Raw genomic sequence first — 57,671 nt, 5'->3', positions numbered from 1 at the left:
ATCCTTATTCAATGATGCCATGTGTATTGCCTTGTTCATGACGCTGATGAATGTGCTGCAAGGCGCTCATGTGACTTTATTTGGCGTATTGAAAACGCTGCTGTATGAAATTGTCGTGGCGGTGATTATTGGCTGGGGCTTTGGCCAGTCTATTTTGCGCCTGCTGCGCGGCAAGCATGAGATGGAGTCTTTAATTTTAACCACCGCCTTATTGGCCTGCGGTTCCTATCTTGTGGCCTTGTTTGCGCATGCTTCGGCGCCGATTGCCTGCGTCATAGGCGGCTTGATTGTCGGCAACCGCTGGAAAGAAATTCTGGAAGGCCGGGAAATCCGTGAGGTCAATCACTTCTGGCATACTGTCGAAGGCATTATCAATTCCTTCTTATTCACCTTGATTGGCCTGGAACTGTTTATTTTAGATTTAAGCATCAGCTTGATTTTAGGCGGTATTATCGCGTTCCTGATTTTGCATGCCTCGCGATTTGCCGCCAATTACCTGGCTTTCGCATTTTTCCCCAGTTTCCGGCAAAAAAGCTATAACGGCAGTTTGGCGATTTTATCTTGGGGCGGTGTCCGGGGCGGGATTTCGCTGGCCTTGATTCTGGCCGTGGCCAACATTCCGGAACTCAGCGAGTACAGCAGTATTTTGATTGGCTATACTTTTATTTCAGTATTGCTGTCCGGGATTGTGTGCGGGCTGGGCCTGCCTGCCGTGATGAATGCGTTTTACCATAACCCCAATGAGGAAACTCAGGGCTTCAAAGGTTGGTATCAGCGCCTGTGCCACAAAATGAACCGCAAAGGCTTCCAGTATATTGTCGGGGAAGATGCCTACGGCAATGAAACCATTACCGTATATAAGCCGGAAAGCTTAATTGATGAAAAAGCGGATGACGGCGTAGCCGCGGTGCATAATCCTGAACGGGTGCAGGAAGTGAAGCGCTTGGAAAATCCGGATAACTTCTAGCATGCATATCGTCCCAAAGCAGGTGCAGCTGCAGCACCCAGCGGATGCAGTTCCACTGAGTCTAGAACAGTTCAGATGAATCTGCAGAAAAAGCGGAATGCCGGCCGGTGTTCTGCTTTTTGGGCCTGGCTCAGCAGTTTAAGGCCTCAAAAAGAAATACAAGCATCCCGTTGCGGTTCAGGCACGGTGAAACCAGCCGGCCGGTTACAAAATAAACGTGATGTGATTCACGGAATCAAGTACCTGTTATTTATTATAAAATCTTTAAATAAAAATTGAACAAGCAAGTAAAAAAATGATCAATTTCAAACAATTGAAAAAATAAAATAAAAATGTGATATAAAGCACACTATTAAAATAAATGTTTCCAATAAATTGTATTTAAACAAATTATTAAAAAAACAATTCATTGTAAAACTTAAAAAACATCATTAAAAAGAAATAGAGAGTTTCGCTATGACGCAAATTTCCATCATTTCAAAGGGCAGCCATACGTTATTGAATCAGGTCGATTCTCATCATGTCAGCTTAACTGAAAATTCCGTGGTCGTTGTTCAAGTTCCCAAAGAGGATGTGGCATCCATTACCCGCACTGGGGACAATGTCATCATTACGCTGAAAAATGGTGAAACCATTGTTGTTGAAAATTATTTCAATACGGCAAATCCTGACAACAGCCTGGTTTTTGAAGGTGATGATGGAAGCTTATTTTGGGCTAAATTTACCGATAAAACCGGCGCGATTGCCGATGTCATTCAGTATCAGCCTTTAAGCGAAATCGAACCGCTGCTGTATAAAGACTCTTTGACTGGGGTAATTTTGCCTTGGGCGCTTGGCGCCGGCGGCGCAGGTTTGATCGGCGCTGCAGCCAGTAGCAAGAGCTCATCTGATGATGACCAGCCCATGCCTGCTGCACCGCCAAAATTGGCTGCGTTTGACGTCTCGGATAATCAGGCGCCTAAAATTGGAAAAATTGCGTCAGGCGATGTGACCAATGATCAGACACCGGTTGTTTCGGGAACAGGCGCTGCTGCTGGCGCGGAAATTAAAATTTATGATGCAGGCCAGCTGATTGCTGAAACTGCTGCAAATGCGGATGGCACATGGAGCGCAGAAGTGCCGAAAGCGCTGTTAGATGGCGCGCATTCAATTGCCGTTACGCAGACGGTCAATGGGATAGAAGGGCCGAAGTCCGATGCGCTGAGCTTCACTGTTGATACTCAAGATCCATCTTTGACGATTGATGATTTAACAGATACCAATGACACGACGCCGACAATCAGCGGTAAAACTGATGAGCCGAATGCTTCAATTGATGTGGTGATTAAAGACAAAAACGGCGCCGTGGTTGACAGCGGAACAGGCACGGTAGACGGCAATGGCGACTGGACCTATACGCCAAGCCAGCCGCTGCCAGAAGGTGAATATACCGTTGAAGTGACGGCGAAAGATCCTGCCGGCAATGAGACTTCTGCCGGCAAAGGCGGTTTAGTGGTGGATACCACAGATCCGGCAGTCACCATTGATCCATTGACGCCGACAGGCAGCGACAAGCCGGTGATTGGCGGGACAACAGATCCGGAAGCCAGCATTGATGTGGTCATTAAAGATCAAAACGGCGCCGTGGTTGATAGCGGCGCAGGCACGGTTGACAGCAATGGTGATTGGACTTATACGCCAAGCCATCCGCTGCCAGAAGGCGAATATACCGTTGAAGTGACGGCAAAAGATCCCGCCGGCAATGATAAAACTGAAACGGGCGCAGGCTTGGCTGTGGATAAAACCCTGCCTGCCGTTTCCATTGATCCATTAAAATTGACCAAGCAGGATACGCCAGCGGTAACAGGCAAAGCGGATGCGGATTCATCGGTAAAAGTTGAAATTAAAGATGCTGCAGGCAACGCTGTAGCTTCAGGCTCGGCCACGGTGGATGGGAATGGAGGCTGGATCTACACGCCATCGGTGCACTTGCCGGACGGCAGCTACACGGTTGAAGCGACTGCCCAAGACCCGGCGGGCAATGAAGCATCAGCATCTGCAGGCGGTTTGACGGTCGATACTGCGCCTCCAGCTATAGCCATTGACCCCTTAGCGTTGACTAAAGAGGTTTTGCCAGTCATCAAAGGCACATCGGAGGTCGGCGCTGCAGTTGATGTGGTGGTCAAAGATGCATCAGGCGCAGTCGCTGCAGCAGGGACGGTTTTGGTTGGCCAGAACAATGAGTGGACATTTACACCTGCAGCCAAACTGGCGGATGGCGCATACAGCGTAACCGCAATTGCCAAAGATCCAGCAGGCAATGCATCCAATGCGGCGGCTGATTCTGGTTTGACTGTGGATACTGTCGCGCCGACGGTTGATATTGATAACTTATTTGGCGCGGCGGCAGCCCGCATGCTGATGAGCGCATCCAGCTCAACGGCTGCAGCTTTGCCGCAGACGAATCAAATTAAACCCGTTTTTTCAGGATCATCGACCAAAAGTATTGAGGTCATGATCTATCTGCAGGATGAAGCTGGAAAAATGGTCGATTCCGGTTTGGCCGCATTAGATGCAGCGACAGGCCGCTGGACCTATACGCCATCGCATGATTTGGCGGAAGGCTATTACATGCTGCAGGCAATTTCAAAAGATGCGGCGGGCAACCAGAGCGCGCCGGCGGCAAAAGCGTTTATTGTCGATATTCAAGCGCCAGTGGTTGAGGTGGATGATGTCGGCCTGACAAACGATGCTGCGCCAGAGGTGAAAGGCAAAGTCAATGAACCGGCTTCAACAGTGACCGTGAAAGTAAAAGATGCTTCCGGTGCAGTGCTTGAAACAGGCACCGCGGCGGTCGCTTCGGACGGCAAATGGTCATATGCCGTTAAAACGCCATTGGCGGACGGCGATTATGTTGTCTCTGCAACAGCCAAAGACAAAGCCGGCAATACCGGCGCAGAAGATGCGGCAACAGCGAAAATTGATACAGCAGCGCCAACGTCGGCACTGACAGTCAGCCCGGCAGGCGAAGTGGTGATTGCATTCAGCGAAGCGGTCAAAGGTTTTGATAAATCTGATGTGACTGTGCAAGGCGGCACATTAGCCAGCCTGACTCAGCAGCCGGACGGCAGCTGGAAAGGTCAGGTCGTTGCAGATGGCGCAACGGGCGCCTTAGGTCAAGTGGATGTGGTGATTGCCGACGGCGCATATACGGATTTGGCAGGAAATGCCGGCAAAGGTTCGAGCGTAACGGGCACCGAGGTGCCAAGCCTTGATACAGTATCGCCAGCGGCCGCAATTACAGTGGATGCAGACGGTACGGTAACAGTGGCGTTCAGCGAGCCGGTGAAAGGTTTTGATGCCTTTGATGTGAAAGTCTCCGGCGGCAAGCTTGAAAACCTTGCGCAGCAGCCAGACGGCAGCTGGGTCGGAAAAGTCGTTGCAGATGGTGCAACAGGCTCGCCAGGCCAAGTCGATCTGACGATTCCAGCAGGTTCCTATACGGACCTTGCGGGCAATCCGGGACGGGCTGCTGCGCAATCTCAAACTGTACCAAGTCTTGATACCACAGGCCCGGTACCGGCATTGACGTTAGATGCGAATGGCAATTTGACCATTACGTTCAGTGAAGCAGTGAAAGGCTTTGATGCTTCCGATGTGAAGGTAACTGGCGGTACAGTCAGCGGCCTGACCCAGCAGCCAGATGGCTCTTGGACAGGCAAAGCTGCTGCAGCTGGCAACACGGGCGCATTAGGCTCAGTAACAGTAGCGATTGCAGACAACAGCTATAGCGATCTTGCCGGCAATAACGGCAAGGGTTCAACAGCCTCCAAAGATATTCCAAGTGTTGACAGCACTGCGCCATCGGCAATCATTGCTATCGGCTCGAATGGCGAAGTCGTCATCCGCTTTAGTGAGCCAGTAAAAGGCTTTGATGCCTCTGATGTGCAAGTAACCGGCGGCACATTGACTGGATTGGCTCAGCAGCCGGACGGCAGCTGGAAAGGCCAGGCTGTTGCAGATAGCGCAACGGGCGCATCAGGTCAAGTTGATTTGAAAATTCCAGCGGCATCATATACAGACCATGCCGGCAACCCGGGTCAAGCAGCAGCAGCCTCCGGATCGGTACCAAGCATAGACAGCACCGCGCCAGCAGCATCAATTGCTGTTGATGCTGCTGGCAATGTTGCCGTGACATTTAGCGAGCCGGTGAAAGGCTTCGACAAGTCAGATTTGAAAGTTACTGGCGGCACACTGCAGAATTTAGTGCAGCAGCCGGACGGTTCTTGGACCGGCCATGCGGTTTCAAATAATCAAGATGGCGCGCCCGGCCAAGTGGATATCATGATTGATGCCGGTTCTTATACAGACCATGCCGGCAACCCCGGTCTAGCGGCATCAAATTCGCTGGCTGTTCCTGGTTTTGATACCACTGCGCCAACGTCATCAATGGCGCTGGATGCGAGCGGCAATCTCATCATCACGTTCTCAGAAGCGGTGAAAGGTTTTGATGCTTCCGATGTGAAGGTGACTGGCGGTACAGCCAGCGGCCTCACCCAGCAGCCGGATGGTACTTGGACAGCGAAAGTCACCACGCTTGGCGCTGCAGGCAGCACAGTGAAAGCAGAGCTGGCAGATGGCAGTTATACCGACTTTGCGGGCAATGCGGGCAAAGGCTCGAGCGTACAGCAGACGGTAGATTCCACATTGCCTGCAGCAGCAATTGCTGTCAATACAGACGGGGCTGTAGTGGTCACATTCAGTGAGAAAGTGGCTGGCTTTGATGCTTCTGATCTGAAAGTCGTAGGCGCTTGGGTTACAGGTTTAACAGAACAGCCTGATGGTTCTTGGATTGGCCAAATTCAAGTTCCGGCCGCGGGTGTGGATACATTTGTCAGCTTTGAGATAGCCGCAGGCTCATTTGAAGACCTTGCCGGAAATAAAGGCCTCGGAACGCAATTGAATACAATTATTTATCCGCCTACAGTAGATATTGACGATTTGTTTGGCGCTGCAGCATTTGCTGCACCGATGATGCTGACGGGCCGTTCGATGCTGTCCGCTGCTGCATTGCCGCCTGCAACGAATAATCCGCAGCAGACCTTCAGCGGCACATCATCGAAGAGTGTAGAAGTTCAGATTAATATTTATGATTCATCAAATCATCTGATCGACTCTGGCTTAGCCAATTTAGATGCTTCAACTGGCCGCTGGACCTATAAAGCCGCTTCACCATTGGCTGATGGCCAATTCCGCTTAGAAGCCATCTCTAAAGACGCTTCAGGCGCAATCAGCGTCCCGGCATACAAAGACTTTATTGTCGATACCGTGAAGCCTGAAATCGACATCGATCAAGCAGGCCTGGCTGCAGATCCATCACCAAGCTTCAGCGGTAAAACTGAAGCAGGAGCGGCAGTGACCGTAACGGTGAAAGACCAGGCCGGCAATGTGACTGCAACTGGCGCAGCTGCAGTCGATGCTCAAGGCAACTGGACATTTGATGCAGGTATGCTGGCGGATGGCCGCTATACGGCAGAAGCTGTTGCCAAAGACCGTGCCGGCAACACCAGCGATAAAGCGGCGGCATCTTTAACCGTCGATACGCATGCTCAGCTTGATGCCTTGACCGTAACAGCAAATCCAGACGGCACAGCAACGGTGGCCGGTAAAACTGAACCGGGCGCAGCCGTGACAGTGAAAGACCCGGATGGCAATAGCGTTCCGGTCATAGTCAATCCAGACGGCACATTTACGGCAGCGGTTCCAGCGCCAGCAGCGGAAGGGACTTATACGGCCACAGCAACAGACAAAGCCGGCAATGCAGGCTCAGCTGCGGTGGATCTGCATGATGGCATTGCACCGCAGATAGATAGCTTCACTGTGGATTCCAATCCAGATGGCACAGCAACGGTGACCGGAAAAACTGAATCAGGTGCAGCCGTAACGGTAAAAGATCCGAGCGGCAAAGACGTGCCTATCACAGTCAATTCAGACGGCACATTTACGGCAGTGGTTTCAGCGCCAGCAACGGAAGGGACTTATACGGCCACAGCAACAGATAAAGCCGGCAATGCAGGCTATGCGCAAGATGATCTGATGGACACGACGGTGCCAGCGATTTTAACGGCAGAAGTGAATCAAGCGGATGGCGCAACGGTATTTGGCCAAGCGCAGCCGGGTGCAGACATGACTGTGTACAGCGCAGATGGAAAAACAGTGCTGGGCCAAGGCAAAGCAGATGCATCCGGGCAATACTCTGTAGCGTTGAATCCAGCGCTGGTGGATGGTGAAAAAGTCAAAGTGGCAGCGAAAGATCCGGGCGGTGAATCTTCACCCATGACAGCTTCTGCACCCGACCTGTATGCGCCGGATGCGCCAATAGCCAAAGTCGCGGCTGACGGAAAAGCGGTTACAGGCACTACTGAGCCAAATGCAGAAATTACCGTCTACGGCGGCAGCAAGGGCACCACAGTGATTGCGGCAGGCAAGGCTGACGGCAACGGTCATTATTCCGTGGCTTTAAATCCAGCTCTGGTGGATGGCGAAGATGTCAAAGTGACGGCAAAAGATCCGGGCGGCGAATCGGTTGCAACACCTGCGCAAGCGCCGGATTTATATGCGCCAGAGGCGCCAACCGCGGTCTTTAATGCCGCAGGCAACAGCATCAGCGGTGATGCGGAAGCCCATTCTGTCATTAAAATCTACGCGCCAGATGGCGTGATGGTGATCGCGCAAGGCGCATCAGATGCACAAGGCAAATATAGCATTAAACTGCCTTCTGTCTATAATGATGGCCAAACATTGCTGGTCAGCGCACAAGATGGCGGCGGCGAGTCTGGAAAAACTGGCGCCAAAGCGCCGTATGTGCAGCTGGATGCAGCAGATAACGTGGTTTCTGCAGGGATCAATTTTGAATATCCGGTAACAGAAACGCGTTCTGCCAAGCTGTTCAGTGAGCATTCTCTGGTCAACATTGGGGCCAAAACGTATACCGGCTATTTTGCTGTCGGCGAGCAAGAGCTGGGTAAAGCAGTCATCAGCGTTTCAACCGGTTCACTGGCGAATTTGTTTGATAAAGCCGAAATGAAGCTGTATGCACAGAATGCTGACGGATCTTGGAAATTAATCGGCAGCAATAAAGATGCCGGCTTGCTGGATCTGCTGGGCATTTTTGGCGAGTCGACGCAAATCGTTGCCAATCATCTGCAAACCGGCAATTACAAGTTTGAATTTTCCGGCGGCTCTTTGATCGGCGCTATGACCAGCATTAATTCCAGCCTGTCACTGCAAGTATCCGATACTGCAGCAGATCCAGTAGTCAGCAGTGTTACAGAAGCGCGCGGCAATGTGGTGACGGATGATGACAGCGTGTATGGCAAAGACCATGTTCCTGCCGGCGCGGCAGTCACATCGGTTAATGGCCAAATGCTGAATGCATCAGGAACCACGGTGATTGTCGGGGATCATGGCATCTTAACCATGGCTAAAGATGGCGCGTACAGCTACAAGCCGAATCCATCTGCGGCAAATATCGGCAAGACGGATGTATTCAGCTATACGGTTACAGATCCAGCAACTGGCCAAAGCGCTGCTGCGGACTTGATGATTCATATCAACACGCAAAGTGACCTCAGCCTGAAATGGAATGATGCTGATCCAGCAGCTGATGCGGTTTCGGTGGTTGCAACGGACAATACTGGATTGATCGGTTTTGATGCATCGAATGCGGTCAGTGCAGGAAAAGCCGCTTCAATCAGTTACAGCTGGCTGATCGGTTTTGGCGGCAAAAAGTCAGGCGCAGCTCAATTGACCGTGGCTGAAGGAACCATTGAAGACGTGAAAATCAGTTTCGGTTCTGTGCAGCTGGCGTCCTTCCTCGGCGGCACAGTCGTGAATGTGTATGATAAAGCATCGCATAAGCTGATTGCGACGACAGGCGCTTCAACCTTGATCGATATTATTACCTTGCTGCCTAACGGCAACAGTTTATCGCTCAGCGGTTTAAAAGCAGGTGAATACACCATTGAAACTGTAACGAATAAAGGCCTCAGTGTGGTGGGCAGCGTCAATGCGGCCATTACCCGCACGGTGATCGATCTCGATGATTTTACTGTGTCATCGGCCAGCACGGCGGCCAAAGGCAATGTCTTTACAGACAATAATGGCAGCGGTACAGATTTCTTGGCATCCAAGTACACCGATCTGCATATTTCTAAAGATGGCGGCAAAACCTATACTGCGGTCAGCAGTGCAGGAACAGCGGTGCAAGGCGAGCATGGCCAGCTGATCATTAAAGCGGATGGCAGCTATACCTATACAGCAACCGACGGCAAGCCGCTGAGCGGTGAGGTTGAATCCTTCACCTATAAATTGGCTGCGCCAAATGGTGATGTTTCCACGGCATCGCTGACCATTCATGCCGGGGTGAACTTTAGCGGCAGCGCCGGCAGCGATGTGATCAGCAGCACAGCCGGCCATGATGTGATTGCATCAAAAACTGGTGCAGATACGGTGATCTTCAAATTGCTGAACAATTCCGATGCAGCGGGAGGCAATGGTCACGATACTTGGACTGATTTCAATAAAGCTGAAGGCGATAAGATTGATATCAGCCAATTGCTGCAAGGGCAGAATGTCGATAAGAGCAATATCGGCCAGTTTATTTCAGTGTCGGGCGACGGCAAGGGCAATACCTTGATCAGTATTGACCGTGACGGCGCAGCAGCCAAAACCCATGATAAAGTGGAATTGCTGACGCTGAAAAATACCGATATTGGCTTGCAGGAACTGCTGGATAATAACCATCTGGTGTTCTAAGCCGGCGGGCTTTTAGCTAAAATCTGATGCATGCAAGAGAGGGCCTGAGGGCTCTCTTATTGTTTTGCTTCCTGATGAAGCGGAGAAAGGAGGACAGCGTGAAGCAAAGTGATGAATTGGCGCAGCAGATCCTGGCTGTTATTGATGCCATTCCGTATGGGCGCGTGGCGACCTATGGCCAAATCGCCCGATTGGCCGGCTTGCCGAAACATGCGCGATTGGTCGGTTATGTGCTGAAACATTTAGATGCGGCAGCGGATTTGCCTTGGCATCGGGTGATTAACAGTCAGGGCAAAATCAGCCTGAGCAAACTGGATGAAAACGGATTGAATATGCAGGCGCAAAAACTGCTGAGCGAGGGCATTGCGGTGGCTGCAGGAAAAATTGATCTGAAAAAATATCAATGGCATTAAAAAAGCCTTGCGAGCCGGAGCTTGCAAGGCTGTTGCTATTCAGTCTATTTGAAGGCTGATTATTTGCGCACTACCATGACAGGGATGTCCGATGAACCCAGCACGCTTTGCGCCACGCTGCCCAAGAAGAATTTTTTCAGGCCAGTGCGGCCATGCGAACCGATAATAATCAAGTCAGCATTGGCATCTTGAGCGGCTTTGACAATTTCTGTATGCACTGTTTGGCCTTCCAGCAGTTTCGCTTCTGCATTAATGCCGTCCGCGCTCAGTTTTTCTTTCACAGCATTCAAATTGTCTACAATAGAGGTGCGGGCGCGTTCAATTAAATCGTTGGTTTGTGTTGCAGAGATATATTCTGCAGCAATGTACGGGTCGAGCACCATCACCTGAACAACGGTAACTTTACTGTTAAATGCTTTTGCAAATTCAATGGCTTTTGCCACTGCGGCAAAAGATGTATCAGAACCGTCAACAGGGACTACAATATTTTGAAATGACATGAAAATTCTCCTTATTGTTTCAGCTTATCAAGCAGGCGCGACTGCGTGCTGTATTAAAAATATTCGCCTTGTCTTGATCATAGCTCGAAACAAAAAGAAAGAAAACCGAGTGAATTCATAAGAATATTTCGAGATGATTAAAAATAATTTAAATATTATCAATTACTTGAGTGTTTTTAAGCTGTGAAGGAAATGTATTGTTTAAATTCTATTCAACTAAAGTTTAATCTTAGGCCAAAGGCAAAGGGCGGATGGCCTTGAAATAGCCTGAGCCGAATCGTTGCGCCGGCATCAGGAGATGCGGAAAATCATTCACATTGAATGGATTTTTCATCCAATTTGATCATGGGCGCCAGCGCCTGATAAGCGGATAAAACGGCCGGCTTTTCTTCAGCAAACAGCACGTCCTGCAATTGGGCAATCTTTTTTTCAGTCAAATGCAGATGCGCGCAGTGCAGCGCGATTTGATTTTCTTTGGCAATGGCCAGCTGCGCAGCGCTGTCTTTGCTGCTGTAGCGGTACAGCAGCTGCTGGGCTTTGCTGAGCTGAGCCAGACTGCGTTTTTGCTGCATGCTGAGCAAGGGCTGGCTGTTGATCCATTCCGCCGCATCTCTGCGCACGCCATAATAGTCAACAAAGATCGGGGAAGCCAGCTGGCAGCCGCCGAGGCTGAGCGCTAAACTGGCCAATAAAATCTTATTCACTCATTTCACCTCTGGAATAACTGTGTAATTTTTAAATAAAAATATAAAAATCGCCATCAAAAATCGATGATTTGATTATTTTTTAGCATCTTGATGCTGTCTTGAACAAAGTATGCGCATTTCTGCAGAAAAAAGCTTGACGATATCTATCGAAGTTACGATAATGCGCACACAGTTTACGGCTATGTAGCTCAGTTGGTTAGAGCACCGCACTCATAATGCGGGGGTCACAAGTTCAAGTCTCGTCATAGCCACCATTTTTAAAGACCAAGCTCTCAGCTTGGTCTCTTTTTTTGTCTGAAGAAAAGTTGGATTGGCTGCCTGCATAACCACTCTATAATCCAATATACATGTTCATTGAGCGCAGTCTAAATTTTATGACTATATTTCGTGAAAAATACCGAAAAGATGCTGCCAAAATGAAGCATTATAAAAAGCGGTAAAAATCCGCGCTTCCCAAATTCCTAAAAACCAATCATCAATATTGCTGTGAATGCCGCACCGCGGTGAAGGCTTGCCTGCCGTCTGCTGAATCACATGCTTGAAGCTTTTGCAGCGCATCAGATGAAAAAAGCCCAGACCTGAGTCTGGGCTTTTCTGCATAAGCGCGCAATTTAGAAGCGCTTAAACGCCCGGTTTCCAGCCATTGATAATTGGATAGCGGCGTTCACGGCTGAAGGCGCGCGAGCTGATGCGCGGGCCAATTGCGCCTTGGCGGCGCTTGTATTCATTGACGTCAACCAGACGGATCACTTTGGCCACGACTTCAGCATCGAAGCCTTTGGCAATAATGTCATCTTGGCTCAAGTCTTCTTCGATATAGGCATACAAAATAGCATCCAATACATCATAAGCCGGCAGTGAATCTTGGTCTTTTTGATCTGGACGCAGTTCAGCAGAAGGCGGACGGGTAATCACGCGTTCAGGAATCACCGGCGTTTCCGAAATGCTGTTGCGGTATTTTGCCAATTCAAACACGATGGTTTTATACACATCTTTCAATACAGCAAAGCCGCCGACCATGTCGCCGTACAAGGTGCAGTAGCCTACAGACAGTTCAGACTTGTTGCCGGTAGACAGCACAAGGTTGCCGAATTTATTCGACAGCGCCATCAGCAGGGTGCCGCGCGAGCGCGCCTGCAGGTTCTCTTCGGTCGTATCCGCCGGCGCATTGCCAAAGAATGGATACAGGGTCTGCATAAAGCTCGATACAATCGGGTTGATTTCGGCAATACCGAACGTCACGCCCATATTTTTCGCCTGTTCCGCAGCATCTTCAACACTGATTTGCGCGGTATAGGTATATGGCATCATCACCGCTTGAACTTTGTCTGCGCCGATCGCATCCGCGGCAATGGCCAGCGTCAACGCTGAATCAATGCCGCCGGACAGGCCTAAAATCACGCCGGAAAAACCTGAACGCTGCACATAGTCGCGGGTCGCCAGCACCAGGCTTTGGTAAATTTCCGCCATGGTATCCAGGACTGGAGCGGTAAAGCCTTTTTTGAACGCCTTTTGCGCAGCGTCATATTCAGCAATGTGCAAGCCTTCTTGGAAGCTTGGCGCCTGCAGTACCGTTTCACCTTCTTTGCTCATGACAAAGCTGGTGCCGTCAAAGACTAAATCGTCTTGACCGCAGACTTGGTTGCAATACACCAAGTTCAGATTCATTTGTTTTGCCAGCGCCGACATGGTTTCAATGCGGTGCTGCGGCTTGCCGACTTCGTATGGCGAAGCGTTCAGGATCAGCGCAGTTTCCACATTCAGCTGAGACAGCTGCTGCACAGTCGGCAGTGACCAGACATCTTCGCAAATCAATACGCCGAACTTGTGGCCTAAATATTCAAAAACTAAGTGCTGATGGCCTTCGCTGAAATAGCGTTTTTCATCAAACACGCTGTAGTTCGGCAAGTTTTGCTTATTGTAGATGCCCAGAACCTGACCGTCTTTCATCACCGCCGCCGCGTTATAGCGCTGGCCGTCTTCTGTTTGATTGACAAAACCAAAGACCAAAACGATGTCTTTAATTTCAGCCAGGATCTCGAACGCCTGCTGAGTGCGTTTGTTCAGGCTTGGACGCAGCAGCAAATCTTCTGCGGGATAACCCAGTGTAGACAGTTCTGGGAAAACGATAATATCGGCATTTTGTTTTTTCGCTTCATTCACCTGTGCCAGCATTTTTTCAGCATTTGAGCTCAAATTGCCAATATGCGGAGAGAATTGAGCAAGTGCAATTTTAAAACTATTCATTCAAACTAAATCCTATTCCTATAGGTGTGAGTGCACTGAAAAGCTGATTTTTATTATTAGCATTATTCAGCCGAGTGCATTTTGATACTAAAAAATATAGCCGCTAAGGCTTAAGAAAACATCATTTAAGCGATGATATAAAAATCTTCTTTCGCTTTATTAAGCATTTCAGACACCTGCTATTTTAGCTGAAATTGGCTTAGAAGCTAGAGCCAATTCACAGCTTTTAAACTGAATATGTGCAGGATCTGCGCCAATAAGCATGATGCGGCTTCAGCCAGCAGCGCCATACAGCTTAAAATAAACGGCTGGCCTGAAAATAAGCTTAAATTTTGCAGGCTGCAGCGCGTAAATCTGCCGCGGAGAGCAGAACTAGGCTAGGGCTGCTGAGATGACGTTTCAGTGTTTAAAATAATGTTGCTGATGCGTTTGAAAAAGATGTCTCTGGCAATATTGCCTTGCTGTTCAATATTGTAATCAAAGAACTTTTTTCCTTCCTGCAGCCGATATTCGTAGGGATTGTATTTGCCGCGGCTTAACCAGAATGCGCTTTGCAGCAGGGCGCCGCGCAGCAGCACATTGATGCGCTGCTGATGCTGATAAATATGCGTCATCTCATGAATAAACAGCCCCTGATAAGGGCGGCTTTCAAGCGCGTAGTCCGGGCTGTAGCTGGGGGCAAGCGCATGAATGCGGCCTTCGGGCGCCATCACCACATGCTTCGGCTGCCACGGCAGATAAGGCTGATTCATGATTTGCACTTGCGTGTAATCAATCAAGCTGCCGAAAACGGTTTGGCACAGGGCAATTTCACCGTCCGTCAGATTGCGGCATTGAAAATGCTCCAGATTTAACAGGCGGATCAGCAGGGGCAGGAAAATCAGCATAGGCTCAGTGTGCAGGCGGCGCGTGCGCTTAAGATAGCAAATTTGGCGCAGCGACGTTTCAATTGTATGGCGTTTTCACTGGGTTTTTGACGCATTGGGTTCCGCCAGGGCAGGCGCGCCGTTACAATGGATTTTTTTATTTCCAGCGGCGGCCCATGATGATGAAAGCGCGAATGCATGCACTTATTTCCCAAGTCAGTGAACAGATGTATGAGCGTGAACAGATTATCGCCCTGAGCCTGCTGGCGGGTGTGGCCGGCATGAACACCTTTTTATATGGCGCGCCCGGCACGGCCAAAAGCCTGATTTCCCGCCGCATTGCTTCGGCTTTTGAAGTGGGGGAGTATTTTGAATACTTGATGAACCGGTTCAGCACGCCGGAGGAAATTTTTGGCCCAGTCTCGATTAAAGCTTTAAAAGACGATCAATACCTGCGTAAAACGGAACATTATTTGCCGAAAGCGGATTTTGCCTTTTTAGATGAAATCTGGAAAGCCAGCCCGGCCATTTTGAATACCTTGCTGACCTTGGTAAATGAAAAGACTTTTAAAAATGGCGACCTGATTCAGCACGTGCCTTTAAAGGTGCTGATGAGCGCATCGAATGAAATTCCAGAACCGAATCAGGGGCTGGATGCGCTGTATGACCGCTTTATCATGCGGCTGGTGGTGGAGCCGATTCAGCAGGCTGAAAATTTTCATGCCTTGCTGCAAGCCAAACCCAGCGCAGTGCGCATAGCCGCCGATGATGCGCTGCGCATTCACAAGCAGGAGCTGCTGCTTTGGCGCGAGCAGATCCATCACATTGAATTGCCAGCCGAAATTTTAAATATTTTTGATGAAATCAAGCAGCGTTTAAGCAGCAATTTTGAAGAGCATCCGATTTATGTGTCTGACCGGCGCTGGCAGCGCGCGGCTTATGTGCTGAAAACGGCAGCGTTTTTGAATGACCGGGCACAGGTCGGCTTAATTGACATGTTTATTTTGAAGCATTGCCTGTGGAGCCAAGCAGAGGATATTCCTCATGTCAATGAAATCCTTGAGCAGGCCATTTTAGAGATTGGCCTGGATTCAGATCTGGATTTTGCCGGCAGCATTGCGCAAAAAGAAGAGGCTGAGCAGCGCATCTTGAATCATTTTTACTATACCGATGACGTATATGAAAGCTATCTGATCCGCGGCCGTGAATATTTAAAAGCCGTGACCAATCTGGATCATCACTATCAAGACAAAGTGCTGTATTTGGAGCTGGATAAAATGGACAGCAAAAAGGATTTCTTTGCTGTTGATGACAGCGGTGAAGAGATCCGCGGCATTGTCTGCAATTTTAATGGCGGGCGGCAGTGCACCTTGAAAGGCGGTTATTACGGGCTGGAAGAAGTGGTGACGCCGTATATTAAACATCCGAAAGGCAGCGCGCGTACAGCATTGTCCGCGCAAGTGAAAGATGAGCTGCTGCAGGAAGTTGCGGCGCTGAAGGATAGATTCAGCCAGCAGCATGCCTTGCTGCAGCAGCGGGTGCGGCAGGCGGCGGCGCATTTTGCATCTGATTTTACGGCCGCGGCAGATGCGCAAAAACTGCAGGCGCAGCTGGAGCAAACCGTGCAGCGCTATGATCTGCAGCGTCAAGACTGTGAGCGTTTGGAACAGCTATGCCGAAATTAAAGCTGCAGTCAGCGAAGCAGACCCAGCAGGCTTTAACCGCCGTCACCGACCAGCTGTATGAAGAGCTGCACCAATCCAGCTTAAAGCATTGGCTGGAGGATGAAAAAGCCGCCAAAACGCTGGATGAAAAAGTCCATGCATGGGCTTATCAGGCCAAATCCAGTTTGGATCAGCAGCATCCGTATCAGGCGGTGCAGCTGCAGCTGGAGCAATGGCTGGAACAATCAGCCGTGTCTGAAGCGGAATTTGAACAGATGCATCAGCAGTTCCAAGCCTTTCAGCAGCAGCTGGGCATGCCGGCATGGGGCGATTTGTGGCAGTTTCAGCAGCATGCGGGGCAGCCGGCAAAGGCGGCGCTGAATTTGCAGTTTCAGCTGTTAAAGGAAAAATGGCAGCGCAAACTGACGGAAGCGGTTGCGCAGTGGGAGTTTGAACAGCTGGCGCTGCAGCGTGACGCTTTTTTGGATGAGATCAAAGACTTTTTAGCCACTTTGCAAAAAATGTCGAAACATAAAGATGCTTTGGGCGCAGATACCGGCATTTTTATTGATTATTCCACAGGCCGGCTGACAGAGCAGGATGTGCTGCAGTTTGAAGAATGGAGCCGCTATTTGGCTGAAGATGCCGAACTGCAAAAGCTCTGCGCAATGATGGGCAATGCCCAGCCGGCAAAATATAAGCGTAAAGCCCTGCAGGTTCAGGCGGCGCCGTTGACGCCGCCCTTGCCGGATCAGCATGCGCTGGAAGCAATCAGCGGCATTCATTTAGCGCAGGATTTAAACTTGGCGCTGCCGAGTGAGCTGGCGCTGCTGGCCGATCCGGACTTGCAGATTTTATTTGACTTGAAATATCTGGAATCGAATATTCTCGGCTTCCATTTGCAGGGCGAGCAAAGCGGACGGGTGATTGATGATCCGCGGCGCGCGCCGAAAAAGCTGGGTCAAAAAGGCCCGATGATTCTGTGTCTGGACACCAGCGGTTCCATGCATGGGCAGCCGGAACTGATTGCCAAAGCCATCAGCCTGTATCTGGCGATGCAGTCCATGAAAAGCAAACGGCCCATGTATATCATCAACTTTTCCACCAATTTAACTGCATTGGATTTGAATCAGGGCTATGCACTGGATGACCTCATCCACTTTTTAAGCCAGTCATTTCATGGAGGCACCGATCTTGTGCCTGCGATGCAGCATGCCGTCGAGATGCTGCAGCAGCCGAGCTTCGGCCATGCTGATGTTTTAGTGATTTCGGATTTCATTATGGGCGGGCTGCCTGCAGAACTGATGGAAAACATTGAACAGCTGCAGCAGCAGGGCGCCGGTTTTTATGCGGCAGCAATTGGCAATTTCCGCATTGAGCATTTGAATGATGCTTTATTTGATCATCAATGGATTTATCAGGCCAATACGGGTCAAGTGGTGCAGCTCAGCTGAGCCGGAGCAATCCTGTAAAAAAGCCGCTGACCTGAATTGATACAAAGATGGCGTGCGAAGAAAACTTCATTGGCAGATTGTCAGACAATATTTTTGATCGGCAAAAATTGCCAATTCAATGACCCTTTTTGCAAATGGCATCCCGCCGCGCATGACTTAATTTTTGATCATCCCCCTGAGCATTCGGTGCTTGGCATTGATGATTTTCGTGATGAAAAGCGAATGAAAAAGAAGAGTAAGCGCTATGCAAATAATCAGCCCAATTAAAAAAGCATTCAGCAATGTGCTGGCTGGCCCGGCTTTTGATGCTGCCAAGCAGTCTGCGGTTATTCCTATCCGGCATATGAAATTTGATTTTGAGCCGGAAAAAATAGACCCGAAATTTTTTATGAATGCGGAACTGGCCAGCGCCTATTTTGCCTCGCTGTCTATTTTTCTGACCTTTGGTGAAGACTTGGTGATTGATACTGCGCGCTATCATCGTGATTTGCTGACCGATCCGCTGCTGAAACAGCGGGTAACCTCCTTGATTGGGCAGGAAGCGCTGCATTCCAAACTGCATGAAGAAATGAACGATGCCTATATGGAAATAGACCTGCCTGTGAAAATTTTCCGCAAGCTTGCAGGCTATGTTTTCGATTATGGCTTTAACCGTCTGCCGCAGCCGATGAAGCTGTCATTGATGGCGGGAATTGAGCATTTCACGGCTGTGCTGGCGGAATACATGATGAATCATGAAGAGATTTTCTTCCGTTCACTGGATGAAAAGCAGCGCGCGATCTGGATGTGGCACATGCTGGAAGAATCGGAGCATAAAGACATTGCCTATGATGTCTTTCAAAACTTATCCGGCAGCTATGCGCTGCGGGCTGCCGGCTTTTTCCCCGCGCTGATCACCATCTTGGTGCTGATTTCTGCGGCTTCAGTCTCAGTGCCTTTTTACCGCAAACCGTCGAATTTGATCAGTTGGTCGTACTGGAAAGATATTCCGCGCAGCGTACAGCTTATTTTTGGCCTGAAAGACGGCGTCTACGGCAGCAGCTGGAAGCATATTTTTGATTATCTGCGTCCCAGCTTTCATCCCAATGACTACGATACCTCGGACTTTTTAGCTTATTACAAGGAACGCCTGCTGCACCCTGAAACCGGCGTGCTGACCCCGTACTTTGTCAAAGAATTTACGCCGGCGCTGAAAGTATAAAAAGATCAGGCAACAACTAAAAATAAGGAAAAAATAATGGCAATTTTCAATAAAAAAATAACGCCCAGCCGCAATGCCTATGCAGTAGTGACCGGTGCCGGCAGCGGCATTGGACGCAGTTTTGCCCTAGAGCTGGCGCGCCGCGGCGGCCACGTGGTCTGCGCCGACATTAATTTGGCGGCTGCGCAGGAAACGGCTGATTTAATTCAGTCGCAGACTTCCTCGAATGCTTATGCGGTGCAGTGTGATGTCGGCATGAAGGAGCAGGTGCAGGCGCTGTCTGAGCAGGCCGGACAGCTGCTGGGCCATCCGGTCACTTTGCTGATCAACAATGCCGGTGTGGGTTTAGGCGGCAAGTTTGATGAAGTCAGTTTGGAGGATTGGCAGTGGTGCATGCATGTCAATCTGTGGGGCGTGATTCACGGCTGCCATTATTTTGTGCCGAAGCTGAAGCAAAATGGCGGCGGCGCCATCATTAATGTGGCATCCGCTGCAGGCTATACCGCAGCGCCTGAAATGACAGCCTATAACGTCACCAAATCCAGTGTGCTGGCGCTGTCTGAAACCTTGTCGGCAGAACTGCGCAGCGCCAATATTCGCGTGAATGTGCTGTGCCCGACGCTGGTGCCGACCAATATTATGAAGAATGGCCGTTTGCCGGAACAGTATTCAGGACTGGCAGATCAGCTGCTGATGAATCATTCCTTTACCACCAGCGATGCGGTGGTGAAGAAAACCCTCAATCAGCTGGATGCCAATCGGCTGTATACCATTCCGCAGCCGGACGCCAAGCTGTTCTGGTGGATGAAACGCTTATCTCCGCAGCTTTACACCAAGCTTTTAGGAGCAGGCTATCCCTTATTCAACCGTTATATTCGCAAAACAGGAGCGGCGTCATGAACATGCCGAGCGCATTGAATGCAGACCCGAGGATTGATGAGCTGGAAAGCAAGGCCGAAGCGAAATCGCCCTCGGCGCTGAAAAAAGCACCGGCTAAACGCGCTGCAAAAGCCCGCAGCCAGCAGCAGGCAAAAACTGAGTCCAACTCGCCTGTGAATAGGCCGGTACATGTGTATGACACCATTGTGGTCGGCGCGGGCATTTCGGGCATTGCGGCCGCGCATAAAATGCAGCAGGCGGGCTATGACAATTATCTGGTTTTGGAAAAAGCCAGCCGGGTGGGCGGCACATGGCGTGACAATAATTATCCGGGCTGCGGCTGTGATGTGCCTTCGGCGCTGTATTCCTTTTCATTTGCGCCGAGCCATCAGTGGAGCCATTTGTTTGCCAAGCAGCCGGAAATTTTAAGCTATTTGGAAGATGTCGCGGCGCAGTTTGATTTAAATGAAAAAATTGAATTCAATAATAAGCTGATCAGCGCGGAATGGAATGAAGCCGCCAGTGAATGGCAGCTGCAAACCTCTAAGGGGTACTACCGTGCCAAAACCGTGATGTTTACCACGGGGCCAATCACAGAGCCATCCTTGCCGAAAATTAAAGGCATTGAAAGCTTTAAAGGCGAAATGTTTCACTCCGCACGCTGGAATCATGATTACGATCTAAGCGGAAAGCGCATTGCAGTGATCGGCACCGGCGCATCGGCGATTCAATTTATCCCGCAAATTCAGCCCAAGGCCAAAGAACTGTATGTGTTTCAGCGCACAGCGCCGTGGGTGCTGCCGAAAGCCGATATGAACTTGAATGATGCAGCCAAAGGCATGCTGGCGCGCTTTCCGGTTATTCAGCAGGTCTGGCGCAGCAGCGTGGCGCACATTTTAAATGGCATCAACTTCGGCCTGCGTAATCCGGCAGTATTGAAGCCGGTGAATGCATTAAGCCGCCAGTTGCTGCGGCTGCAGATTGCGGATGGGCAGCTGCGCAAAAACGTCACGCCAAATTTTGATATTGGCTGCAAGCGCCTGCTGTTTGCCAATAATTATTATCCGGCGCTGCAGCAAGACAATGTCAGCCTGATTCCGCATGGCCTGATTGAAATTGATGGCAATACGGTCATTGCGGCCAATGGCGAACGCTATGATGTGGATGTGATTATTTTAGGCACAGGCTTTGAAGTGTCGCATCCGCCGATTGGCAAGCGCGTGAAAAATGCCGATGGCATCTTGCTGTCCGAGCTGTGGAAAGACAGTTCGCCGGAGGCGTATTTAGGCACCAGCATTGAAAATCTGCCGAACGCATTTTTGGTTTTAGGCCCGAATATTTTGGTCTACGACTCATTTATTGGCATTGCCGAAGCGCAGATTGGCTATATTGTGGATGGCCTGCTGAAAATGCGGGATTTGAAATTGAAACGCCTCTGCATCAAAAAAGATGCCGTGCGCTATCATAATGTGCGTGTGCAGCATCATCTGAAAACCACAGTATTCAATGCCGGCGGCTGCAAATCGTATTATCTGGATCAAAATGGGCGCAATTTCGCGGCTTGGCCGTGGTCGCTGCAGGCGCTGCGCGATCAGCTGAAGACGCTGGATTTGGATAAGTATGATGCGGCTTAATGAATCAGCCTTCTGCTGAATTTTGATTTGCTCTAAGCCAAAGCCCCTGAATTTTGCAGCAGGGGCTTTGGCTTTTTCAAGATGATGTTATAGATCCGTGTTCATCATCAACCCGCATGCTTTGAGCAGGGCTGAATCTGCACCAATACGCTTTCGCGGCAAGAGACGCATCATCTGAGAAGAATCTGCGTCATTCCTGCTTAGAGCGGCTCAGTATTGCGCATCAGCCAATCCAGCACATCACCTTGCAGCATCGGCGCTAAGCGCGTTCTGACATTTTGATGATAATCATTCAGCCAGGCCTTTTCGGCATCATTCATTAATTCAGCAGCAATGCACTGCTGATGGATCGGGCACAAAGTTAAGGTTTCAAAAGCTAAAAACTCGCCATAAGTGCTGCCGCTAAAATGTTTCGGCTGGTTCACCACCAGATTTTCAATCCGGATGCCGTATTTGCCTTCATGGTACAGGCCGGGTTCATTGGAGGTGATCATGCCGGCGCGCATTTGGGTCTGAGGCGCAGGCGGAGCATAGTAGGAAATGACTTGCGGGCCTTCATGCACATTCAGCGCGAAGCCGACGCCGTGGCCGGTTCCATGGCGGTAATCCAGTCCGTGCTGCCATAAGGTCTGACGGGTGATGGCATCCAGCAGCGGAGAGGCAAGGCCTTCAGGGAAAACCGTTTGCGCCAAGGCAATATGGCATTTCAGCACCAGGGTATAGTCGCGCTTTTGTTCCTCGCTGGGCACGCCAATCGGCACTACACGGGTAATATCCGTTGTACCGTCATGGTACTGAGCGCCGGAATCAATCAACAGCAGGCCATTGCCGGCAATTTGGCTGAACTGATCTGCTGTGGCGCGGTAATGCGGCAGCGCGCCATTGGCATTGAAGCCTGCAATAGTGGAAAAGCTTAGGCCGATAAAACCGTCTTGCTCTGCGCGGAAAGCAGTAATTTTTTCATCAATCGTCAGTTCGCTGATGCTTTCACCGCGGGCAAGCGCAGTGTCCAGCCAATGAAAAAAATGGCACAGCGCAACGCCGTCTTTGGTCATGGCATGGCGCACATGCGCAATTTCTGAAGGCGCTTTCTGTGATTTTAAAAGCGTGCTCGGGTTGATGCCCTGCATGACCTGATTCTGCAGCTGCAGCGCGTGCAGATGCAGAATAGACACTTTAGCCGGATCAATCAGCACTTGCTGGCCAGCCGTCTGGGCCAAGAACGCGGCGCTGTCTGCATAAGGCCGGATTTCAATGTGATCTGCCTGCAGCTTCTGCCTTAAATCTGCGGAGCATTTCGCCTCATCCACAAACAGTACGCTGCGGGTTGGATCAATATACAGATGCGCCAAGAAAACAGGGTTGTATTCCACATCGCTGCCGCGGCAATTTAAAATCCAGGCAATATCATCCACAGCGGAAATAAACTGCGCCGTGGCTTTTTGCTGCGCCAGCGCTTCACGGATTTTGGCTATTTTTTCAATGCGGCTCAAGGCATTCAAACCGTCTTGCATTTGCCAGATTGGCTGCTGCGGCAAGGCCGGACGCGCAGTCCAGATATCCGCAATTAAATTGAGGTCTGTGCGCAGGGTAAAATCTTGCTGTGCGGCGATGTGCTGCAGGCCTTGATACTGTGCAACGGAAGTGTTTTCCGCATTGACTAAAAGCGTTGAGCTTTTGCCCAGCTGCTGCGCGAGCCAAGCTGTATAGCTGCTGGCGGGGTCTTGGGTCTGTTTTTGCAGTACATAGCCTGTGTGCTGCAGCTGCTGTTCGGCCTGCACCCAGTAACGCCCGTCAACCCATAAGCCTGCAAAATCCTGAGTGACTACAACCGTGCCGACAGAACCGGTAAAACCCGTCAGCCAAAGGCGGATTTGCCAGTGCGCAGGCAGGTATTCCGACATATGCGGGTCAGCGCTCAGAGCAACAAAGGCATCAATCTGATGCTGCTGCATCTGCTGTCTGAGTAGGGTCAGTTTTTCAAAAGGCGTTTGCGTATTCATAAAATGTCCGCTTGAGCAGGGAGTTTTGGGGCAGCGTGCTGGTGCATCTCTGGCTGTTTCTGCTTGATGTATAAGGATATTTCCTGCAATGATCAAATCACAGCACGGATCTTGAATGCAATCCCAGAGCATTAAACACCTCAGGCTGCTGCTGCATTTGACGGGCCGAGAAAGGGCAGCGTCGAAAGTCAGTAGGGTGCAGGCACGCTAAGGCTTCCATTCATTATGCGCTTATGCCGCACAGCTGATGCAAGCTGGACCATCGTAGAACGTCCAATGCCGTTGAGGCAAGGTGAATATTTATCAGAAGGAAAAACACTGCAGAAGGAAAAACAGGGTGCCAATGAGCCTCGTGTTGAAACTGCATTGCGGATAAGCACAGTGCTGCCGTGAAGCTGTGGATCACTGTTTCAAATCCATGATGGGCAGGCCAGATCATGCCGATTCTTTTGTTCCAGCTATATGGATCAGGCATAAAAAAACCGCCACAAGGGCGGTTTTTTTATCATCGGTTAACTCGAAAGAATTAACGTTTGATATCGCGCTGAACTTCGCCAGTGTAAAGCTGACGAGGACGGCCGATTTTGTAAGGACCGCTGTGCATTTCTAACCAGTGGCTGATCCAGCCAACTGTACGTGCAAGCGCGAAGATTACAGTAAACATTTCTGTTGGGATACCGATCGCTTTAAGGATGATACCTGAGTAGAAGTCTACGTTAGGGTACAAGTTGCGTTTGATGAAGTATTCGTCAGAAAGCGCAATGCGTTCAAGTTCCATAGCCAAAGCAAGCTGTGGATCGTTGATGCCAAGTGCACCAAGAACTTCGTCGCAAGTTTCTTTCATCACTTTAGCGCGAGGGTCGAAGTTTTTGTAAACACGGTGACCGAAACCCATCAGTTTAACTTCTTTAGTCTTCACTTTTTCCATGAAGCCAGCAACGTTTTCTACAGAGCCGATTTCATCAAGCATCTTAAGAACAGCTTCGTTCGCGCCGCCGTGAGCAGGGCCCCAAAGCGCAGAGATACCAGCAGCGATACATGCATATGGGTTAGCGCCAGTAGAACCCGCTAAACGTACTGTAGATGTAGACGCGTTTTGTTCGTGGTCAGCATGAAGCGTGAAGATACGGTCCATTGCTTTCGCAAGAATTGGGTTAACTTTGTAATCTTTGTCAGCTGGAGTAGCGAACATCATGTACAGGAAGTTTTCAGCGTAGCTTAAATCGTTACGCGGATACATGAATGGCTGGCCAACTGTGTATTTGTAGCTCCACGCAGCCAAAGTAGGCACTTTAGCAATTAAGCGGATCGCTGTAATTTCACGGTGATCAACATTTTCAACGTCAAAGCCGTTGTGATAGAACGCAGAAAGCGCGCCAACAACACCAACCATGATCGCCATAGGGTGAGCATCACGGCGGAAACCATTGAAGAAGCGGCTAACTTGGTCGTGAACCATAGTGTGGTTGCGGACTTTCGCTTCAAATTCAGCTTTTTGTTCAGCAGTTGGAAGTTCGCCGCTTAACAATAAATAGCAAGTTTCCAAGTAAGACGCTTGAGTAGCCAATTGGTCGATTGGGTAACCGCGGTGTAAAAGAACACCTTTGTTGCCATCGATGAAAGTGATTTTAGACTCGCACGCAGCAGTAGCCATAAAACCAGGATCAAAAGTGAAGTGACCTGCGGCCAATACATCTTTAACGTCGATTACATCTGGGCCCAATGTGCCGCTGTAAATTGGTAATTCAATTTCTTTGCCATCAAGCTGTAAAACGGCTTTTTTGCCAGTTGCTTCAGACATTCAATAGATCTCCTGTCCTGGTGAATGATTTATCTGACTCGAAATACTCATCTTTTAATGCACGAATCAGACGGATTAAAAATTTGCTCTAAGAGTAGAGAGTGCTGAAATTTTGTCAATTATACTTATGGATAAAATGATGACTTCCGAAGTTATAGTTAAGATTTAATCCATTAAAATTTGCATAAAATCACAGCACCGACACACTATAATAAGTTAATTCAAGGAGCAAGTGCATAAATAAAAAATGTTGCTGGCGCAATTGTAAGCAGTTTTATATTGAAAAAAGCGCTTGAAAAGAAACAGAATTCAAGTCGTCATATATTTACATTTATTATGATTCTCGTAACTTACGCATCATTTTAAAAAGAAAATGCTGCTTTCGTAGTCATTGTTAAAAACAATAAGTGACTCAAAAAAAATGATTTAATTGTATAAAAAATAGCTTATTTGGTATTTCGAAAACGATATATAAGTCACTTTTTTTATTTATACGGATGTGAAAAAATTGTTTTAATTAAAATTTATTACGAGATATTTCAATCTTGTAGGGGATTAATCTGTTGCACCAACATCATGCATATTTATGCTACTATGTTAAAATAAAATAATGAACATTTTATATATAAATAAAAAATGATTAAAATAAAGCAGTGAAATTCCCCAGTTTTTAAAACAAGACTTTTTTGTGCATCATTAGTCTAAAGTCGAATTTTCCCGTTTTTGTATAAATTTTAGCGCTTGAATTTGGTGTTTATTTTATAAAAACCAACCATATAGCTGAGATTTGAAGCTAAAGTATTGTAGCGCAAGGTATTTATCTATGTGTTAATGATTCTTATTTAAAGAATTTTTATGCAAAAAGGCCAAGGGCATTGTTTGTATTTTGATAGTTCACGTCTTATAATTCAGTGTCGTTTTAAGTTCAAACGCTATTTAATTTAGAGTTTTAAAGTAGCTGCTGAACAATGCCAGCTTTCCTTCGAATTAATTCCAACAAACTCCGGATGGAGTTTTTACTTACAGGATGCCCGCTGTGAAAAGCAACAGACCTGTCAATTTGTCCATGGGTCAAGTTTTAGAAGTAAACTTAAAATCCCCTGTGGCTATTGCATCTATTCTACACCGTCTTTCAGGTGTCATCGTATTTTTACTCGTACCGGTACTTTTGTGGCTTTTAGACAAGTCTTTGTCTTCGCCAGAAGGTTTTGCTCAAGTTCAAGCAATCTTCGGCGGCTTCATTGTGCGTTTCATTGTATGGGTATTTGTAGCCGGCTTAATTTTCCACTTTATTGCGGGCATTAAGCATTTACTTGCTGACCTAGGCTTTGCTGAAGAACTGCAAAGCGGTCGTATCGCAGCTACTATTTCATTGATCTTGTCTGCAATCGGTATCATTGCAGCATTTGTATGGATTGTTCTCTAATGAAAAGTGCTACTGGTTTAACGGGTTCAGGTTCTCGCGATTGGTTTATCCAGCGTGTCAGCGCTGTTGTTCTTGCTATTTATACCGTAGTGGTATTTGGCTGGATCCTATGTAATGGCGGATTCAACTTTGAACAATGGTATGGCTTTATGATGACATTACCGATGAAGATTTTATCTTTATTGGCAGTCTTATCTCTTGTTGCACACGCATGGATCGGCATGTGGCAAGTGTTCACAGACTATGTGACTACTCGCCAAATGGGTCCTTCAGCTTCAGGTTTACGCCTCGTGCTGACTTCGGCAGTGATTATTGCTGTATTTGCATATGCAATCTGGGCAATCCAGATTTTTTGGGCGAATTGATAGGAAACAATCATGGGCGCTATTACCCCTAAAGAAGATTACACAAATATTCCACACAAAACCTTCGATGCAGTTATCGTTGGCGGCGGTGGTTCAGGTATGCGTGCTTCATATCAGCTTGCTCAAGCTGGCTTGAAAGTTGCAGTACTGACTAAAGTATTCCCAACACGTTCTCATACTGTTGCGGCGCAGGGCGGTATCGGTGCATCTCTTGGCAACATGCAAGAAGATAACTGGCACTACCATTTCTACGATACTGTTAAAGGTTCTGACTGGTTAGGTGACCAAGACGCAATCGAGTACATGACTCGCGAAGCGCCTCAAGTTGTTTATGAACTTGAACACCTGGGCATGCCGTTTGACCGTAACGCGGACGGTACAATTTACCAGCGTCCATTCGGCGGCCACGCAGCGAACTATGGTGAAAAACCAGTTCCTCGCGCATGCGCAGCAGCTGACCGTACAGGTCACGCGCTTCTTCACACGCTATATCAAAGCAACGTGAAAATGGGCACTCAATTCTTCGTTGAGTGGATCGCTCTTGATCTTATCCGTAACGAAGCTGGCGATGTGTTAGGTGTAACTGCTTTAGACCAAGAAACTGGTAAAATTGCAGTATTCCAAGCAAAAGCTACATTGTTTGCTACAGGCGGTGCAGGCCGTGTTTACCGCGCATCGACTAACGCTTATATCAACACTGGTGACGGTCTTGGTATGGCAGCTCGTGCAGGCATTCCATTGCAAGATATGGAATTCTGGCAGTTCCACCCTACAGGTGTAGCGGGCGCGGGCGTATTGCTGACAGAAGGTTGCCGCGGTGAAGGTGCAATCCTTCGCAACGATGCTGGCGAACCGTTCATGGAACGTTATGCTCCGACTTTGAAAGACTTGGCGCCGCGTGACTTCGTATCACGTTCTATGGACCAAGAAATCAAAGAAGGCCGTGGCTGTGGTCCTAAGAAAGACTACATCCTGCTTGATATGACGCACTTGGGTGCTGAAACAATCATAAAACGTCTGCCATCTGTATTCGAGATCGGCAAGAAATTCGCGAACGTTGACATCACTAAAGAGCCAATTCCAGTTGTACCGACAATCCATTATCAAATGGGCGGTATTCCTACAAATATTCATGGTCAAGTTGTTGTGCCTGAAAGTGCTGAAACTCAAGCATTTGAAGCGAATTACAACAAAGAAACCGGTGTTTACTCACACAATGCGGGCGACCGTGATTTCACTAAACCTGTAAAAGGTTTCTATGCGATCGGCGAATGTTCTTGCGTGTCTGTACATGGTGCAAACCGTCTAGGTACAAACTCACTGCTTGACTTGGTTGTATTCGGTAAAGCTGCGGGTGAACACATTATCGATTACGTGACTAAACACCACGGTGATGACTACGCTCCGCTTCCTACAACTGTTCTTGAGAACACTTATAAGCGCATTCAGCTTCTTGATGAATCGACTGAAGGTGAAAACGCTCAAGACGTTGCTGATGCAATCCGTGACATCGTGCAAGACCACGCTGGTGTATTCCGTACATCTGCATTGCTTGACGAAGGTGTGAAACAGATTCTTGCAATTGAACCGCGCGTGCGCAACATTCACTTGAAAGATAAATCTCGCGTATTCAACACTGCACGTATTGAAGCGCTTGAAGTTGAAAACCTGTATGAAGTTGCGAAAGCGACACTGATTTCTGCTGCTGCGCGTAAAGAATGCCGCGGTGCGCATACAGTGGTTGATTTTGAAGAATCACCGGATCATGCAGAACATCCTTACGGCCGCCGCGATGACGAGTGGATGAAGCACACATTATGGTTCTCTTCTGACAACCATCTTGAATACAAGCCAGTTCGCTACAAGCCGCTGTCTGTAGATGCTATCCCACCTAAACCGCGTACATTCTAATTAGGAGAAGTAAGATGAGTAGAGGTACTCGTACATTTAATATCTACCGCTACGATCCTGATAAGGATAAAGCACCGTACATGCAAACGTTCAAGCTTGAATTGACTGATAAGCACCGTATGCTGCTTGATGCGCTTCTTGCATTGAAAGTTCAAGACGAATCTTTGACTTTCCGTCGTTCTTGCCGTGAAGGCATCTGCGGTTCGGATGGTGTAAACATCAATGGTAAAAACGGTTTAGCGTGTCTTTGGAACCTGAACGATTTGCCAGACGTGATCACTATCCGTCCATTGCCAGGCTTGCCAGTGGTGAAAGACTTAGTTGTGGATATGAATCAGTTCTACGATCAGTATGACAAAATTCAGCCTTTCCTAATCAACAATCAGCCTGCACCTGCAAAAGAGCGTTTACAGTCTCCAGAAGAGCGTGAACACTTGGATGGTTTGTATGAATGTATTCTTTGCGCATGCTGTTCAACTTCATGCCCATCATTCTGGTGGAACCCGGATAAATTCCTGGGTCCTTCAGCATTGCTGAATGCATACCGTTTCATTATTGATTCGCGTGATACAGCAACTCAAGAGCGTTTGGACCGTCTTGACGACCCGTTCTCTCTGTTCCGCTGCAAAGGCATCATGAACTGTGTGTCTGTTTGTCCTAAAGGTTTGAACCCGACTAAGGCAATTGGCCACATCCGCAACATGATGTTTGATCAAGCGGGTTAATCCGTTTTGATTGAAAAAGAAGCGCATCCGATGATGCGCTTTTTTTATGGAAAAAGGGGACAGGAACAATAGGAAAGGCTAGATGCGGTATTTTTCCTATGTCCGTGCTGGCCTGCGCCTAGGTGCTGACAGGGGGAGCATGCAGTAGGAACGCAGGATCTGCGGAAATTTAGTGAATTGTCCGGATTTGGAAGATGGACTGTTTAAAATATGATGGAATAAATCTTTTGTGCTGTTAATAGGTGGCGAAAATGTTATCATATAACGTGCAGGGGAGCGTAAATGGCCGTAGAAGGCATATTCACGCTCTTTTTTATTAAGCGCGGTCTAAGGAATATTTTTTAGGATAGACCTTTGTCTAATCTAAATTGAAAGATTGTTTTTTATCACGCACCATATCTTAGATTAAAAAACGAATATTGTATTTCGCTAATTTATGGATGGTATGTGTCAAAAAAATCAATTGAAATTGCAGAACGTGTTAGCATTTATTGCACTGTTATATGTGAAAATTGAGTGTTAAAAATGTACATTTTTTCAACATTTAGCTGAGCTTGAGCAGTATATAAAGGTAAAGAAAGTCGATTTAGAAAAAGTAAAGCGCATAGATTATTTTTTCTAAGACGATTTGCAAAAAATTGCCCGGTTTTGGCTGGGTATAACAATGAGTAATGATGCCGCTGAGGGGCGTTATTGTTCATTAATCACATTGGGAATTCCTAATGTAGTGATAACGCGCCTCATGGCTTAAGCCTAATGGGGACTAATGTCATGTTACCAATTTGACATTAATAATCATGGGTTCGCTTAAAAAGCATCCTGAAATGTTTTTGCAATAGGAAATGGGTCCACAAATGCAAGAAGTTGCTGACGCTCTGCGTCTTGACACTGAACTTAGCGCTGACAGTGCAGCGTATATTGAAGAACTTTATGAAAAGTATTTAACCGCTCCAGACTCAGTAGAAGCTGACTGGCGCGCATACTTCGATAAATTCCCTAAAGGCGACCAGCCGCACAGCAATGTACGTGAGCAATTCCTACTATTAGGACGTAATTCAAACCGTGTTCAGCCTGTCGTTCAAAGCGCAGTAAGTTCTGAGCATGAGCGCCGTCAAATCGGTGTATTACAGCTTATCGCTGCGTACCGCAACCGCGGTCATCAAAAAGCAAAACTTGATCCATTAGGCTTGGCTAAGCGTGAGCAGGCATTTGACTTAGAGTTGGATGCTCACGGCTTAACAAAGTCAGATTTGGATACTGTTTTCAATACTGGCAACTTGGCGATCGGCAAAGACGAAGCTACGCTGGGCGAAATGGTTCAAGCCATGGAAGCGACTTACTGCGCTTCTATCGGTGCAGAATACATGCACATTGTTGATACCAAAGAAAAACGCTGGATTCAGCAGCGTCTTGAAAGTGCCCGCGGCCAGTTCGGTTACAGCGCAGCGCAGAAAAAACACGTATTAGAACGTTTGACTGCTGCGGAAGGTCTTGAAAAATACCTCGGTAATAAATTCGTTGGCGCAAAACGTTTCGGCGTTGAAGGCGGCGAATCATTCATCCCGATGGTGAATGAACTGATTCAGCGTGCAGGCGCTGTTGGCTGTAAAGAAGTTGTGATCGGCATGCCTCACCGCGGCCGTTTGAACCTTCTTGTCAACATCATGGGTAAAAACCCGGCTGACCTGTTTGGCGAATTCGAAGGCAAAGCGCTGAACAAGAAAGGTTCTGGCGACGTTAAGTATCACCAAGGCTTCTCTTCAAACGTCATGACTGCAGGCGGTGAAGTTCACTTAGCCTTGGCGTTCAACCCATCACACTTGGAAATCGTTGGGCCTGTAGTCGAAGGTTCTGTACGTGCGCGCCAAGTACGCCGTAAAGACATCGGCGGCGATGACGTATTGCCGATCATTGTGCACGGTGATGCCGCATTTGCAGGTCAGGGCGTTAACCAAGAAACTTTCCAAATGTCGCAAACCCGTGGTTATACCGTTGGCGGTACAGTTCACATTGTTGTGAACAACCAAGTGGGCTTCACGACTTCTGATCCTCGCGATGCGCGTTCTACAGAATACTGTACTGACATTGCGAAAATGATTCAGGCGCCGATCTTCCATGTGAACGGCGATGATCCAGAATCTGTATTGTTTGTTTCTCAGTTGGCGCATGACTTCCGTCATACTTTCCGTAAAGATGTTGTGATTGACATGTTCTGTTACCGCCGCCGCGGTCACAACGAAGCGGATGAGCCTGCTGCAACTCAGCCGATGATGTATCAAGTGATCAACAAAAAAGCGACAACTCGTACGCTTTATGCCGATCAATTGGTTCAGCAAGGTGTATTGGACCGCGCTTCTGCTGATGCGATGGTTGAACAGTACCGTTCTGATCTTGAAGCAGGCAAGCATGTTGCGAATGCCTTGGTTCTTGAGCCGAATACAAAAATGTTTGTGGATTGGGCGCCTTACTTGGGTCACGAATACACAGACAACTGGGATACAACTTTCCCAATCGAACGCTTAAAAGAGCTTGGCACAAAAATGCGCGAGCTTCCAGAAGGCTTCGTGATGCAGCGTCAAGTATCTAAAGTGATTGATGACCGCCTGAAAATGCAGACTGGTGAAATGCCATTGAACTGGGGTGCTGCTGAAACTCTAGCTTATGCATCTATCCTAGACGAAGGCTTCCTTGTTCGCTTAACAGGTGAAGATGTTGGCCGCGGTACATTCTCACACCGTCATGCAAAACTGCATAACCAAGTGGATGGTTCAACTTACATTCCATTATGCAACTTGAAAGAAAATCAGCCGCGTACTGCAATTTATGACTCTTTATTGTCTGAAATGGCGGTTCTTGCATTCGAATACGGCTACGCAACAACTCTTCCGAAGAGCTTGGTGATTTGGGAAGCGCAATTCGGCGACTTCGCAAACTGCGCGCAAGTTGTGATTGACCAGTTTATCGCATCTGGCGAAACCAAGTGGGAACGTGTGTGCGGTCTAACTATGCTTCTTCCGCACGGTTTTGAAGGTCAAGGTCCAGAGCATTCATCTGCACGTTTAGAACGTTTCTTGCAGCTGTGCGCTGAAGACAACATGCAGGTGATTACACCGACGACTCCAGCGCAGATTTTCCATGCGATGCGCCGTCAAGCACTTCGTCCAATCCGCAAACCGATGATTGTGACTTCACCGAAGTCATTGCTTCGTCACAAACTTGCAACCTCTACTTTAGAAGAGCTTGCAGCTGGCACATTCCAGACTGTGATTGATGAAATCGATACAATCAGCAAAACAGACGTGACCCGTCTGGTGCTTTGCGGCGGTAAAGTTTATTACGACTTGCTTGAAAAACGCCGTGAGAAAGAATTGAACAACACTGCAATCGTTCGTATTGAACAATTGTATCCATACCCAGAACAGCGTATTGCTGAAGTGCTTGCTTCTTATCCAAATGTGACTGAAGTCGTTTGGGCTCAAGAAGAACCGAAAAACCAAGGCGCTTGGTTATTCATCGCTCCGCGTCTGTATGACGATGTGATGAAAGCGGGCAAACAAGTACGTATCAGTTATGCTGGCCGTGAAGCTTCTGCTGCACCGGCTTGCGGTTCACCATATTTGCATGCAAAACAACAAGCTCAGCTGGTTAATGACGCTTTAGCGATCGTAGCTGAATAACAGGAGATTCTTAGTAATGGCAACCGAAATTAAAGCACCGGTATTCCCAGAGTCAGTTGCTGACGGAACGATCGCAACTTGGCACAAACAGCCTGGTGAAGCAGTATCACGCGACGAAGTGATTTGCGATATTGAAACAGATAAAGTTGTTTTAGAAGTTGTTGCTCCTGCTGACGGTACAATTGCATCTATCATTAAAAACGAAGGCGACACTGTATTATCAAATGAAGTGATCGCTCAGTTTGAAGAAGGCGCGGTTTCTGGCGCTGCTGAAACTCAAGCGGTTCAATCAGAAGCTCAAGTAGAGCAAGCTGCTGCGAAAACTGAAGCTGGCAATGCGCCAGTTGTAGAACGCGCTCAGCCTGTATCTGATCAAGCGCCTGCAGTTCGCAAAGCGTTGACTGAATCTGGTATTGCTGCATCTGACGTTGCGGGCACTGGCCGCGGCGGCCGCATCACGAAAGAAGATGTTGCTAATCATCAAGCTAAACCAGCTGCTGCGCCTTTAAGCGTTGCGGTTGGTGAGCGTGTTGAAAAACGCGTTCCAATGACTCGTCTTCGTAAGCGTGTTGCTGAACGTCTGCTTGCTGCAACTCAAGAAACAGCAATGTTGACAACGTTCAACGAAGTGAACATGAAACCAATCATGGACATGCGTGCTCAATACAAAGACGCTTTTGAAAAACGTCACGGTGCGCGTCTTGGCTTTATGTCATTCTTCGTTAAAGCAGCAACTGAAGCACTTAAACGCTACCCAGCTGTAAACGCTTCAATCGACGGTAACGACATTGTTTACCACGGTTTCTACGACATCGGTGTTGCTGTATCTTCTGACCGTGGTCTAGTGGTTCCAGTTCTTCGTGATACTGACCGTATGAACTACGCTGAAGTAGAAAATGGTATCCGTGCATATGCTGGTAAAGCGCGTGACGGTAAATTGGGTATCGAAGATATGACTGGCGGTACATTCACCATTACTAATGGTGGTACTTTCGGTTCATTGCTTTCTACACCGATTTTGAATACGCCGCAAACTGCGATCTTGGGTATGCACAAAATCCAAGAACGTCCAATGGCTGTGAATGGTCAAGTAGAAATTCTGCCAATGATGTACTTAGCGCTTTCTTATGACCACCGTCTAATCGATGGTAAAGAAGCGGTAGGTTTCCTTGTAACAATCAAAGAATTGTTAGAAGAGCCAGCTAAACTGATCCTTGATCTTTAATCTAAAGAATAAATCCATGGGCTTAGAGCGATCCTCTAAGCCCATTTTTGGAGAGAATAATGTCTCAACAATTTGATTTAGTAGTAATTGGCGGCGGCCCAGGTGGTTACGAAGCTGCAATTCGCGCTGCACAATTGGGTTTTAAAGTTGCGTGTATCGAAAAGCGCATCCATAAAGGCAAGCCATCTTTAGGTGGTACATGCTTAAACGTGGGTTGTATCCCATCGAAAGCATTGCTTGATTCTTCACATCGTTATGAAGATACCGTTCATCATTTAGATGACCACGGCATTACAACAGGTGAAGTGAAGTTTGACCTTGCAAAATTGCTTGCACGCAAAGACAAAATCGTTGACCAATTGACTGGCGGTATCGACCAGTTATTAAAAGGCAACGGCATTGAGTGGTTAAAAGGTACGGGTAAATTACTTGCTGGTAAAAAAGTTGAGTTTGTTTCTCATGAAGGTGAAACTCAAGTTTTAGAGCCGAAATACGTAATTCTTGCAACTGGTTCTGTGCCTGTAAATATTCCTGTTGCTCCTGTAGATCAAGACATTATTGTTGATTCTACTGGCGCGCTTGAATTTGCTGAAGTACCTAAGCGCCTTGGTGTGATTGGTGCAGGCGTTATTGGTCTAGAGCTAGGTTCAGTTTGGCGTCGTCTTGGTGCAGAAGTTGTTGTATTTGAAGCAATGGATGCATTCTTACCAATGGCTGATAAAGCGTTGGCAAAAGACTACCAAAAACTATTGACTAAACAAGGTCTTGATATCCGTGTTGGCGCTAAAGTTGCTGGTACAGAAATCAACGGTTCTGAAGTTACAGTTAAATACACACAAGGCGGCGAAGAAAAAACTCAAGCATTCGATAAATTAATCGTTTGTGTGGGTCGTCGCGCGTATGCAGAAGGCCTATTGGCTGATGATTGTGGTATTAAACTGACTGAACGTGGTTTAGTTGAAGTGAATGATTGGTGTGCGACTTCGGTTGAAGGCGTATATGCAATTGGTGACCTTGTACGCGGTCCAATGCTTGCACATAAAGCAATGGAAGAAGGCGTAATGGCAGTTGAACGTATTCACGGTCATGCTGCTCAAGTGAACTATGACACTATCATCTCTGTCATCTACACACACCCAGAAGCGGCGTGGGTTGGTTTAACAGAAGAACAAGCGAAAGAAAAAGGCCACGAAGTTAAAACAGGTCAATTTGGTTTCGCTGTAAACGGTCGTGCTTTGGCTGCAGGTGAAGGTGCTGGTTTCGTGAAGTTTGTTGCTGATGCAAAAACAGATCGTTTACTCGGTATGCACGTGATTGGACCTGCTGCGTCTGATATCGTTCACCAAGGCATGATTGCACTTGAATTTGTATCTTCTGTTGAAGATCTTCAGTTAATGACATTTGGTCACCCAACATTCTCTGAAGTGGTACATGAAGCTGCGCTTGCAGTGGATGGTCGAGCGATTCACGCAATTCAGCGTAAACGTAAATAAGATGAAGAAAAGAGCGGCCTAGGTCGCTCTTTTTGCATTTGGTGGTTGTTTTTATATGAACAATCATCTAAAAATAAAGATAAGAAATATTTTAAATTTTTAAAAAGGTTAAAGCTGCTTTGACGGATGTCTGGGCTTTAATGGGTTATAACAAAGCGAAAAAAGAGTAAAAGGTTGTTCAATGAATCTACATGAATATCAAGCTAAAGCGTTATTAAAAAAATATGGTATGCCAGTGCAAGAAGGTATTCTTGCGACGAATGCAGAGGAGACCGTTGCTGCATTTGAACAGCTTGGTGGTAAATTTGCAGTTTTAAAAGCCCAAGTGCATGCCGGTGGTCGCGGTAAAGCTGGCGGTGTGAAAGTGGTGAAATCGGCTCAAGAAGCTGCTGATTATGCAAATAATATTCTAGGCACGCGTCTTGTGACCTACCAAACAGATGCCAATGGCCAACCGGTAAATAGCATCTTGGTTTCTGAAGATGTTTATCCTGTAGAGCGCGAATTGTATTTAGGTGCTGTGGTTGACCGTTCTAGCCGCCGTGTGACCTTTATGGCATCCATAGAAGGCGGCGTGGAAATTGAAAAAGTCGCGGAAGAAACCCCTGAAAAAATTATTAAAGTTGAAGTTGATCCGCTGGTCGGCTTGCAGCCGTTTCAAGCGCGTGAAGTCGGTTTTGCGCTGAATTTGAAAAATGAGCAGATCAATCAATTTGTTAAAATCATGACTGCTGCGTATCAGGCCTTTATTGAAAATGATTTTGCCTTGTTTGAAATTAACCCGCTGTCTGTGCGCGAAAATGGCGAAATTCTCTGTGTCGATGCCAAAGTCGGCATTGATTCCAATGCGCTGTACCGTTTGCCTGAAATCGCGGCTATGCGTGACAAATCACAGGAAAATGAGCGCGAACTGAAAGCCTCTGAGTTTGATCTGAACTATGTGGCGCTGGAAGGCAACATTGGCTGCATGGTGAATGGCGCAGGCCTTGCCATGGCGACCATGGACATTATTAAGCTGTATGGCGGCCAGCCGGCCAACTTCCTTGATGTCGGCGGCGGAGCGACCAAAGACCGCGTGATCGAAGCCTTTAAAATTATTCTGTCGGACAGCTCGGTCAAAGGCGTACTGATCAATATTTTTGGCGGCATTGTACGCTGTGACATGATTGCGGAAGCGATTATTGCGGCGGTTCAAGAAGTAAATGTTACCGTTCCTGTGGTGGTGCGCTTAGAAGGCAACAACGCAGAATTGGGTGCTAAATTACTCGATGAATCAGGTTTGACATTGATTTCTGCCAGCGGCCTTGCTGATGCGGCGGAAAAAATTGTTGCTGCGGTAAAAGGCTAAGGGAGTAGACATCATGAGCGTATTAGTAAATAAAGACACAAAAGTATTGGTGCAAGGCTTTACCGGCAAAAACGGCACATTCCATTCTGAACAGTCCATTGCTTACGGCACTCAAGTTGTGGGCGGCGTAACACCGGGCAAAGGCGGCCAAACGCATTTAAATTTGCCGGTGTTCAATACCATGAAAGAAGCGGTGAAAGAAACTGGCGCCAATGCAACATCTATTTATGTGCCGGCGCCGTTTGTACTGGATTCGATTATTGAATCCATTGATTCCGGCATTGAGCTGATTGTGGTCATTACCGAAGGCGTGCCGACTTTAGACATGCTGAAAGCCAAGCGCTATTTGGAAACTTATGGCAATAATGCGCGCCTGATCGGGCCAAACTGTCCGGGGATCATTACTCCAGGAGAATGCAAAATCGGCATTATGCCGGGGCATATTCATCAGCCGGGTAAAGTTGGCATTATCTCGCGTTCAGGCACGCTGACTTATGAAGCCGTAGCGCAGACTACGAAACTGGGTTTAGGTCAATCAACGTGTATTGGCATCGGCGGTGACCCGATTCCGGGCATGAACCAAATTGACTGCTTGAAATTATTCCAAGACGATCCGCAAACAGAAGCGATCATCATGATTGGTGAGATTGGCGGTACAGCCGAAGAAGAGGCCGCTGAATATATTCAAGCTCATGTGACCAAGCCTGTTGTCGGCTATATTGCAGGCGTCACAGCACCGAAAGGTAAGCGTATGGGACATGCAGGTGCGATTATTTCCGGTGGTAAGGGTACGGCTGAAGAGAAATTTGCTGCTTTTGAAAAAGCCGGTATGGCCTATACCCGCAGTCCTGCGGAACTGGGTTCAACCATGCTTAAAATATTAAAAGAGAAAGGCCTAGCGTAATTCCTTAGTTTTTCATTTTTAAAAAGCCCAATGCCCGCATTGGGCTTTTTTTATGGTGATGATGGACATTTGGCTAAACAGATTTGAATGCTGTTTCAAAATAGATGCCTATTTTGCTGTTTATGTAGTAGTTTTGAGCAGGTGCTGATTTCATCAGAAAATTAGGCCAATGAGCCATTATCAAGCGCTTTTGAGCAGACAGGATTGAAAAGATTCAGGCTATAAAAAAGCCGCAGTTTTAAGGCTGCGGCTTTCTGGTTAAATCAAGGTGATTAACCCGCTTTTTTATTCAAGCTTTGCGTCAAGCCATTGATATCGCCGCCTTGAATGCCCAGCTCGCTCATGAGGCTGTCAATTAACGGCGCTTGGCTGCGGTAGCGCAGGGCACTGTTGACGACTTGATCAGACAGCGCAACATTGCTGCCGTCATGCGGGCCATCTCCATGCGCAGAACCTGCGTGGCTGCCGTGCAGGCCATTCACTTGCAGAATCTTAATATCGTCAATATTTTCCATCGGCTTCACGCTTTCACGGATAATTTCCGGCAGGTATTTCAGCATGGCCAAACGGATCTGCATTTCAATCTGCTCAGAAGACAGCACGTTATTGGCTTCATTGACGGCGCGGGTACCTTCCGCATCCACTTGGTACTGTTTTTCCATCGCTTGAGCAAGTAATACTTTCGCGTCTGCTTCACCTTTGGCTTTTAGGCGCGCCTGCTCAGCTGCAGCCTCTGCGGCAATACGGATTGCTTCCGCTTCATCGGCCGCGGCTTGCTTGCCTGCTTCAGCAGCCACCGTAATGGCAATCGCGTCTTTTTCTGCCGCCTGCTTGGCTGCAACCAGTTCAACGGCTTTTTGGCGTTCAGCGCGCTGAGTTTCACGCACGGTAATCACTTCTTCTTCAGCTTTCACAGCTTCGGCGCGGGCGCGGTCAGCATGTGCTTTCGCTTCAGATTCTTCACGGGATTTTTCAGCAATGGCAATGGCGCGGATCTGCTCAGCCAATTCGATGGTTTTCTTCTGTTCAACCTGCGCTTGTTCAATGATCTGCGCTTTTTGAATATTTTGATTTTCAACATCGCGGGCCGCGGTAATGCGTTTTAAATCCACTTCGCGTTCAGCAGCAATGCGCGCTTCTTCCGCTTCACGCTTTTTACCGGCTTCCTGCGCCGCAATTTCGGCCAGCTGTTCTGCGCGGCGCACGGCAATTTCCCGTTCCTGCTGCAGTTTTGCATATTCTTCTTCACGCAGAATCTGCAGGCGCGCCTGCTCAGCTTCCAGATTTTTGCTTTTAATCGCTAAGTCCGTATCCTGCTCAATGGCATTGCGCTTGCGGCGGCGGTCTTCAATGGTTTCAGTCAGTTTGGTCAGACCTTCGGCATCGAAAGCATTTTGCGGGTTAAAATATTTAAAGCCTGTTTGGTCTAAGCCGGTTAACGATACGGTTTCTAATTCCAAACCGTTTTTGTGTAAATCTTCAGAAACCACTTGCTGTACTTTCTGCACAAAATCAACGCGTTTTTCGTGCAGCTCTTCCATCGCCATTTCAGCAGCGACTGCGCGCAGCGAATCGACAAATTTACCTTCGACCAAGTTCTTCAGTTCATTGGGCGACATGGTTTTTTGACCTAAAGTCTGCGCCGCCGTGGCAATCGATTCAGCGGTCGGTTTGACACGGACATAGAACTCCGCCATCACATCGACACGCATGCGGTCGCGGGTAATCAAGGCTTGATCATCCGCGCGGCGCACTTCCAAGCGCAGGGTATTCATGTTGACCTGAATGATTTCATGCAGCACCGGCAGCACAATTGCGCCGCCGCCTAAAATCACTTTCTCACCGCCAAAACCGGTGCGCACAAAAGAAATTTCTTTGCTGGAACGGCGGTACAGCCGGGCAAGAATAAAACCGATAAAAATCAGTGCTGCAAAGATCACACCTGTGGTGACCAAAATGCTGCTTGGAATAATATCTAGCATATTGTCGTTTCTCTATAGTTGTCTTTTAGGTCAATAAACCATGTTTAAAATAATATTCAATATGATTGAAAATATTGAATATAAAGCAAAAAATAAGCAGCTCAAATGAATGTTTATTGCTTATCAGGGAGCAACGGCCTGAAAGCCGATTTTAGTTTTCTGAGTCAGTACCACAGACTCGCCTTGCTCAAAAATAATATTCTGTTCAGGTTCAACCATCACATAGTGAGGATGGCCATACTGATCGTACACTTTGGCTTGAGCCGGGGAGTTGGGTTTTGCGCGGCCCAATACAATGACCGCGGTACGTCCGATCAGTTCTTCGCTGTAAATGGCATCAGTTTCGTCCTGAGGTAAAATTTTAGCCAAAAACTGCGTGCTGATGCGAACCAGAGGCATGCATAAAAATAAGCAGGCAGGCGAAATCAGCCATGCGCTGAATGTCATGGTCGTAAAGTGCCACATCAGGCCTTGGATCATGAATCCGCTCAGGCTGTAAACGGTCAGAAAAACAATCAGCCAGACAAACAGCGGCACACGCCCCCAGTACATCCAGTCCAATACTTTGCTGAATGCTGAGGCGTCCGGGTCTGCGGCTAAATCTGCAGTTGAGGCGTCATCCGGCAGGAATTGTTCCAGCACACCGTGAGAGCTTCCGCCAATCATCACGAGGGCAATTTCAAAAATGCCGAAAAGAAACATCAAACAGAGACTGACACTGAAAACAATATTGGAAGGATGTGTAAATAAATCCAACATTATATTTATCTCTATATTTTGCTTATAAATAATATGGAATTAAAAAATTTGGCAAAATTTTCTATATCTCACAACAATATCATTTAACTGTAATTTTGTGTGAAAAAAATACATCAAATAATCGCGGTTATTTTATATTAATTTTATCAAACGGTAAAATATTTCCAGGTTTGCTGATGGTTTTCGAGTATTGAGGCAATGAACGCCGCCTAGCGATTGATTGCCTGCATCTGCATATTGCTTTGCCGTAGGCCAAGCGGTATTTATAGAAAATTTATACTAATACTTGAAATAAAAGGATTTAAAAAATAAGCCTCATTTCATGATTTTTTGTATGGAATTAAAACGAACGGCATGCGATCTGCTGAAATAGCGTTCAAAAGCGGCAGGCTGCTAAACACCATGACGCCTGGATAGGCATGTTTTCAGCTTATCGAATATTGGCTTGAATGAACAAAAAAACAGCTGAATATTCAATCAGCGGTATAAAACTGGCTGTTCTGAAGACAGATTTTTAATGCAGAAGGCTGGAAGTTTGAAAAGCAGGCGGTCTCTGCTGCAGCAAATGGTGATTCTTTGGAGATAAAATTCAGCAATATTGCTGTCTTGGAAAACATTCCTTTCAGCGTGGATATCTTCAATGCTCAAGATCTCAAATGCAAATGCGCAAGCTAGAGTTCAGCCGGCTGAAATAGCTGTTATTAAAAAGCAGCCATTAAAAAAGCGGAAATTAAAAAAAGCAGCCATTCAAAAAGCAGCAGTTAAAGCAAGGCGGTTTGAATGCGCACTTTCATGTTCAGCGCCGCCTGAATGATGAAAGACTTCATCCATTGCACTTGCTGGCCCATCGGGTTGGTTTTGATCGCATTGTCCAAAAAGCTTAATGCAGGCTGGTTAAACAGCTGCTGTTGAATGGCATCTTGCAGCTGCTGCGCATTTGACACCAAAGGCATGCTGGCCGTATAAAAGCCTTTAGGATAATTATAAAAAGCATACAGCAGATTGAATGCGCGCTGATCGCCTTTTAAATTGCCTGCGCCAATTTCATAGCTGCGGTCTTGATTGCTGTGGGTCAGTCCAATCATAAATTGCCATTCGTTATCATCCGAAAGTCTAAGCCCGAACTGCAGGCCAATTTGATCCGCAGTCAGCTCATGCTGCGCAAAATTATCCAAGGCCGAGCCGTCTTCATTCAGCGCTTCCTGCAGCGTCAGCATATTGCGGTTATGCATATAAATAAAGCCGGCAAGTTTGGCTTGCTCCAGATGGGATTTGAGGGCATCAATATCAAAATGGCTGTAAGGCATAATCGGATCGCGGCAATAAGGACTGAAGATACTTTAAGCGGATTCGGCTGCTGAATGTAGGGGCTGTTTAGAGTTTTTAACTATCAAGTAATCGTCAGCTCTTTTTATCTTTTGGCCAAAAATAGCAGTATAATCAGCACGGCTGATCATGCAAATTGAATTGCTTCATTAAAGCAGATAAGCATTATCAGCAAACTTCTATATGACGAATTTGCATATCAATATAATAAAACAAGCAATAGTTGGGATAACTAAATCTCTATAATAAATATAAATTTTCAAAAGTGTCATACGTACACGTTTTTCTAAGCTGGTGTTGTCCATGTCGTTAAATGAGGAAAGACTTACTCATCTTAAACAGCTAGAAGCTGAGAGTATTCATATCATCCGTGAAGTTGCCGCTGAGTTTGAAAACCCAGTGATGCTGTATTCCATCGGTAAAGATTCTGCAGTGATGCTGCATCTCGCTTTAAAAGCATTCTATCCTGCCAAACTGCCATTCCCGCTGCTGCATGTCGACACAGGCTGGAAGTTTAAAGACATGATCACTTTCCGTGACAACATGGCAAAAGAACATGGCTTTGAGTTGATCGTGCATCAAAATAAAGAAGGCAAAGATGCCGGCGTGAACCCATTTGATTATGGCAGTTCAAAATATACCGACATCATGAAAACCCAAGGCTTAAAGCAAGCGCTGGATAAATACCAGTTCGATGCTGCTTTTGGCGGCGCGCGCCGCGATGAAGAAAAATCCCGTGCCAAAGAGCGTGTGTATTCATTCCGTGACAGCAAGCACCGCTGGGACCCGAAAAACCAGCGTCCTGAACTTTGGAACCTTTACAACGGTAAAGTCAATAAAGGTGAAAGTATTCGTGTGTTCCCATTGTCTAACTGGACTGAGCTGGATATTTGGCAATACATCTACCTTGAAAATATTAAATTGGTGCCTTTGTACTTGGCGGCTGAGCGTCCAGTGGTTGAGCGTAGCGGTACGCTGATCATGGTAGATGACGAGCGAATGCGTTTGAACGAAGGTGAAGTGCCACAAATGAAATCGGTACGTTTCCGTACTTTAGGCTGTTACCCATTAACGGGTGCGGTTGAATCAACTGCAACGACCTTGCCGGAAATTATCCAAGAGATGCTTTTAGCAACCACATCTGAACGTCAAGGCCGTATGATCGACCATGATGAAGCAGGTTCGATGGAAAAGAAAAAGCAGGAAGGTTACTTCTAAATATTTTTAGATGAATCTCCCCCTAACCCCCTCTTTATGAAAGAGGGGGAACTCCCGAAAAAGAACGGAGAAAAGTCCTCCTTTATTTAAAGGAGGATTTAGGTGGATTTAAAGATTTAAGAAACCGATTTCTAAAGAATATGTGGAGCTTTGAGCAATGTCTCATCAATCAGATTTAATTAGCCAAGACATCTTGGCGTATTTAAAACAGCACGAAAATAAAGACTTATTGCGTTTTCTGACTTGCGGTAACGTGGATGACGGTAAATCAACCTTAATTGGCCGTTTGCTTTACGATTCAAAATTGATTTATGAAGATCAATTGCAAGCGGTAACGCGCGACTCGAAAAAAGTTGGCACTACGGGCGATGCACCTGATTTGGCGTTATTGGTGGATGGCCTGCAAGCGGAACGTGAGCAGGGGATTACCATTGATGTGGCTTACCGTTATTTCTCAACTGAAAAACGTAAGTTCATCATTGCGGATACACCAGGACACGAACAGTACACACGCAACATGGCAACAGGTGCATCGACTGCGGACCTTGCAATCATCTTGATTGATGCGCGTTATGGCGTGCAAACTCAAACTCGCCGTCACTCATTTATTGCTGGTCTTTTGGGTATTCGCAATATTGTGGTTGCGATTAACAAAATGGACTTGGTGGAATTTTCTGAAGCACGCTTCAATGAAATTCAAGCGGAATATAATGAGTTCGTGAACCAATTGGGTGAGCGTAAACCTGAAAATATTATTTTCACGCCAATTTCTGCATTGAATGGCGACAATGTGGTGAATAAATCGCCAAATACGCCGTGGTACCAAGGTCAAACTTTAATGGAGACTTTGGAAACTGTTGAAATTTCACAGGATACCAGCAAGCACGAATTCCGTTTCCCTGTGCAATATGTGAACCGTCCAAACCTCGATTTCCGCGGTTTCTGCGGTACGGTTGCGCTTGGCGCAGTAAAAGTCGGCGATACGATTACTGCCTTACCATCGGGCAAGTCTTCAACAGTAAAAGAAATCGTCACTTTTGACGGCAACCTTGATCACGCTGTTGCAGGCCAAGCGGTGACGTTGACGCTGAATGATGAAATTGATATTTCACGCGGCAACGTGTTGGTGAAAGCAGGCGAGCAGCCACTGATTTCACGTTCTGCACGTGCATCTGTGGTTTGGATGAACGATCAGCCACTTGTACTTGGTAAATTGTATAACGTGAAGTTTGGTACGCAAACTATTCCGGCCAAAGTTGAGAAGATTAACTTCCGTACCAATGTCAACACATTGGAAAAAATGGAAGTTGAACAGCTTGATTTGAACGCGATTGCGGATGTGACCATTGAGTTTGATGCGCCTGTGGTTTTTGATCGTTATCACGACAGCCGCTACACAGGTTCATTCATCTTTATTGACCGTTTAAGCAACGTCACTGTCGGTGCGGGCATGGTTGAAGCTGCGGTGGAATGGACTGCACACGATGAGCCGGTAACTGCTGAAAAGCGTGCTGCACGTTTGGGTCAAAAACCTGCTGCGGTAACAGTCACTGCTAAAGTTCTTGAAAATGCGCAAGCGATTGAAAGCTTGCTGATTCAGCAAGGTGTGGTTGCGATTGCAAAAGCTGGCCTAGATGCTGCCCAAGTTGCTTTGCTTCGCCAAACAGGTGTAGTGGTGATTACTGATGTTGCTGACGGTACAGATGTAACTTATGCAGTCGACACAGTTGAAGAAGTGGCCGAAAAAATTGTTGAATTGGTTCGTCTATAATAGATTGAGCTGATTTTAAAAAAAAGACCCGCTGAGAAGCGGGTTTTTTTATTGCTTGAAGCCTGATTGTTTAAAAATAACACAATCAACAAATATGTGATATTTCATTATATTTTCTTTTTTATACAATGCCTTTGAAAGAGGGGTGTTTATGAAAAAGTTATTATTTTTAATGGGGTTATGTTTTGCATGTGGTGCGGAGGCAAAGCAGAGCAGTCAAAGCACAGAAGCCATTAAACAGAAAATTATTCAGCAGTCGATTGAGAGCTATCTGGGAAATTGCCCTTGCCCATATAATACTGCGAGAAATGGCAGCCGATGCGGAAAGCGCAGCGCTTACAATCGTGCCGGCGGATACGCGCCGCTTTGCTATCCTGAAGATGTGAGCGATCGTATGGTGAAGGAATATAAGGGGCGCGGTTAATCTTTTGCATTCATGCTATTTATACAATCTAAACGGCATGTTTGATCATTGCGATTGATCCCTGAAAGAAACCCGCTTTGCAGTGGGTTTCTATATATCGGCTTTAAAAAGTGATTCAATAAAGCTAAATTACAGACTTGAAACCTATTGAATAGTTACAGTGACGGGTTTTGCGTAAATTGTATAAGTGTAATTTGGTGCCATCGTATATTGGTAGCTTGGCATGACATAAGCTGTGCCTTTTTCGGTAAATGTCAGCCCTTGGCCATTTTGCGTGTATTTAGCCGAATTTGGCAGAACCAGCATATTTTTAACGATGTAATTCGATTTTGCTCCAATTTGAGTTTGGATTTCCGCATTGATTTCTACAGGCTTACCTACAGTGGCTGTGAGTTGACTTGCTGTATTCAGCTTTACCACCAGATTTGATGAATCATGCGCATAATCTGTGGTTAAGCCATGCGTGCCTTGAACATACATGCGGTTAAAATCATCTTTGTTCATACGGAAGGTCCACGGCCAGAAAGTCACGCCGCGCTGGCTCGCCATAGACATCAACTCTTTATTTAACCCTGAAAAAGACGGATTAAAGGTCGAGGAATATTTTTGCGTTGCATCTAAAATACGGCGTGTGTTGACAATGTTGCTTTGCGCTGTCGGTGTGCTGGTTAAAAATCCAGTGGATACGCCAGGCAATTCATTCTTCATATGCAGGATTTGATCGCCAAGAAAACTGATGACAATGGCTTGGTCATAAGCATCATATTTATCCAGCAGCGCTTTAATTTTTGGCACAATTTCTGGTTTTGAACTTTTGATTTCAATGAAATGGGTCACGTTTGGGTGTTTTTTCACAGCAGCCAAAACTTGATCCATTGTTGGAATTTTGCGTCCATTGGGAATGGTGCGCAAGTTTTGAATTTCTGCAAGCGTCATGTCTTCAATTTGGCCTGCAACACCTGTGGTGCGCGTGGTGGTTGCATCGTGCATGATGACCACGTGATTATCTTTTGAGAGATACACATCGTACTCGATGGCATCGGCACCCACTTCAATGGCTTTTAATGCGCCTTCTAAGGTATTTTCATCTTCAAGCGCAGGAATGCCGCGATGCCCAGTAATCAATGGCTTGCGCAACAGGGTATTCGGCGCCATCAATTTCATAATCGATTGGACAGTCTCTGGCTGTGACGTATAAATGCCGTTTACACCAGTACTTAGCACTTCGGCAGCGCTTAAAGTGCTATTCGTATCCATATTGGCCCAAGGCGAAATCAGCAAACGCTGTAAATGTGCGACCACATCAGTTTGCACCAAATGCTTTGGCAAAATCACAATTTTAGAAAGCGATAAGTTGGTATTGTGCGCAATGGTGACAATATCTTTACGTGAATTGGTTAATCCAGTTTGTTTGGAATAATCGAGCGCTGTTCGAAGCGTTGGAATAGCGATTCGCGCTTTGCGCAAAAGTTCTGGCTGATCTGAAAGCAAGGTGATATCTGATAGGTCATAGCTTTCGCTCAACACTTTCAGTTTTTCAATGCTTTGTTCATTTTTAATGCTGAGCAGCGGAAGCGTGCGGCGCGCTGCATCATTCAGATAATCACGTAAATGCATGACTTTTTTCTGTTCAGCATTCAGCAGATTTAATTGTTCATCGAGCTGATAGGCAATGTGCGTTGCCGCGGCAGATGCGCTGCCAGCAATTGGCGCAGGCTGAGCCAGCGTTGGTGCCATCGAAACAGGCAGGTTTTGATCAATAATATCTGTGACGCGGTTGGATTCAGGCAGTGGATCAAGCTGTTCGGTAATCTTGATTGAATCCACTTTCATTAATAAGCCAGCAGTAGATAAGCCGACTGCGCCTTGGTCTAGGTTGTAAGGCAGTGTGGTATCCAGCACTAAATTGTCATCAATATAATGGCGCACGCGTTGGCCATAAACGATGACCGTGGCTTTATGCGGCGTGTTGATATCCATATTTTCTTTATAAGCAGACTTATGCAGGACATTCCAAGCATTGGTTGGCTGGCGCAGCGCAAGTTCTAAACCGCTTGCCCCTGTTGCATCAGCACGAATTGCAAATTGGTAATAAGGGGTAAATGCAGGCTCAGCATAGCTGTCCGCAGCGCGGTAAATGATGCTGCCCCAACGGCCGCCATTATTTCGCTCTAAGTAGTTGAACTCCACGTCTATTCGATAGTTTCTGAGTTTTTGATATTCAGGAGATAGCATCAAGGTGGTCATTTGAGTGTCGTTGGCACGGCCATCAATCAGCAGGCTGCCATCTTTTACTTCTACAGTTCCTGCGTTGGAGCGCAAAGCCGTCCATGCAGCAGGAAGCGCAGCCATCTGATCAAAGTTTTCATCTAAATAAACTTTAGGAACAGGAACTTCTTCTTCAGGCTCTTCAGGTTCTGGGGAAGGGGTTGTTGGCGGCTCAGGCGCTGCAGGCGGTTCATTATTATCATTATCGCCGCAAGCGGTTAAATTCAGCGCCAGTAAGATGGCTAAGCTTAATGAAGTCAGTTTAATCATTATTGGATCTCAAGTTTGATTTTAGAAAGCGACTCAAACTTAAGAGTTAAACGTGACAATTCTGTTGATTTGTAATATATCTAAAATTTAATTACATATTAATCATTTATGAATTCACAAAAATTTAATAAAAATATTTTTACTTATCTGAAAAACATTGTAAGATACATCTTAATTAATCTTATGATGCATCTTTGCTATGCCAAAATCAGATCTCATTGCAGATATTGAAAGCGCTGCCAAGCCGCGTAAACGCTTGTTTGAAGCAGGGCATATGAAACTGCTGGTGCTACATTTGATCTCCCAAGCGCCAAAATTCAGCTATGACATTATTAAAGATGTAGGCGCAGTGGTCGGCGGCGGTTACAGCCCAAGTACAGGCACCATCTACCCAACGCTGAACTATCTTGAAGAACAGCACTATATTTGCGCTGAACTGAATGCGGAAGAGCGTAAACAATATTGCATCACGCCAGCGGGCATTCAGCATCTACAGGATGAACAGGCCACGGTTGAAAAAATTCTGTGCCGTTTTGATACCCGAAAACAAATCCAAAACAATGAACAGTACCTCGATATTAAACGGGCAATGGAAAACTTGAAAGCATCATTGCGGCTTAAAATTCAGCACAGTGAACTCAGTCCAGAACACGTGCGCGAGATTGCTGACAAAATTGATCACGCCGCTGTAGAAATCAGCCGTTTATAGGAGCAGCGCATGAAACAGCATCAATATGCCGTGACGGTAAAACACATTGCCGATGCACAGGGTAATCCATCTGCCTATAGCGAAGTTTTGCAGTTTAATGCCTATAACCATGATGATTTATTTCAGGTGTTAGAGCACTTAAATCAAGCGAATCTGCTCGACGATGAAAAGACCAAAGCCTTTGCCGTTGGACTGAAATTGTTTGGCGAAACTTTGCTGGAAAATAAAGACCTTCCTGTGTTTAAAGACTTCTTGCCGCAGTTTGTGCAATTTATGAAAAGCCTTAAACAGACTATTAAAACGCAGCAGTTAGAGCAAACTTCAACGCAGGTACACCATGAGCAATAATCTTCCTAAAATTCATCCTAAACATTTGACTTGGCTGATGCCGCTGATGCTTTCAGGCATTATGAGTGGTTCAATTTCCTGTTTTAACCTGCTGTTGAATAAAGGTTTAGTTGATGGATTTTTTAGCATTTGGCTGCATGCATGGAGCCTGTCATGGCTAATGGCCTTTCCATTGATTTTGATCGTCCTGCCTTTGGTGCGTAAATTTCTCATGAAATTTGTGTACCTGCCGCAAGAGCCATCTTCAAAATAAACGGAATCAGTGAGCCGAGTGCTCGTGAATAGCGTGTTCAATTATCACTTGAAGCTCTGCCAAAGTTTTGACGCCTGCAATGCGTTTGATAATTTGCCCTTGATAAAAAATCAAGGTTGAGGGCAGGCCGTAAACGTTATAGCGCAAAGTTAGAATGGGCGATTGATCGACATTCACTTTGCCGAATTTAATATTTTCATGCTGTGCTGACATGCGCAGTGCGCATTGTTCAAAGACAGGAAAGTTTTGCACACAAGGCGCGCACCAGTCGGCATAAAAACGGATTACGGCAAAACCATCAAACCATTCATAGTCACTGTGGTTATTTTCATTGTATTCAATGAGCTGAGACATGCTGTGCCTATGATGAATTTGCTGAATAGTGCCTTAATTATACATAAGTTCATGCTTATTCATTCTGCGGCATTTCTGTGTTCAAATAGTGCCGAGATAGAAGAATAGTCAATTATTGAAAAGGAAACCTCATGTCAAAGGAAACCATGCAACAGGTCATTATCACTGAGCCGGGCGGTGTTGAAAAACTGGCTTATGAATCGGTGGCAGTTCCTGAGCCGAAAGCGGATGAAGTCTTGGTCAAAGTCCATGCGTTTGGCATCAACCGCCCAGATATTCTACAGCGTCAAGGCTTATACCCAATGCCTAAAGGGGTAACGCCTGTACCGGGACTTGAAGTTGCGGGTGAAGTGGTTGCAGTCGGTGCTGATGTAACACTATTTAAAGTGGGGGAGCAAGTTTGTGGTCTCACCAATGGCGGCGGTTATGCAGAATATTGCGTGGTGCCTGAAAGCCAAACCATTCGCATTCCAGAGGGTGTGAGCTTTACCCAAGCGGCTGCGATTCCGGAAACTTTCTTTACGGTATGGGCGAATGTGTTCCAAATGGCGCATGCCAAAGCAGGTGAGACTGTTTTAGTGCATGGCGGTGCAAGTGGTATTGGCACCACAGCGCTGATGCTGTGCAAATCATTGGGCTTAAAATCCTTTGCAACAGTCGGTTCTGATGAAAAAGTACAAGCTATTTCAGACTTAACAACAGCGATTAACTACAAAACACAAGACTTCGAACAAGTCATTAATGAAGCAACCGACAATGGCGGTGTGGATGTCGTGCTAGATATGGTTGGTGCGCCGTATTTGGAAAAAAACCTCAACTTGCTGTGCCGTGACGGCCGTTTGGTTTATATCGCGTTCTTAGGTGGGGCGAAAGCCAAAGAGGTAAAACTCGGTCAGATTATGATGAAGCGCTTGACCATTACCGGCTCAACCATGCGTGCACGCAATACTGCTGAAAAAGCCGAAATTGCCAAAGGTCTGCAAGAGCAGGTTGCGCCATTGTGGGCGAAAGGTGAATGCTTGCCGATGATTTATAAGACCTTTAACTTTGACCAAATCCAAGACGCGCATGCGTGTATGGACACGGGTGAGCATATTGGTAAAGTTGTGGTGAATATTATTTCGTGAATGAAATATCACACATTCAAAATATAAATAGATGAAAAAGCCAGTTTTTGAACTGGCTTTTCTTTTGGTATAAAAGTGTGAACTAATTCAAATTAAAATTATAAAAATATTAAATTATTTTTCCAAATGTTAAAAAAAATGCCGAATGTTCGACACAACCTGTCAAAAGTATTGTGTAAATTGCAATTAAATATAAAACCAACGAATAAGATTGGTTTTGAGTGAGAGTGTTGCAATACAGAGGATTTTGCCATGAAGATACTATCTACAGCTTATACGCATGCACATGGTTTCCGAGCTTTACAGCATTTGCATAAAGCGGTTATATGCAAACGCGTTAATCCAGCTGAGCTTCATAACATGTATAAAGCCCTTATTCACTTAGAACGCTATAAAGAGCGTTTAACTGGGAAAAGAGCCTCAGTGAATAACCGTACGACTATTTGCTAATAACGGAGTAGACCGATTTGTCTGTTTTGGCCTAGACATTATTAGGCCTTGCGGTGATAATAATTTTTGAAGGGTATATTAAAATATATTTTTATATAATATTTTTTTGATTATTTATTTTAAATAAATAACTTGATTCGCTGTTTTAAATAAGCTTGCGTATATTTTGTGTAGCGAGGGTATTATGAAGCAGACTGCTTCAACACATGAACGCCTTGCAGAGCGTTTAGCCAACATTTTAACCAAATTAAACGCAGGACACTCTTTAGCCGTTGCAGAATTGGCGCAAGAATTTCAAGTTAGTACACGGACGATTGAAAGAGATTTTGACCGCCTGAATTCGTATTTACCTTTAATTCAAGACCACGCGACAAAAAAGTATTCACTTGATGCACTCTATCTGGGCCGTTTTAAACTGCAGGATCTTCAAAACTTTGCGCAGTTGTCAGGTGTAGCTGAGCTGTATCCTTCTTTGGATGTTTCCTTTCTTGGCGCGCTGCTGGATGAGCGCGCAAGCCAGGTTTTTTCCGCCAAGGGATATTCATACGAAAACTCACGTGTATTCGCCGAACATTTTCAGATCTTTGCTGATGCGATTCATCACAAGAAAAAAATCAGTTTTATTTATAATGGACGCTTGCGTATGGTAGACCCGTACCGGCTGATTCATTGTGAAGGCAATTGGTATTTAGCGGCGGTGCAGCAAAGGGAGCTGCGCTCTTTCCGTTTAAGCAAAATCGGTTCTGTAGATGTATATGCATCCGAGCGTTTTATTGCGGATCCCGCGGTATTATCGCAGCTGGAACAGGAAGAGGGAATTTGGTTTGGCGGAGACAAGCTGGAGGTGATTTTTTCAGCGCATCCAGATGCTGCCTATTATTTTAAACAGCGCAAACTTTTACCGGAGCAGGACATTCTGCAGGAAGATGCTGCTGGAGCGCTGACCATCCGCTGCTGCATTCGCCATGAAAAACAGCTGCTGCCCTTGGTGCGTTACTGGATTCCGTATTTGAAAATTGTAGAGCCGGTGCATTTGCAGCAAAAATTAGAACAGGATTTGCGGCGCTATCTCATGCCGTCAAGCGCTGAATATCAAAATCAGGCTGCGGGCTAAGCGGGCATTTGCCGGAGCTGAATAGAAAAAGGGCATTATGCTCTTTTTTTATATCCAATCAATTGAATGAAGGTTGGAGCTCAGTGCGGTCTTGCGGATATGCAGGGGGGATTTCAGGCATAAAAAAACCAGCTGATCGCTGGGTTCTTTATTGCACCATCTTCAATAGCAGAAGAATGGTGCCCGAGGCCAGACTCGAACTGGCACGCTTTGTGGGCGGGGGATTTTAAATCCCCTGTGTCTACCGATTTCACCACTCGGGCTTAACAAGATTGGAGGCGGAGGTCGGAATCGAACCGGCGTACACGGAGTTGCAGTCCGCTGCATGACCACTCTGCCACCCCGCCACGTCTTGTTGATGCGTATATTAGCAAGCTCTGAAAAAAAAACAATAGTACATTCATCTGTATGAGCATAAAAACAGCACACAAGATAAAATATTTAAAATATTCATGTATTATGTGCAAAATTGATTCATATCATCACTTGGAGATGTGCCGTGGCATTAGTTTTAGATGGTCGTGCATTGGCAAAACAAATTGAAGCTGACTTGTTAACTCGCGTAGAAGCGTTAAAAGCAAAATCAGGTCGTACCCCAATTCTAGCGACTATTTTGGTCGGTGACGATGGTGCATCTGCAACTTATGTACGTATGAAAGGCAATGCTTGTCGCCGTGTGGGTATGGATTCACTCAAAGTTGAGCTTCCAAAAGAAACCACAACTGAACAATTGCTGGCTGAAATTGAAAAACTTAATGCCAACCCCGATGTACACGGTATTTTGCTGCAGCACCCAGTACCTGCGCAAATTGATGAACGCGCATGTTTCGATGCCATTTCATTGGCAAAAGACGTAGATGGTGTGACTTGCTTAGGTTATGGCCGTATGGCGATGGGCGAAGCAGCGTATGGTTCTGCAACGCCTGCAGGCATCATGACGATTCTGAAAGAAAACAACATTGAAATTGCAGGTAAGCATGCCGTGGTTGTTGGCCGTTCTGCGATTTTGGGTAAACCAATGGCGGCGATGTTGCTTGAAGCCAATGCAACGGTAACCATCTGCCATTCACGTACTCAAGATTTGGCGAGCTTTGTCAAACAAGCTGACATTATTGTCGGTGCTGTAGGTAAAGCTGAATTGATTCAAAAAGACTGGATCAAGCAAGGCGCTGTAGTTGTTGATGCAGGTTTCCACCCACGTGATGGCGGCGGTGTAGGCGATATTCAGCTCGTTGGTATTGAAGAAGTGGCTTCCGCTTATACGCCTGTACCGGGTGGTGTAGGTCCAATGACCATTACAACTTTGATTCGTCAAACGGTTGAAGCTGCTGAAAAAGCTTTGGGTTAATAAAAACCTCTCCCTAACCCTCTCCTAAAAGGAGAGGGAGACTTCATTGTGAAATTAATGGATACTCCTTCTCCCTTTGGGATGAGGAGCATGCTCCGCAAGGGGATGAGGGTTCTAAATATAATCCTCTCCCTAACCCTCTCCTTTAAGAAAGGAGAGGGGATTTTCATTACTGATTAATATCTATGATTAAAACTAATAACTTATATATTTGAATAAAAATCCAATGAGCTGTACTTTTCAATTCCCCAAAGCCCCAGAACATTTAATTCAAGCCCTGCATGATGTGATTCCAAATTGTGAATTGCATGCACAGCAATTGCCTGAAACACCGATTTCCCTCTGGTTGATTCCGCCGGTTTTTCCAACCGATAAACTGGATGATGAGGTCATTCGCCGTATTTGGAATGATACGCCATATTGGATCTTCTGCTGGGCGTCAGGTCTGGCAATGGCGCAGTGGCTATTGGCAGAACCGCATCATGTGAAAGATAAAGTGGTGCTGGATTTCGGCGCAGGTTCTGGTGTGGTGGCGATTGCAGCGAAAATGGCCGGAGCAAAACGGGTGATTTGCTGTGACATCGATCAAGTCAGTCTCGATGCTTGCCGCGCCAATGCAGAGCTGAATCAGGTTGAATTGGAATATTTGGATGATTTATACAAGGCAGAGCAGGTTGATATCTTGCTGGCTGCTGATGTGCTGTATGATCAATGCAACCGATTTTTCTTAGATGAATTTTTGAAGTTCGCGCCCGAAGTGTGGGTGGCGGACAGCCGGGTGAAAAATTTCAGTCATCCCAAATATGAAAAACTGGATGAGCGTAGCGCAACCACGTGGCCAGATCTCGATGAATCGCCAGAGTTTAGAAATGTCAGTTTCTATAAAACGCTTTAAACATTGGATGAAAAAATAAGACGCTTATTGCGTCTTATTTTTTTGTCTTATGTTTCGTTGATATGAAACGAAAATACCATTAAGAGCAAGTGTAGCGGACAACGCGTAGAGTTGCCGGACGGGCATCCAGCGCTTGCTGAGCGCCTAAGTTGTCTGAGTTATGCAAGTCAGGCGTGTTGGATAGGCCGATACTTGTACGGCTATTGCCGATTTGACGGCCGAACTGTTCATTTTGCATAGACGCTGGGTTGGCAATTTCATTGACGCTTAAAATTGTCAGCTTAAATGTTTGATTGTTGCCCATAACCTTTTGGCATGCGCGCTGCAGTTTTTTTTCATCCAGCTGCTGATTTTGACGTCCAGCCAATGTATATACCAATGTTGCAGAATTGGCAGATTTGTTTTCAATTTGATAGCCGGACTGGCCGTTATACGCACTCGGCGCGCTTTGGCAAGCAGTTAATGTGATGGCCGTTATACCCAAAGCTAAAAGTTTATGTAAAGTGTTCATGCGCATCTGCCTATGTTGTTATATGCAGAGTATGCCATAAGCGCATATTTTTCTCGATGATAAATTTGCTTGAAATTTCAACAATGCAATGTGTCGAACTGCATGAAAAAAAGGCCAGCTGTTGCAGAGAACGGCTGGCCTTTTTTATACAGCAGGAGAGATTAATTATCGGTAATCATGCTGTGTTTTTTGGTGTCGCGCATAAAGACATAGGTAATCAGCGACAAGCCAATCATGAGGGTAATGTAGTAGAAGAAGTAATTCTCATGGCCTGCATTTTTAAAGCTCAGCGCAACCAGTTCGGCTGTGCCGCCAAAGACCGTATTGGCAATTGCATAAGGCAGGGCAACACCTAAAGCGCGGATATGCGGCGGGAACAGTTCTGCTTTGACCACGGCGTTAATTGCAGTATAGCCAGTGACAATCACCATCGCGCTCATGCAAAGGAAGAAAGCGGTCATGGCATCTGTCGTGTTGCCTAAGGCATTGAAGATAGGCACGGTAAACAGCACGCCCAGCACGCCGAATGCGATCATGATCGGTTTACGGCCAATCTTATCCGACAAAGCGCCCACAGCTGGCTGAATCAGCATGAAGATAAAAATGGCTGCTGTAGTGATTTCAGTTGCGGTGGTTTTTTCAAAACCGGAGGTGTTGACTAAATACTTTTGCAAATAGGTGGTAAAGGTGTTGAAAGCCAAGGTACCGCCGGCTGTCAGCATAATGACAGTAAATGCCTGTTTCGGATACTTGGTGAATAAAGCCAGCGCGCCAGATTTTGGGCCGCCGTTTTTGGCTTGTTCTTGTGCCTCTTTAGAAGACTGAGTTTCAACTAAGCCGCGGCGAATCCAGAACACCACAATGGCCAGCAATGCGCCGATAAAGAACGGAATGCGCCAGCCCCATTCACTCAGCGCAGTTTCATCTAAATTGCGCTGTAAAATGATCAGCACGCAAAGCGCTAAGAGCTGGCCTGAAATCAATGTTACATATTGGAAGCTGGAAAAGAAGCCGCGGTGGTCTTTACCGGCCATTTCGGTCAAGTAGGTTGCGCTTGAACCGTATTCACCGCCGACACTCAAGCCTTGAATCAAGCGCGCGAGCAGCAGAATGGCAGGTGCCAGCATGCCGACAGAATCATAGGTTGGCGCACAGGCAATCATCAGGGAGCCGGCGCACATCAATGAAACCGAAACCGTTAAACCGGCTTTACGGCCTTTGCGGTCTGCGTAGATGCCCATGACCCAGGCGCCAATTGGACGCATTAAGAAGCCCAAGGCAAAAACAGCAGCGGCCTGCAGCAGTTTTACGGTACTGTCGCCGTCGGGGAAGAATTGCGGTGCAAAATAGAGGGTAAATGCGGCATAGACATACCAGTCGTACCATTCGACAAGGTTGCCGGCAGAACCGCCTAGGATAGATTTGACACGAGTTTTTCTATCAAGCTGCTCTGGCGCGGCTTGAGCGGGAGTGTTTGACACATCATTCTCCGTGGAATGAATCAGGCAAAACATATCCATTTAAGTTCTGAATAAAACTTAAATACATATATTTTGTTGGAATGGGAGGAGGAATATATTTGTTACATTTATACGCCTGCCGACCTGTAAAATCATGAGACTTTAGTCTTAGGATTGTTTGCGCATTGAGCTTTTAATGCAGTTTTTGATGTTTAAATGACCGGTTTTTATGAAAAACCTCTCGATTGAGAGGTTTTTTCTATATCGTTAAAGTATGCATAAAAAATCAGTGTTCGGTGATTTTTGAATAATGCTTGGTGTCTTTCATGAAGATGTATACCAGCAATGAAATGAAAATCATGATGGTGACATAGACAAAGAACCATGATTCATGGCCTGCTTCTTTAAAGCTTAAGGCGAAAAATTCTGCTGTCCCGCCAAAAATCGTATTGGCCAGCGCATAAGGCAGCGCAACCCCCAAGGCGCGGATATGAGCGGGGAACATTTCGGCCTTGACCACCGCATTGATTGAAGTATAGCCGGTGACAATAATTAGGCCGGCCAAGCAGAGCCAAAAGGCCGTCCAGTAGTCTTGCGTCTGTGCTAAGGCATCGAACAGCACATAAGTGAAGAGCACGCCCAGCACACCGAATGAGATCATGATCGGCTTGCGGCCAATTTTATCTGACAGCGCGCCGGCTGCTGGCTGCAGGCACATAAAGATGAACAGGGCCAGCGTGGTGATCTGTGTGGCGGCGGGCTTGCTGAATCCAGAGGTATTGACCAAAAATTTCTGCAGATACGTGGTGTATGTATAAAAAGCCAAAGTACCGCCTGCAGTTAAAAACAATACGGTAAACGCTTCTTTGGGATAATGC

The 57,671-nt window shown here is 46.7% G+C and carries 41 protein-coding genes and 3 tRNA genes (2 of these 44 cut by a window edge); 28 read left to right on the top strand and 16 right to left on the bottom strand.

The annotated features are described in order from the left end of the window. From ACE3T3_RS00750 to ACE3T3_RS00740, 3 genes are all read left to right on the top strand, one after another. On the top strand, positions 1 to 967 hold the 3' portion of the coding sequence (locus tag ACE3T3_RS00750; protein WP_374663090.1) for a cation:proton antiporter. It extends 533 nt beyond the left edge of the window; 967 of the gene's 1,500 nt are visible here — the last part of the coding sequence; its start codon lies off the left edge, out of view; its stop codon occupies positions 965 to 967. A gap of 456 nt (positions 968 to 1,423) precedes the next feature. Further along, complete coding sequence (locus ACE3T3_RS00745; RefSeq protein ID WP_374663089.1) at positions 1,424 to 9,763, top strand: BapA/Bap/LapF family large adhesin; 8,340 nt, start codon at positions 1,424 to 1,426, stop codon at positions 9,761 to 9,763. Positions 9,764 to 9,837: 74 nt separating this feature from the next. After that, positions 9,838 to 10,176, top strand: a complete 339-nt coding sequence (locus tag ACE3T3_RS00740) for an MGMT family protein (protein ID WP_374663088.1) — start codon at positions 9,838 to 9,840, stop codon at positions 10,174 to 10,176. Positions 10,177 to 10,235: 59 nt separating this feature from the next. Here ACE3T3_RS00740 and ACE3T3_RS00735 read toward each other — a convergent pair whose 3' ends face one another. Beyond that, the gene (locus ACE3T3_RS00735; RefSeq protein WP_374663087.1) at positions 10,236 to 10,676 is read right to left on the bottom strand and encodes a universal stress protein; all 441 of its coding nucleotides are present in this window, start codon (positions 10,674 to 10,676) and stop codon (positions 10,236 to 10,238) included. 308 nt (positions 10,677 to 10,984) lie between these two features. Continuing rightward, positions 10,985 to 11,380 carry a hypothetical protein gene (locus tag ACE3T3_RS00730; protein ID WP_374663086.1) on the bottom strand — a complete coding sequence of 132 codons (396 nt, stop codon included), beginning with the start codon at positions 11,378 to 11,380 and terminating at the stop codon, positions 10,985 to 10,987. Between the two features lie 180 nt (positions 11,381 to 11,560). Here ACE3T3_RS00730 and ACE3T3_RS00725 point away from each other — a divergent pair. After that, positions 11,561 to 11,637: transfer RNA gene (locus tag ACE3T3_RS00725), tRNA-Met, on the top strand. A 367-nt stretch (positions 11,638 to 12,004) separates the two neighbouring features. Here ACE3T3_RS00725 and ACE3T3_RS00720 read toward each other — a convergent pair. Both ACE3T3_RS00720 and ACE3T3_RS00715 read right to left on the bottom strand, forming a co-directional pair. Next, complete coding sequence (locus ACE3T3_RS00720; protein ID WP_374663085.1) at positions 12,005 to 13,630, bottom strand: NAD+ synthase; 1,626 nt, start codon at positions 13,628 to 13,630, stop codon at positions 12,005 to 12,007. 377 nt (positions 13,631 to 14,007) lie between these two features. After that, the gene (locus ACE3T3_RS00715) at positions 14,008 to 14,517 is read right to left on the bottom strand and encodes a hypothetical protein (protein ID WP_374663084.1); all 510 of its coding nucleotides are present in this window, start codon (positions 14,515 to 14,517) and stop codon (positions 14,008 to 14,010) included. A gap of 173 nt (positions 14,518 to 14,690) precedes the next feature. Between ACE3T3_RS00715 and ACE3T3_RS00710 the strand changes: the two genes are divergently transcribed. The 5 genes from ACE3T3_RS00710 (at position 14,691) to ACE3T3_RS00690 (ending at position 21,328) form a co-directional block, all read left to right on the top strand. After that, entirely contained in the window at positions 14,691 to 16,181 is a 1,491-nt protein-coding gene (locus ACE3T3_RS00710) for an AAA family ATPase (RefSeq protein WP_374663083.1), read from the top strand. Continuing rightward, positions 16,169 to 17,614, top strand: a complete 1,446-nt coding sequence (locus ACE3T3_RS00705; RefSeq protein WP_374663082.1) for a VWA domain-containing protein — start codon at positions 16,169 to 16,171, stop codon at positions 17,612 to 17,614. Before ACE3T3_RS00710 ends, ACE3T3_RS00705 begins: the two co-directional genes overlap by 13 nt. Positions 17,615 to 17,858: 244 nt before the next feature. Then, on the top strand, positions 17,859 to 18,815 hold the full coding sequence (locus ACE3T3_RS00700; protein ID WP_374663081.1) for a metal-dependent hydrolase: 957 nt from the start codon (positions 17,859 to 17,861) through the stop codon (positions 18,813 to 18,815). A gap of 36 nt (positions 18,816 to 18,851) precedes the next feature. Further along, the gene (locus ACE3T3_RS00695; RefSeq protein ID WP_374663080.1) at positions 18,852 to 19,715 is read left to right on the top strand and encodes an SDR family NAD(P)-dependent oxidoreductase; all 864 of its coding nucleotides are present in this window, start codon (positions 18,852 to 18,854) and stop codon (positions 19,713 to 19,715) included. Further along, positions 19,712 to 21,328: a flavin-containing monooxygenase gene (locus ACE3T3_RS00690; protein WP_374663079.1), complete on the top strand. Its 1,617-nt coding sequence runs from the start codon at positions 19,712 to 19,714 to the stop codon at positions 21,326 to 21,328. Before ACE3T3_RS00695 ends, ACE3T3_RS00690 begins: the two co-directional genes overlap by 4 nt. Positions 21,329 to 21,528: 200 nt before the next feature. Here the strand turns inward: ACE3T3_RS00690 and ACE3T3_RS00685 are convergent, their stop codons facing one another. Both ACE3T3_RS00685 and gltA read right to left on the bottom strand, forming a co-directional pair. Beyond that, a complete protein-coding gene (locus ACE3T3_RS00685; protein ID WP_374663078.1) occupies positions 21,529 to 23,331 on the bottom strand; it encodes an aminopeptidase P family protein in 1,803 nt (600 codons plus the stop codon). A 526-nt stretch (positions 23,332 to 23,857) separates the two neighbouring features. Beyond that, positions 23,858 to 25,132 carry a citrate synthase gene (gltA, locus tag ACE3T3_RS00680; protein ID WP_067672404.1) on the bottom strand — a complete coding sequence of 425 codons (1,275 nt, stop codon included), beginning with the start codon at positions 25,130 to 25,132 and terminating at the stop codon, positions 23,858 to 23,860. A gap of 1,027 nt (positions 25,133 to 26,159) precedes the next feature. Here gltA and sdhC point away from each other — a divergent pair. From sdhC to sucD, 9 genes are all read left to right on the top strand, one after another. Next, the gene (gene sdhC, locus ACE3T3_RS00675; RefSeq protein WP_374663077.1) at positions 26,160 to 26,558 is read left to right on the top strand and encodes a succinate dehydrogenase, cytochrome b556 subunit; all 399 of its coding nucleotides are present in this window, start codon (positions 26,160 to 26,162) and stop codon (positions 26,556 to 26,558) included. Then, on the top strand, positions 26,558 to 26,923 hold the full coding sequence (gene sdhD / locus ACE3T3_RS00670) for a succinate dehydrogenase, hydrophobic membrane anchor protein (RefSeq protein WP_374663076.1): 366 nt from the start codon (positions 26,558 to 26,560) through the stop codon (positions 26,921 to 26,923). Before sdhC ends, sdhD begins: the two co-directional genes overlap by 1 nt. A 12-nt stretch (positions 26,924 to 26,935) precedes the next feature. Continuing rightward, a complete protein-coding gene (locus tag ACE3T3_RS00665; RefSeq protein WP_374663075.1) occupies positions 26,936 to 28,834 on the top strand; it encodes an FAD-binding protein in 1,899 nt (632 codons plus the stop codon). 14 nt (positions 28,835 to 28,848) lie between these two features. After that, on the top strand, positions 28,849 to 29,559 hold the full coding sequence (locus ACE3T3_RS00660) for a succinate dehydrogenase iron-sulfur subunit (protein ID WP_374663074.1): 711 nt from the start codon (positions 28,849 to 28,851) through the stop codon (positions 29,557 to 29,559). 854 nt (positions 29,560 to 30,413) lie between these two features. Continuing rightward, a complete protein-coding gene (locus ACE3T3_RS00655; RefSeq protein WP_374663233.1) occupies positions 30,414 to 33,236 on the top strand; it encodes a 2-oxoglutarate dehydrogenase E1 component in 2,823 nt (940 codons plus the stop codon). A 16-nt stretch (positions 33,237 to 33,252) separates the two neighbouring features. Continuing rightward, positions 33,253 to 34,461 carry a 2-oxoglutarate dehydrogenase complex dihydrolipoyllysine-residue succinyltransferase gene (gene odhB, locus ACE3T3_RS00650; protein ID WP_374663073.1) on the top strand — a complete coding sequence of 403 codons (1,209 nt, stop codon included), beginning with the start codon at positions 33,253 to 33,255 and terminating at the stop codon, positions 34,459 to 34,461. 59 nt (positions 34,462 to 34,520) lie between these two features. Then, entirely contained in the window at positions 34,521 to 35,954 is a 1,434-nt protein-coding gene (gene lpdA / locus ACE3T3_RS00645; RefSeq protein ID WP_374663072.1) for a dihydrolipoyl dehydrogenase, read from the top strand. A 181-nt stretch (positions 35,955 to 36,135) separates the two neighbouring features. After that, positions 36,136 to 37,302, top strand: a complete 1,167-nt coding sequence (sucC, locus tag ACE3T3_RS00640) for an ADP-forming succinate--CoA ligase subunit beta (protein ID WP_374663071.1) — start codon at positions 36,136 to 36,138, stop codon at positions 37,300 to 37,302. A gap of 13 nt (positions 37,303 to 37,315) precedes the next feature. Then, a complete protein-coding gene (sucD, locus tag ACE3T3_RS00635; protein ID WP_374663070.1) occupies positions 37,316 to 38,206 on the top strand; it encodes a succinate--CoA ligase subunit alpha in 891 nt (296 codons plus the stop codon). A gap of 272 nt (positions 38,207 to 38,478) precedes the next feature. Here the strand turns inward: sucD and ACE3T3_RS00630 are convergent, their stop codons facing one another. The 3 genes from ACE3T3_RS00630 to ACE3T3_RS00620 form a co-directional block, all read right to left on the bottom strand. After that, on the bottom strand, positions 38,479 to 40,188 hold the full coding sequence (locus tag ACE3T3_RS00630; RefSeq protein WP_374663069.1) for a flotillin family protein: 1,710 nt from the start codon (positions 40,186 to 40,188) through the stop codon (positions 38,479 to 38,481). Between the two features lie 123 nt (positions 40,189 to 40,311). Further along, complete coding sequence (locus ACE3T3_RS00625) at positions 40,312 to 40,947, bottom strand: YqiJ family protein (protein ID WP_374663068.1); 636 nt, start codon at positions 40,945 to 40,947, stop codon at positions 40,312 to 40,314. Between the two features lie 761 nt (positions 40,948 to 41,708). Further along, complete coding sequence (locus tag ACE3T3_RS00620) at positions 41,709 to 42,254, bottom strand: hypothetical protein (protein ID WP_374663067.1); 546 nt, start codon at positions 42,252 to 42,254, stop codon at positions 41,709 to 41,711. Between the two features lie 322 nt (positions 42,255 to 42,576). On the opposite strand from ACE3T3_RS00620, the gene cysD reads away from it, so the two are divergent. The 3 genes from cysD to ACE3T3_RS00605 all read left to right on the top strand — a co-directional run bounded on the left by cysD (position 42,577) and on the right by ACE3T3_RS00605 (position 45,686). After that, entirely contained in the window at positions 42,577 to 43,491 is a 915-nt protein-coding gene (cysD, locus tag ACE3T3_RS00615; RefSeq protein ID WP_374663066.1) for a sulfate adenylyltransferase subunit CysD, read from the top strand. A 157-nt stretch (positions 43,492 to 43,648) separates the two neighbouring features. Beyond that, positions 43,649 to 45,262 (top strand): sulfate adenylyltransferase subunit CysN, encoded by a 1,614-nt coding sequence (gene cysN, locus ACE3T3_RS00610; RefSeq protein ID WP_374663065.1) that lies wholly within the window; start codon positions 43,649 to 43,651, stop codon positions 45,260 to 45,262. 151 nt (positions 45,263 to 45,413) lie between these two features. Continuing rightward, entirely contained in the window at positions 45,414 to 45,686 is a 273-nt protein-coding gene (locus tag ACE3T3_RS00605) for a hypothetical protein (protein ID WP_374663064.1), read from the top strand. 144 nt (positions 45,687 to 45,830) lie between these two features. Here the strand turns inward: ACE3T3_RS00605 and ACE3T3_RS00600 are convergent, their stop codons facing one another. Then, on the bottom strand, positions 45,831 to 48,224 hold the full coding sequence (locus ACE3T3_RS00600; RefSeq protein WP_374663063.1) for a glycerophosphodiester phosphodiesterase family protein: 2,394 nt from the start codon (positions 48,222 to 48,224) through the stop codon (positions 45,831 to 45,833). A 199-nt stretch (positions 48,225 to 48,423) separates the two neighbouring features. Here ACE3T3_RS00600 and ACE3T3_RS00595 point away from each other — a divergent pair, with 199 nt between their 5' ends. From ACE3T3_RS00595 to ACE3T3_RS00585, 3 genes are read left to right on the top strand one after another with little or no spacing between them, the layout of a single operon-like run. Then, positions 48,424 to 48,933, top strand: coding sequence for a PadR family transcriptional regulator (locus ACE3T3_RS00595; protein WP_374663062.1), 510 nt, complete (start codon positions 48,424 to 48,426; stop codon positions 48,931 to 48,933). 9 nt (positions 48,934 to 48,942) lie between these two features. After that, positions 48,943 to 49,281: a DUF3861 domain-containing protein gene (locus ACE3T3_RS00590; RefSeq protein WP_374663061.1), complete on the top strand. Its 339-nt coding sequence runs from the start codon at positions 48,943 to 48,945 to the stop codon at positions 49,279 to 49,281. Continuing rightward, a complete protein-coding gene (locus ACE3T3_RS00585) occupies positions 49,271 to 49,534 on the top strand; it encodes a DUF2798 domain-containing protein (RefSeq protein ID WP_374663060.1) in 264 nt (87 codons plus the stop codon). Before ACE3T3_RS00590 ends, ACE3T3_RS00585 begins: the two co-directional genes overlap by 11 nt. Positions 49,535 to 49,540: 6 nt before the next feature. Here the strand turns inward: ACE3T3_RS00585 and ACE3T3_RS00580 are convergent, their stop codons facing one another. Then, on the bottom strand, positions 49,541 to 49,888 hold the full coding sequence (locus ACE3T3_RS00580) for a thioredoxin family protein (protein WP_374663059.1): 348 nt from the start codon (positions 49,886 to 49,888) through the stop codon (positions 49,541 to 49,543). Between the two features lie 131 nt (positions 49,889 to 50,019). On the opposite strand from ACE3T3_RS00580, the gene ACE3T3_RS00575 reads away from it, so the two are divergent. Both ACE3T3_RS00575 and ACE3T3_RS00570 read left to right on the top strand, forming a co-directional pair. Continuing rightward, positions 50,020 to 51,015, top strand: coding sequence for an NAD(P)H-quinone oxidoreductase (locus ACE3T3_RS00575; RefSeq protein WP_374663058.1), 996 nt, complete (start codon positions 50,020 to 50,022; stop codon positions 51,013 to 51,015). A 634-nt stretch (positions 51,016 to 51,649) separates the two neighbouring features. Then, positions 51,650 to 52,579: a helix-turn-helix transcriptional regulator gene (locus ACE3T3_RS00570; protein WP_374663057.1), complete on the top strand. Its 930-nt coding sequence runs from the start codon at positions 51,650 to 51,652 to the stop codon at positions 52,577 to 52,579. A 177-nt stretch (positions 52,580 to 52,756) separates the two neighbouring features. Here ACE3T3_RS00570 and ACE3T3_RS00565 read toward each other — a convergent pair. Continuing rightward, positions 52,757 to 52,842, bottom strand: a tRNA-Leu gene (locus ACE3T3_RS00565). A 10-nt stretch (positions 52,843 to 52,852) separates the two neighbouring features. After that, positions 52,853 to 52,926: transfer RNA gene (locus ACE3T3_RS00560), tRNA-Cys, on the bottom strand. 152 nt (positions 52,927 to 53,078) lie between these two features. Between ACE3T3_RS00560 and folD the strand changes: the two genes are divergently transcribed. Next, complete coding sequence (folD, locus tag ACE3T3_RS00555; RefSeq protein WP_374663056.1) at positions 53,079 to 53,927, top strand: bifunctional methylenetetrahydrofolate dehydrogenase/methenyltetrahydrofolate cyclohydrolase FolD; 849 nt, start codon at positions 53,079 to 53,081, stop codon at positions 53,925 to 53,927. Between the two features lie 226 nt (positions 53,928 to 54,153). Beyond that, positions 54,154 to 54,822 carry a methyltransferase gene (locus ACE3T3_RS00550; RefSeq protein WP_374663055.1) on the top strand — a complete coding sequence of 223 codons (669 nt, stop codon included), beginning with the start codon at positions 54,154 to 54,156 and terminating at the stop codon, positions 54,820 to 54,822. A 79-nt stretch (positions 54,823 to 54,901) separates the two neighbouring features. Here ACE3T3_RS00550 and ACE3T3_RS00545 read toward each other — a convergent pair whose 3' ends face one another. The 3 genes from ACE3T3_RS00545 to ACE3T3_RS00535 form a co-directional block, all read right to left on the bottom strand. Further along, the gene (locus ACE3T3_RS00545) at positions 54,902 to 55,333 is read right to left on the bottom strand and encodes a hypothetical protein (protein ID WP_374663054.1); all 432 of its coding nucleotides are present in this window, start codon (positions 55,331 to 55,333) and stop codon (positions 54,902 to 54,904) included. Positions 55,334 to 55,494: 161 nt separating this feature from the next. Continuing rightward, a complete protein-coding gene (locus tag ACE3T3_RS00540) occupies positions 55,495 to 56,847 on the bottom strand; it encodes an MFS transporter (RefSeq protein WP_374663231.1) in 1,353 nt (450 codons plus the stop codon). A gap of 232 nt (positions 56,848 to 57,079) precedes the next feature. After that, a protein-coding gene (locus tag ACE3T3_RS00535; RefSeq protein ID WP_374663053.1) for an MFS transporter crosses the window boundary here: on the bottom strand, positions 57,080 to 57,671 show its 3' end. The gene runs 716 nt beyond the window's last position; 592 of the gene's 1,308 nt are visible here — the last part of the coding sequence; the start codon falls outside the window, past its right edge — the gene reads right to left on this strand; its stop codon occupies positions 57,080 to 57,082.

Origin of the sequence: Acinetobacter sp. (assembly GCF_041919735.1) — a bacterium.
In the GTDB taxonomy this organism is placed as follows: domain Bacteria; phylum Pseudomonadota; class Gammaproteobacteria; order Pseudomonadales; family Moraxellaceae; genus Acinetobacter.
Note: the sequence above shows the minus strand (reverse complement) of the source record. Positions and strands in the feature narration are given on the sequence as shown.

What these genes read in the sequence shown, in the direction of transcription:
- ACE3T3_RS00745 (WP_374663089.1), top strand. Translation starts at nt 1,424, where the DNA reads ATGACGCAAATTTCCATCATTTCAAAGGGCAGCCATACGTTATTGAAT.
- ACE3T3_RS00740 (WP_374663088.1), top strand. Translation starts at nt 9,838, where the DNA reads ATGAAGCGGAGAAAGGAGGACAGCGTGAAGCAAAGTGATGAATTGGCG.
- ACE3T3_RS00735 (WP_374663087.1), bottom strand. Translation starts at nt 10,676, where the DNA reads ATGTCATTTCAAAATATTGTAGTCCCTGTTGACGGTTCTGATACATCT.
- ACE3T3_RS00720 (WP_374663085.1), bottom strand. Translation starts at nt 13,630, where the DNA reads ATGAATAGTTTTAAAATTGCACTTGCTCAATTCTCTCCGCATATTGGC.
- ACE3T3_RS00715 (WP_374663084.1), bottom strand. Translation starts at nt 14,517, where the DNA reads ATGCTGATTTTCCTGCCCCTGCTGATCCGCCTGTTAAATCTGGAGCAT.
- ACE3T3_RS00710 (WP_374663083.1), top strand. Translation starts at nt 14,691, where the DNA reads ATGCATGCACTTATTTCCCAAGTCAGTGAACAGATGTATGAGCGTGAA.
- ACE3T3_RS00705 (WP_374663082.1), top strand. Translation starts at nt 16,169, where the DNA reads ATGCCGAAATTAAAGCTGCAGTCAGCGAAGCAGACCCAGCAGGCTTTA.
- ACE3T3_RS00700 (WP_374663081.1), top strand. Translation starts at nt 17,859, where the DNA reads ATGCAAATAATCAGCCCAATTAAAAAAGCATTCAGCAATGTGCTGGCT.
- ACE3T3_RS00695 (WP_374663080.1), top strand. Translation starts at nt 18,852, where the DNA reads ATGGCAATTTTCAATAAAAAAATAACGCCCAGCCGCAATGCCTATGCA.
- ACE3T3_RS00690 (WP_374663079.1), top strand. Translation starts at nt 19,712, where the DNA reads ATGAACATGCCGAGCGCATTGAATGCAGACCCGAGGATTGATGAGCTG.
- ACE3T3_RS00685 (WP_374663078.1), bottom strand. Translation starts at nt 23,331, where the DNA reads ATGAATACGCAAACGCCTTTTGAAAAACTGACCCTACTCAGACAGCAG.
- gltA (WP_067672404.1), bottom strand. Translation starts at nt 25,132, where the DNA reads ATGTCTGAAGCAACTGGCAAAAAAGCCGTTTTACAGCTTGATGGCAAA.
- sdhC (WP_374663077.1), top strand. Translation starts at nt 26,160, where the DNA reads ATGCCCGCTGTGAAAAGCAACAGACCTGTCAATTTGTCCATGGGTCAA.
- sdhD (WP_374663076.1), top strand. Translation starts at nt 26,558, where the DNA reads ATGAAAAGTGCTACTGGTTTAACGGGTTCAGGTTCTCGCGATTGGTTT.
- ACE3T3_RS00665 (WP_374663075.1), top strand. Translation starts at nt 26,936, where the DNA reads ATGGGCGCTATTACCCCTAAAGAAGATTACACAAATATTCCACACAAA.
- ACE3T3_RS00660 (WP_374663074.1), top strand. Translation starts at nt 28,849, where the DNA reads ATGAGTAGAGGTACTCGTACATTTAATATCTACCGCTACGATCCTGAT.
- ACE3T3_RS00655 (WP_374663233.1), top strand. Translation starts at nt 30,414, where the DNA reads ATGCAAGAAGTTGCTGACGCTCTGCGTCTTGACACTGAACTTAGCGCT.
- odhB (WP_374663073.1), top strand. Translation starts at nt 33,253, where the DNA reads ATGGCAACCGAAATTAAAGCACCGGTATTCCCAGAGTCAGTTGCTGAC.
- lpdA (WP_374663072.1), top strand. Translation starts at nt 34,521, where the DNA reads ATGTCTCAACAATTTGATTTAGTAGTAATTGGCGGCGGCCCAGGTGGT.
- sucC (WP_374663071.1), top strand. Translation starts at nt 36,136, where the DNA reads ATGAATCTACATGAATATCAAGCTAAAGCGTTATTAAAAAAATATGGT.
- sucD (WP_374663070.1), top strand. Translation starts at nt 37,316, where the DNA reads ATGAGCGTATTAGTAAATAAAGACACAAAAGTATTGGTGCAAGGCTTT.
- ACE3T3_RS00630 (WP_374663069.1), bottom strand. Translation starts at nt 40,188, where the DNA reads ATGCTAGATATTATTCCAAGCAGCATTTTGGTCACCACAGGTGTGATC.
- ACE3T3_RS00625 (WP_374663068.1), bottom strand. Translation starts at nt 40,947, where the DNA reads ATGTTGGATTTATTTACACATCCTTCCAATATTGTTTTCAGTGTCAGT.
- ACE3T3_RS00620 (WP_374663067.1), bottom strand. Translation starts at nt 42,254, where the DNA reads ATGCCTTACAGCCATTTTGATATTGATGCCCTCAAATCCCATCTGGAG.
- cysD (WP_374663066.1), top strand. Translation starts at nt 42,577, where the DNA reads ATGTCGTTAAATGAGGAAAGACTTACTCATCTTAAACAGCTAGAAGCT.
- cysN (WP_374663065.1), top strand. Translation starts at nt 43,649, where the DNA reads ATGTCTCATCAATCAGATTTAATTAGCCAAGACATCTTGGCGTATTTA.
- ACE3T3_RS00605 (WP_374663064.1), top strand. Translation starts at nt 45,414, where the DNA reads ATGAAAAAGTTATTATTTTTAATGGGGTTATGTTTTGCATGTGGTGCG.
- ACE3T3_RS00600 (WP_374663063.1), bottom strand. Translation starts at nt 48,224, where the DNA reads ATGATTAAACTGACTTCATTAAGCTTAGCCATCTTACTGGCGCTGAAT.
- ACE3T3_RS00595 (WP_374663062.1), top strand. Translation starts at nt 48,424, where the DNA reads ATGCCAAAATCAGATCTCATTGCAGATATTGAAAGCGCTGCCAAGCCG.
- ACE3T3_RS00590 (WP_374663061.1), top strand. Translation starts at nt 48,943, where the DNA reads ATGAAACAGCATCAATATGCCGTGACGGTAAAACACATTGCCGATGCA.
- ACE3T3_RS00585 (WP_374663060.1), top strand. Translation starts at nt 49,271, where the DNA reads ATGAGCAATAATCTTCCTAAAATTCATCCTAAACATTTGACTTGGCTG.
- ACE3T3_RS00580 (WP_374663059.1), bottom strand. Translation starts at nt 49,888, where the DNA reads ATGTCTCAGCTCATTGAATACAATGAAAATAACCACAGTGACTATGAA.
- ACE3T3_RS00575 (WP_374663058.1), top strand. Translation starts at nt 50,020, where the DNA reads ATGTCAAAGGAAACCATGCAACAGGTCATTATCACTGAGCCGGGCGGT.
- ACE3T3_RS00570 (WP_374663057.1), top strand. Translation starts at nt 51,650, where the DNA reads ATGAAGCAGACTGCTTCAACACATGAACGCCTTGCAGAGCGTTTAGCC.
- ACE3T3_RS00550 (WP_374663055.1), top strand. Translation starts at nt 54,154, where the DNA reads ATGAGCTGTACTTTTCAATTCCCCAAAGCCCCAGAACATTTAATTCAA.
- ACE3T3_RS00545 (WP_374663054.1), bottom strand. Translation starts at nt 55,333, where the DNA reads ATGAACACTTTACATAAACTTTTAGCTTTGGGTATAACGGCCATCACA.
- ACE3T3_RS00540 (WP_374663231.1), bottom strand. Translation starts at nt 56,847, where the DNA reads ATGTTTTGCCTGATTCATTCCACGGAGAATGATGTGTCAAACACTCCC.